The organism is Xanthomonas sp. NCPPB 3200 (assembly GCF_056393585.1).
Window position 1 is genome coordinate 4298465 of sequence record NZ_CM150785.1, and the last position, 57671, is coordinate 4356135.

At 65.7% G+C, this 57671-nt stretch carries 46 protein-coding genes and 2 pseudogenes (1 of these 48 cut by a window edge); 18 read left to right on the plus strand and 30 right to left on the minus strand.

Translation table 11 applies throughout. The annotated features are described in order from the left end of the window. Positions 1–146: 146 nt before the first annotated feature. On the plus strand, positions 147–2036 hold the full coding sequence (gene rho, locus AC06DU_RS18600; protein ID WP_478202998.1) for a transcription termination factor Rho: 1890 nt from the start codon (positions 147–149) through the stop codon (positions 2034–2036). Positions 2037–2675: 639 nt separating this feature from the next. Here rho and AC06DU_RS18605 read toward each other — a convergent pair. The 7 genes from AC06DU_RS18605 to AC06DU_RS18635 all read right to left on the minus strand — a co-directional run bounded on the left by AC06DU_RS18605 (position 2676) and on the right by AC06DU_RS18635 (position 11571). Beyond that, a complete protein-coding gene (locus AC06DU_RS18605) occupies positions 2676–3560 on the minus strand; it encodes an energy transducer TonB (protein ID WP_478202999.1) in 885 nt (294 codons plus the stop codon). 59 nt (positions 3561–3619) lie between these two features. Continuing rightward, positions 3620–5359 carry a bifunctional isocitrate dehydrogenase kinase/phosphatase gene (aceK, locus tag AC06DU_RS18610; RefSeq protein WP_104575630.1) on the minus strand — a complete coding sequence of 580 codons (1740 nt, stop codon included), beginning with the start codon at positions 5357–5359 and terminating at the stop codon, positions 3620–3622. A gap of 267 nt (positions 5360–5626) precedes the next feature. Beyond that, positions 5627–7858, minus strand: a complete 2232-nt coding sequence (locus tag AC06DU_RS18615; protein WP_478203000.1) for an NADP-dependent isocitrate dehydrogenase — start codon at positions 7856–7858, stop codon at positions 5627–5629. A gap of 405 nt (positions 7859–8263) precedes the next feature. Next, entirely contained in the window at positions 8264–8821 is a 558-nt protein-coding gene (locus AC06DU_RS18620; RefSeq protein WP_054591074.1) for a hypothetical protein, read from the minus strand. Between the two features lie 62 nt (positions 8822–8883). Then, positions 8884–9177: a LysM peptidoglycan-binding domain-containing protein gene (locus AC06DU_RS18625; RefSeq protein WP_039512564.1), complete on the minus strand. Its 294-nt coding sequence runs from the start codon at positions 9175–9177 to the stop codon at positions 8884–8886. Positions 9178–9279: 102 nt separating this feature from the next. Continuing rightward, positions 9280–10095 (minus strand): NADPH-dependent 7-cyano-7-deazaguanine reductase QueF, encoded by an 816-nt coding sequence (queF, locus tag AC06DU_RS18630; protein WP_478203001.1) that lies wholly within the window; start codon positions 10093–10095, stop codon positions 9280–9282. A gap of 159 nt (positions 10096–10254) precedes the next feature. Next, on the minus strand, positions 10255–11571 hold the full coding sequence (locus tag AC06DU_RS18635) for a M20 family metallopeptidase (protein WP_026064472.1): 1317 nt from the start codon (positions 11569–11571) through the stop codon (positions 10255–10257). A gap of 256 nt (positions 11572–11827) precedes the next feature. Between AC06DU_RS18635 and AC06DU_RS18640 the strand changes: the two genes are divergently transcribed. The 3 genes from AC06DU_RS18640 to AC06DU_RS18650 all read left to right on the plus strand — a co-directional run bounded on the left by AC06DU_RS18640 (position 11828) and on the right by AC06DU_RS18650 (position 19682). Further along, a complete protein-coding gene (locus AC06DU_RS18640) occupies positions 11828–13069 on the plus strand; it encodes an efflux RND transporter periplasmic adaptor subunit (protein WP_478203002.1) in 1242 nt (413 codons plus the stop codon). Positions 13070–13162: 93 nt separating this feature from the next. After that, entirely contained in the window at positions 13163–16411 is a 3249-nt protein-coding gene (locus AC06DU_RS18645; protein WP_181141072.1) for an efflux RND transporter permease subunit, read from the plus strand. Positions 16412–16544: 133 nt separating this feature from the next. Then, positions 16545–19682 (plus strand): efflux RND transporter permease subunit, encoded by a 3138-nt coding sequence (locus tag AC06DU_RS18650; protein WP_478203003.1) that lies wholly within the window; start codon positions 16545–16547, stop codon positions 19680–19682. Positions 19683–20171: 489 nt separating this feature from the next. Here the strand turns inward: AC06DU_RS18650 and hglS are convergent, their stop codons facing one another. From hglS to AC06DU_RS18720, 14 genes and pseudogenes are all read right to left on the minus strand, one after another. Next, entirely contained in the window at positions 20172–21539 is a 1368-nt protein-coding gene (gene hglS, locus AC06DU_RS18655; RefSeq protein ID WP_102256982.1) for a 2-oxoadipate dioxygenase/decarboxylase HglS, read from the minus strand. A gap of 326 nt (positions 21540–21865) precedes the next feature. Further along, positions 21866–22020: pseudogene (locus AC06DU_RS18660) on the minus strand (beta-ketoacyl-[acyl-carrier-protein] synthase II); the annotation flags it as partial. Positions 22021–22144: 124 nt separating this feature from the next. Then, on the minus strand, positions 22145–22768 hold the full coding sequence (locus tag AC06DU_RS18665; protein ID WP_478203004.1) for a hypothetical protein: 624 nt from the start codon (positions 22766–22768) through the stop codon (positions 22145–22147). A 160-nt stretch (positions 22769–22928) separates the two neighbouring features. Further along, the gene (locus AC06DU_RS18670; RefSeq protein WP_478203005.1) at positions 22929–23516 is read right to left on the minus strand and encodes a hypothetical protein; all 588 of its coding nucleotides are present in this window, start codon (positions 23514–23516) and stop codon (positions 22929–22931) included. Between the two features lie 112 nt (positions 23517–23628). Further along, positions 23629–24387 (minus strand): HAD family hydrolase, encoded by a 759-nt coding sequence (locus AC06DU_RS18675; RefSeq protein ID WP_046344739.1) that lies wholly within the window; start codon positions 24385–24387, stop codon positions 23629–23631. Between the two features lie 37 nt (positions 24388–24424). Then, on the minus strand, positions 24425–24859 hold the full coding sequence (locus tag AC06DU_RS18680) for an EF-hand domain-containing protein (protein WP_478203006.1): 435 nt from the start codon (positions 24857–24859) through the stop codon (positions 24425–24427). 255 nt (positions 24860–25114) lie between these two features. Further along, positions 25115–25477 (minus strand): EF-hand domain-containing protein, encoded by a 363-nt coding sequence (locus AC06DU_RS18685; protein ID WP_104541809.1) that lies wholly within the window; start codon positions 25475–25477, stop codon positions 25115–25117. A 224-nt stretch (positions 25478–25701) separates the two neighbouring features. After that, on the minus strand, positions 25702–26079 hold the full coding sequence (locus AC06DU_RS18690) for a hypothetical protein (RefSeq protein WP_024938866.1): 378 nt from the start codon (positions 26077–26079) through the stop codon (positions 25702–25704). Between the two features lie 137 nt (positions 26080–26216). After that, on the minus strand, positions 26217–26414 hold the full coding sequence (locus AC06DU_RS18695) for a CPXCG motif-containing cysteine-rich protein (protein ID WP_478203007.1): 198 nt from the start codon (positions 26412–26414) through the stop codon (positions 26217–26219). A 79-nt stretch (positions 26415–26493) separates the two neighbouring features. Then, positions 26494–27144 carry a M15 family metallopeptidase gene (locus AC06DU_RS18700; RefSeq protein ID WP_478203008.1) on the minus strand — a complete coding sequence of 217 codons (651 nt, stop codon included), beginning with the start codon at positions 27142–27144 and terminating at the stop codon, positions 26494–26496. Positions 27145–27480: 336 nt separating this feature from the next. Then, complete coding sequence (locus AC06DU_RS18705) at positions 27481–29436, minus strand: XVIPCD domain-containing protein (RefSeq protein ID WP_478203009.1); 1956 nt, start codon at positions 29434–29436, stop codon at positions 27481–27483. Positions 29437–29602: 166 nt separating this feature from the next. After that, positions 29603–30385 carry a hypothetical protein gene (locus AC06DU_RS18710; RefSeq protein ID WP_478203010.1) on the minus strand — a complete coding sequence of 261 codons (783 nt, stop codon included), beginning with the start codon at positions 30383–30385 and terminating at the stop codon, positions 29603–29605. Positions 30386–30786: 401 nt separating this feature from the next. Beyond that, the gene (locus AC06DU_RS18715; protein ID WP_184458014.1) at positions 30787–31692 is read right to left on the minus strand and encodes a hypothetical protein; all 906 of its coding nucleotides are present in this window, start codon (positions 31690–31692) and stop codon (positions 30787–30789) included. 109 nt (positions 31693–31801) lie between these two features. Further along, positions 31802–32605 carry an N-acetylmuramoyl-L-alanine amidase gene (locus tag AC06DU_RS18720; RefSeq protein ID WP_478203011.1) on the minus strand — a complete coding sequence of 268 codons (804 nt, stop codon included), beginning with the start codon at positions 32603–32605 and terminating at the stop codon, positions 31802–31804. A gap of 315 nt (positions 32606–32920) precedes the next feature. Here AC06DU_RS18720 and AC06DU_RS18725 point away from each other — a divergent pair, with 315 nt between their 5' ends. From AC06DU_RS18725 to AC06DU_RS18750, 6 genes are all read left to right on the plus strand, one after another. Next, positions 32921–34333: an SH3 domain-containing protein gene (locus AC06DU_RS18725; RefSeq protein WP_478203012.1), complete on the plus strand. Its 1413-nt coding sequence runs from the start codon at positions 32921–32923 to the stop codon at positions 34331–34333. Next, entirely contained in the window at positions 34330–35427 is a 1098-nt protein-coding gene (locus tag AC06DU_RS18730; protein WP_478203013.1) for a dipeptide epimerase, read from the plus strand. The genes AC06DU_RS18725 and AC06DU_RS18730 overlap by 4 nt, the downstream gene beginning before the upstream one ends. 496 nt (positions 35428–35923) lie before the next feature. Beyond that, positions 35924–36700, plus strand: a complete 777-nt coding sequence (locus tag AC06DU_RS18735) for a L,D-transpeptidase family protein (protein WP_104555112.1) — start codon at positions 35924–35926, stop codon at positions 36698–36700. Further along, a complete protein-coding gene (locus AC06DU_RS18740) occupies positions 36697–38004 on the plus strand; it encodes an APC family permease (protein ID WP_024938862.1) in 1308 nt (435 codons plus the stop codon). Before AC06DU_RS18735 ends, AC06DU_RS18740 begins: the two co-directional genes overlap by 4 nt. Positions 38005–38092: 88 nt before the next feature. Next, positions 38093–38590, plus strand: a complete 498-nt coding sequence (locus AC06DU_RS18745) for a hypothetical protein (RefSeq protein WP_016902823.1) — start codon at positions 38093–38095, stop codon at positions 38588–38590. Between the two features lie 171 nt (positions 38591–38761). Next, positions 38762–39094 (plus strand): hypothetical protein, encoded by a 333-nt coding sequence (locus AC06DU_RS18750; RefSeq protein ID WP_046344755.1) that lies wholly within the window; start codon positions 38762–38764, stop codon positions 39092–39094. Positions 39095–39149: 55 nt separating this feature from the next. Here AC06DU_RS18750 and yiaA read toward each other — a convergent pair whose 3' ends face one another. After that, a complete protein-coding gene (yiaA, locus tag AC06DU_RS18755; RefSeq protein WP_046344757.1) occupies positions 39150–39587 on the minus strand; it encodes an inner membrane protein YiaA in 438 nt (145 codons plus the stop codon). A gap of 170 nt (positions 39588–39757) precedes the next feature. On the opposite strand from yiaA, the gene AC06DU_RS18760 reads away from it, so the two are divergent. Further along, on the plus strand, positions 39758–40936 hold the full coding sequence (locus AC06DU_RS18760; RefSeq protein WP_054591062.1) for a PQQ-dependent sugar dehydrogenase: 1179 nt from the start codon (positions 39758–39760) through the stop codon (positions 40934–40936). Positions 40937–41227: 291 nt separating this feature from the next. Here the strand turns inward: AC06DU_RS18760 and AC06DU_RS18765 are convergent, their stop codons facing one another. From AC06DU_RS18765 to tsaD, 3 genes and pseudogenes are all read right to left on the minus strand, one after another. Beyond that, positions 41228–43399, minus strand: coding sequence for a glycoside hydrolase family 3 N-terminal domain-containing protein (locus AC06DU_RS18765; RefSeq protein WP_024938858.1), 2172 nt, complete (start codon positions 43397–43399; stop codon positions 41228–41230). Between the two features lie 232 nt (positions 43400–43631). Then, positions 43632–43988, minus strand: a complete 357-nt coding sequence (gene folB / locus AC06DU_RS18770; protein WP_024938857.1) for a dihydroneopterin aldolase — start codon at positions 43986–43988, stop codon at positions 43632–43634. Positions 43989–44084: 96 nt separating this feature from the next. Continuing rightward, positions 44085–45146: pseudogene (gene tsaD, locus AC06DU_RS18775) on the minus strand (tRNA (adenosine(37)-N6)-threonylcarbamoyltransferase complex transferase subunit TsaD); the annotation flags it as partial. Between the two features lie 280 nt (positions 45147–45426). Between tsaD and rpsU the strand changes: the two are divergent. From rpsU to AC06DU_RS18800, 5 genes are all read left to right on the plus strand, one after another. Further along, positions 45427–45642 (plus strand): 30S ribosomal protein S21, encoded by a 216-nt coding sequence (gene rpsU, locus AC06DU_RS18780; RefSeq protein ID WP_002808376.1) that lies wholly within the window; start codon positions 45427–45429, stop codon positions 45640–45642. A gap of 253 nt (positions 45643–45895) precedes the next feature. After that, entirely contained in the window at positions 45896–46342 is a 447-nt protein-coding gene (locus AC06DU_RS18785) for a GatB/YqeY domain-containing protein (protein WP_065032992.1), read from the plus strand. A 248-nt stretch (positions 46343–46590) separates the two neighbouring features. Next, complete coding sequence (locus AC06DU_RS18790) at positions 46591–47541, plus strand: YihY/virulence factor BrkB family protein (protein ID WP_016902815.1); 951 nt, start codon at positions 46591–46593, stop codon at positions 47539–47541. Positions 47542–47652: 111 nt separating this feature from the next. Further along, positions 47653–49401 (plus strand): DNA primase, encoded by a 1749-nt coding sequence (dnaG, locus tag AC06DU_RS18795; protein WP_478203014.1) that lies wholly within the window; start codon positions 47653–47655, stop codon positions 49399–49401. A gap of 68 nt (positions 49402–49469) precedes the next feature. After that, positions 49470–49604, plus strand: coding sequence for a hypothetical protein (locus AC06DU_RS18800; RefSeq protein WP_478203015.1), 135 nt, complete (start codon positions 49470–49472; stop codon positions 49602–49604). Positions 49605–49680: 76 nt separating this feature from the next. Here AC06DU_RS18800 and AC06DU_RS18805 read toward each other — a convergent pair whose 3' ends face one another. Further along, positions 49681–50892, minus strand: a complete 1212-nt coding sequence (locus tag AC06DU_RS18805) for a lipase family protein (RefSeq protein WP_104593658.1) — start codon at positions 50890–50892, stop codon at positions 49681–49683. A gap of 349 nt (positions 50893–51241) precedes the next feature. Between AC06DU_RS18805 and AC06DU_RS18810 the strand changes: the two genes are divergently transcribed. Beyond that, positions 51242–52246, plus strand: coding sequence for a bile acid:sodium symporter family protein (locus AC06DU_RS18810; RefSeq protein WP_039524893.1), 1005 nt, complete (start codon positions 51242–51244; stop codon positions 52244–52246). 265 nt (positions 52247–52511) lie between these two features. Beyond that, positions 52512–54092, plus strand: coding sequence for a thioredoxin family protein (locus AC06DU_RS18815; protein ID WP_478203016.1), 1581 nt, complete (start codon positions 52512–52514; stop codon positions 54090–54092). Positions 54093–54293: 201 nt separating this feature from the next. Here AC06DU_RS18815 and cyoE read toward each other — a convergent pair whose 3' ends face one another. The 4 genes in view from cyoE to AC06DU_RS18835 are tightly spaced (at most 27 nt apart) and all read right to left on the minus strand, a layout consistent with a single transcriptional unit that may run on beyond the window. Continuing rightward, positions 54294–55190, minus strand: a complete 897-nt coding sequence (cyoE, locus tag AC06DU_RS18820; protein ID WP_016902810.1) for a heme o synthase — start codon at positions 55188–55190, stop codon at positions 54294–54296. 2 nt (positions 55191–55192) lie between these two features. Then, a complete protein-coding gene (locus AC06DU_RS18825) occupies positions 55193–56356 on the minus strand; it encodes a COX15/CtaA family protein (protein WP_016902809.1) in 1164 nt (387 codons plus the stop codon). Between the two features lie 10 nt (positions 56357–56366). Further along, the gene (locus AC06DU_RS18830; protein ID WP_478203017.1) at positions 56367–56942 is read right to left on the minus strand and encodes a hypothetical protein; all 576 of its coding nucleotides are present in this window, start codon (positions 56940–56942) and stop codon (positions 56367–56369) included. A 27-nt stretch (positions 56943–56969) separates the two neighbouring features. After that, a protein-coding gene (locus AC06DU_RS18835) for an SURF1 family protein (RefSeq protein ID WP_478203018.1) crosses the window boundary here: on the minus strand, positions 56970–57671 show its 3' portion. 24 nt of this gene lie beyond the right edge of the window; 702 of the gene's 726 nt are visible here — the last part of the coding sequence; its start codon lies beyond the right edge, outside the window — the gene reads right to left on this strand; the stop codon is at positions 56970–56972.

Below are 57671 nucleotides of genomic sequence, written 5' to 3' on the forward strand. Positions count from 1 at the left end.
GCGGTTGCGCGCAGCGGTGATAGTGTCAGTTGATCCGGAGCACGTTCGTGCGCCGACGTACCCCTCTAGAAACCTCTTCTAGACTCCCATCACCTAAAGTTCGCCCCCCAGCCGGGCGCTCGCACTCTTAGCGAGGAATCACGCACTTGTCCGATCATCCTTCCTCCGATACCGGGAGCAGCGTCGACGCTCCTGTCGAGAAGCGCGTGCGCAAGCCGCGCGTGAGCAAGACCGCCGCTGCCACCGACGACGGTGGCGCGCAGCAGCCCAACCTGCCCTTGCCCGCCAGCCCCGCACCCGACGCTCCACGTGCCCCGCAGGCCCCGTCGCACGCTGCCGATTCGGCACCGGCGCAGACGTCCGGCGATGGCGCGTCCTATGCCGGTAACGCCCCCAGCGCCAACCAGGGCAACCCGGGCGGCGACACCCATGGCGACTCCCGCGAGGGTGGCCAGGCACAGCAGCAGCGCTTCAATCAGGCGCAGCAGCAACAGAATCAGAATCAGGCGCAGCACCGGGGCCAGGGCCAGAACCAGGCTCAGCCCCAGGCGCAGGGTCAGGGTCAGGACCAGGCCCAGAATGGCGGCCAGCATCAGCAAGGCCAGGGCCAGGGGCAGAACCAGCAGGGCAACCGCCGTGACCGCTTCCGCAATCGCCGCGACCGTGGACGCGACCGCTTCGGCAACGAAGGTGGCGGCGGCATGCCGTCGTCCGATGGCAGCAACGAGCCGTTCGTCGCGCGCCCGCACCCGGCCGTGCCGGAAGGCTTCCCGGTCTACTCGCTGAGCGATCTCAAGCGGATGCCGGCGCAGAAGCTGCTGGATATCGCCGACCAGCTCAACATCCAGGAAGGCGTGGCGCGCGCGCGCAAGCAGGACGTGATCTTCGCCCTGCTCAAGGTGCTGACCCGCCACGGCGAAGGCGTTGCCGCCGACGGTGTGCTGGAAATCCTGCCCGACGGCTTCGGCTTCCTGCGTGCCGCAGAAGCCAGTTACCTGGCCGGCCCGGATGACACCTATATCTCGCCCAGCCAGATCCGCCGCTTCAACCTGCGGACCGGCGATCACCTGTCCGGCCGCATCCGCTTCCCGAAGGACGGCGAACGCTATTTCGCGCTGTCGATCGTCGACACCATCAATGGCGAGCCGCTGGAAGCCAGCAAGAATAAGGTGCTGTTCGAGAACCTGACCCCGCTGTTCCCGCGCCGCCGCTTCCGTCTGGAGCGTGGCGATGGATCGACCGAGGACATCACCGGCCGCATCCTGGACCTGATGGCGCCGCAGGGTAAAGGCCAGCGCGCGCTGATCGTCTCCCCGCCCAAGGCCGGTAAGACGATGATGATGCAGCAGGTGGCCACGGCCATCACCAGCAATCATCCCGAAGTGCACATGATCGTGCTGCTGATCGACGAGCGCCCGGAAGAAGTGACCGAAATGCAGCGCACCGTGCGCGGCGAGGTCATCTCCTCCACCTTCGACGAACCGGCCGCGCGCCACGTGCAGGTCGCCGAGATGGTGATCGAGCGTGCCAAGCGCCTGGTCGAGCACAAGAAGGACGTGGTGATCCTGCTCGACTCGATCACCCGTCTGGCACGCGCCTACAACAACGTGGTGCCCAGCTCCGGCAAGGTGCTCACCGGTGGTGTGGACGCCAACGCGCTGCACCGTCCGAAGCGCTTCTTCGGTGCGGCCCGTAACGTGGAAGAGGGCGGCTCGCTGACCATCATCGCCACGGCGCTGGTGGAAACCGGCAGCAAGATGGACGAGGTGATCTACGAAGAGTTCAAGGGCACCGGCAACAGCGAAGTGCATCTGAACCGTCGCATCACCGAAAAGCGCGTGTACCCGGCGATCGACATCAACCGCTCGGGCACACGTCGCGAAGACCTGCTGATCGAGCCGGAGCTGCTGCAGAAGATCTGGATCCTGCGCAAGCTGCTGCACCCGATGGACGAAATCGCGGCAATGGAATTCCTGCTGGACAAGATGAAGACCACCAAGTCCAACGACGAGTTCTTCAGTTCGATGAAGCGCTGAGTCGGTCGGTATTCTCGACAAGAAAAAGCCCCGCATTGCGGGGCTTTTTTTGTGGGTGCGTGGTTGCTTGCAATCACAAGCCTGGTTGGTCGAGTGCGCGGTGCCCTCGCCGCTCGCGGGACACACCGCAGGTACGTACGTGTAGGCTCGGGAGCGGCATCCTCGCCGCCCGCGGTCCCGCAAGCGGCGAGGACACCGCACCAGGAAGTTGATCGGCGGGGCCAATACCTGCCTATCGCCGCGTCTGCGTTGGGATGCCAGAAGGCTTTGCAGGGTGCTTGTTGAAAAGCCTGCCTTCTCTCGGCTTGAAATGGAACGCTGGTGGGACGCGCTGCGACTCAAACAACAAACGTCATGCTCTGCTCGCAAACATGCACACCGACCATCTCGACGGGTCCTTGCCCGCCCATCGTCGCGGGACCTTACGCGGCATGGATGCCGCGTAAGAGCCTACAAGGACGTACTTGCGGCGTGTCCCGTGAGGGTGGGCGGGCCAAGGGCCCTGCAGCCAACTGGCAGATCAGCGGCCTTGTAGCCAAGCCCTGATAAGCCTTCCGGCAGCGAAAGATCAAGACCACCCGCTCTGCAAGCAACAGGCGTGAGGTAGCTTCGCCAGCCGCGCTGATGTTGGCTTCGCGCTTAAGTTCCTTGCAGCGGCGTCACCAGCCGCACACCCTCTCCGAGTGCGGAGAACAAGCCACTACCCGGCAGCGCATCCGGACTGTCGGTCGATGCCGACGCATCGCGCTGCTCGTGCCAGGGCGCCGGCTGACGCGGGCCCGGCAGATAGGATTGCCACTTTTTGGCTTGCTTTGCAGCGATCGAATTGCCTGGCCAGGATTCGATGGCGAAGGTGACCGGAACCCGCATGACCCAGTACGGCGCATCGGCCTCGGCGCCTTGCGTTGGCGGCACAAATGTCCAGCCTCGCGCCTTGGCGATTGCAACGTCGGCAAACGCCTTGCGCCAGCGCGGGCGCTTGGATTCCGGCGCCAGCGTGGTCAGGTTGACCTGCTCGGCGACCAGATCTTCGACCTTGCCATCGCGCCCGACCTTGAGCAGCAGATAGACCACCCCGGTCACACCTTCTCGAAACGCATGCTCTGGGTACGCAGGTGCCGGCATGTCCTTGGCAGCGACGCTGGCTGCAGCTTGCTCCTGGCTGCCGAAATGCGCGCTGCGAATCGATACGGAATAGGTGCCGTTATCGGCCGGCTTGGCGACCAGCAGCAGATTCATCAGCAATTGCGCGGGCAAGGCGCTTCCATCGTCTTTGACGGGGTCAAAGCGCCAGGAAGCGATCGATTGTTTGACGCGGTCGCGGACCACTGGCGGCAGGCTTGCTTCGTCGGTGAGCTTGACCTCCGTAACGGTACCGTCCGGCGTCAGCGTCAATTCGCCTGCAATATTCATGCTGGCCTCCATCTGTGCCTGTACCTGCGCGGCACTGGGAACTGCCTGCGCGCCGCTGACACTCGCCATTGCCAACAAAATGCCCAAGCCCAAGCGTTGCTTCCACTGCATGACCGCACTCCATGGTTATTGAGTTTCGTTGTACCAGCTTGGCGCATACGCGTAAATCGTCAGGCCAGTTTTCGCGAGTCCGCATACGGAGGGGTGTCGGGGTAGTCGTCCTCGCGCAGGCGGGTTTGCAGGTCGCGCCACCATTGCGGGTCGAACAGTTCCGGGTGCAGGTGCTTGACCGCTTCCAGCTGCGAGGGTGGCAAGCCCATGAACAGCGCGAAGCGCTCGGGGAACACATCGCGCGGGCCGACGTGGAACCAGGGCTCGGCAGCCATCTGTTCTTCATAGGTGGTGGCGGTCGGCCAGTCGCGGAAGGTGCATTCGGTGATCAGGCACAGCTCGTCGTAGTCGTAGAACACCGCGCGCTGATGGCGGGTGATGCCGAAGTTCTTCAGCAGCATGTCGCCGGGAAAGATGTTGTTGCGCGCCATGTCCTTGATCGCCTGGCCGTAGTCCAGCGCGGCCGCATGCGCGGCTTCGGGCAGCTGTTCGCGCAGGTAGAGATTGAGCGGGCGCAGGCGGCGCTGCACGTAGCACAGCGCGATCAGCACGTCCTGGCCATCTTCGCTCAGGCTCGTCGCACAGCTGGTCTGCAGCTCGTCCAGCAACGCGGGCGAGAAACGCGATTTGGGAAACCGCAGGAAGCGATACGGCTGCGCGTCCAGCAAGCGACCGATGCGATCGAGCTGGAACACCAGCTCGTATTTGCCTTCGACCTGCGCACGACTCATGGTCTTGGGATAGGCAAAGCGGTCGCGAATCAGTTTGAACACCAACGGATAACTGGGCAGGGTAAATACCACCATGACCATGCCGGGCGTGCCGTCGGCATGCACCAGCTGCTCGGAGGGATGCGCCTGGAAATGGCTGAAAAACGTGCGATAGCGTTCGGTCTTGCCCTGCTTGGCGCGCCCGAGCATCGTGTACAGCTCGTCGACCGGCTTGTGGGTGAGCAGGCTGCGCAGAAACACCACCGCGTCGCCGACGGTGGCCAGATCGGCCTGGAAGTAACTGCGCGAGTTGCTGAACAATTGCGCGACGTCGCTGCGCCGGGTCAGCACCGCTTCTGCGCGCAGGCCGGCGTCGTCGTTGACCAGGGCGATGACGCATGGCGAGAAGCGATGTTCGCCGAACACGCGGCCGACCAGGTAGGCGCGCCGTTCGCGATAGAAAACCGTCTCCAGCAATTCCACGCTGCGCACCGGGTGCTCGCCCCAGTGCGCGAGATCATCGAGCAGGCGCACCGCGATCGCCGCTGCACAGCGGGTGCGATGCGCATACGGAACGTCGAAGGAATAATCGCCGAGCACGCGCACCAGCATGTCGGTCAGCCGGCCGGGCGAGACCGCATAGGTATGCCGTGCGACCGGCACCGTGATCGCGTCGGTCGGCTCGATATCCAGCGCGATGAACTCGATCTCCGCATCCACGCCGTGGGTGCCGAAGTAACGCCGGGTCAGGGTGTTGTAGAAAGTCTTGTACAACTCCTGGTCGATCAGCCCGCTCAGCAGCGCGGCGTAATGCACGCGTGCACGCATCCACAGCGCGCGATCGTGCGCCTGCCCCAGCAGCACCGCACGCAAGCGCAGCATGCATTCGCTGATGTACTGGTCGTACAGCGCGATCCGCGCCACCGCATCATCGCGCGCGCCGCTCCAGTCGCGCGTTTCGAAGCGCTGTTTGGCGCGTGCGGTGATCTCGGCAAACCGGGCGTGGTAATCCTCGAAGGCGTCGTACACGGCATGGGCGATCGCCAGCGCACGGCGCTCGGACTGTGGCGGTAACGGGAGCTGGCTCATGCCGGCAGTGTACCCAGCGCATGTTGCGGCGTGCAGCGGAGACAAACGATCCATCGAACAGGCGCACAGTCAGCCAAATGCCGAGACTGCTCGCACCGAGGCGCAGGCTCTCTCGCAGGCACGGCATTGCCAGGTCGTGAGGCCTGGCACGCAACGACCGTGTTCTCGCTGTTGCGCGCAAACGCCGGAAACGACAAGGCCCGCCTCTCATCGAGGCGGGCCCTGCCTGTTGCACCTGCTGGACGCACCGCCAGGCGGTGCGCTGGATCAGGCCTTCAGCGTGGCCAACACGTTGTTGAAGGTCTTGCTCGGGCGCATCGCCTCGCTGACCTTGGCCAGATCGGGGTGGTAGTAGCCGCCGATCTCGACCGGCTTGCCCTGGGCGCCGTTGAGCTCGGCCACGATGGTGGCTTCGTTCTCGGTCAGGGCCTTGGCCAGCGGTGCGAACTTGGCCTGCAGGGCGGTGTCCTCGGTCTGCGCAGCCAGGGCCTGCGCCCAGTACATCGCCAGATAGAAGTGGCTGCCGCGGTTGTCCAGTTCACCGACCTTGCGCGCTGGCGACTTGTTGTTGTCCAGGAACTGACCGTTAGCGACGTCCAGCGCCTTGGCCAGCACCGTGGCAGACGGATTGTCATAGCGGTTGCCCAGATGCTCCAGCGAGGCGGCCAGGGCCAGGAACTCGCCCAGCGAATCCCAGCGCAGGCTGTTCTGTTCGACGAACTGCTGCACGTGCTTGGGCGCCGAGCCACCGGCACCGGTCTCGAACAGGCCGCCACCGGCCATCAGCGGCACGATCGACAGCATCTTGGCGCTGGTGCCCAGCTCCAGGATCGGGAACAGGTCGGTGAGGTAATCGCGCAGCACGTTGCCGGTGACCGAGATGGTGTCCTGGCCCTTGCGGATGCGCTCCAGCGAGAAGGTGGTCGCTTCCACCGGCGGCAGGATGCGGATATCCAGACCGCTGGTGTCGTGATCCTTCAGGTATTTCTCGACCTTGGCGATCACCTGCGCGTCATGCGCGCGCGCCTTGTCCAGCCAGAACACGGCAGGGGTATCGCTCAGACGTGCGCGCTCGACGGCCAGCTTGACCCAGTCCTGGATCGGCGCGTCCTTGACCTGGCACATGCGCCACAGGTCGCCGGCTTCCACCGCATGTTCGAACACGGTGGCGCCGGTGTCGTCGGTGACCTTGACGGTCCCGGCGGCGGCAATCTGGAAGGTCTTGTCGTGCGAGCCGTATTCCTCGGCCTTCTGCGCCATCAGGCCGACGTTGGGCACCGAGCCCATGGTGGACGGATCGAATGCGCCATGCGCCTTGCAGTCGTCGATCACCGCTTGATAGACATCGGCGTAGCAGCGATCCGGGATCACCGCCTTGGTGTCCTGCAGCTTGCCTTCGGCATTCCACATCTGACCGGAGTCGCGAATCATCGCCGGCATCGACGCATCGACGATCACGTCGCTGGGCACATGCAGGTTGGTGATGCCCTTGTCCGAATTGACCATGGCCAGGGCCGGGCGCTGCGCGTATTCGGCCTGGATATCGGCCTTGATCTGCGCCTGCTGGTCGTCCGGCAGCGTGGCGATGCGTGCGTACAGGTCGCCGATGCCGTTGTTGGGGTCGAAGCCGACCGACGCGAGCGCTTCGGCATGCTTGCTCAGCGTGTCCTTGTAGAACTCGCCGACCACCACACCGAACAGCACCGGGTCGGAGACCTTCATCATGGTGGCTTTCAGATGCACCGAGAACAGCACATCCTTGGCCTTGGCATCGGCGATCTGCGCGTCGATGAAGCTGGCCAGCGCGCGCTTGCTCAGCACCGCGGCATCGACGATTTCGCCGGCCTTGACCGCCACCTTGTCCTTCAACACGCTGCTGCTGCCGTCGTTACCGACGAACTCGATCTTCAACGCGCCGGCGGCCGCCACGGTGGCGGATTGCTCGCTGCCGAAGAAGTCGCCGTCGTCCATATGGGCCACGTGCGACTTCGAATCGCTGCTCCACTTGCCCATGCGGTGCGGATGCTTGCGCGCGTAATTCTTCACCGACAGCGGCGCGCGACGGTCGGAGTTGCCCTCGCGCAGCACCGGATTGACCGCGCTGCCCTTGACCTTGTCGTAGCGCGCCTTGATGTCCTTTTCGGCATCGTCCTTGGGCGTGTCCGGATACGCCGGCAGCGCATAGCCCTGACCCTGCAGTTCGGCGATGGCGGCCTTGAGCTGCGGCACCGAGGCGCTGATGTTGGGCAGCTTGATGATGTTGGCTTCCGGCGTGGTGGCCAGCTCGCCCAGCTCACCGAGGTCGTCGGCGATCTTCTGCGCGTCGCTCAGGTGCTCGGGAAACAGCGACAGGATGCGGCCGGCCAGCGAGATGTCGCGGGTTTCGACCACGATGCCGGCAGTATTGGTGTAGGCATCGATGATCGGCAGCAGCGACTGCGTGGCCAGATACGGTGCTTCGTCGGTGAGCGTGTAGATGATCTTCGGTGTCTTCGACATAAGGTGCGATGGCTCGTGTGGTCGGAAGGAGCGCCGGCGTTGTTGGCACTGGCGTTGGCGTGCGCGACGGGGGTCGCTGCTGGCACGCCGATCGGCCGGCGCGTGGAACGCGGCGATGGATCAGCACGGCATTGTCGCGTCTGAGCCGCGCCCGGGTAAAGCGACCACAGGCGGATGCTCCATCCCGCCACTCGGCCAATGCGATGGATGCAGCTGTAACGAATGTGCCGGCTGAGAGAATTACGCAGAAAAAAGGGCGCGATCGTGTGATCGCGCCCCGATGGCCTGCTTGATGAGCGTTGGGACAGCGCGATGGACGCGCGTGTCCGACATGCTTGGGATCAGTGCGCTACCCAGGTTGCGAGCACGCATCCCTATCTGCAGACTGCCTGCTCGCGTGGCTGCTTACTTGACCGTGATGGTCTGCGGAGTGCCCGCCGGCTTGCCATCCACCATGACCTGCGCGGTGTAGCTGCCAGCCGGCCAGCCATCTGGCTTGCTGAAGCTGAGGTTGGTGGTTTCCGGGCCAGTCGTGGTCAAGGTGGCATTCTGCTCGCCGGCCACCTGGCCATCCTGATAGGTGAGCTTGGCTGCGACCGCCACATTGCTCGCGCTGCCATCGGTTTTCACCGAGACGATGATGGTGTCTTTGCTGCCGATATTGGCCGAGGGGGTCACCGACTTGTCGGCAGTCGCCGTGGTGCCGACCACTACGCTTGACACCGTGACTGCGGAACCCATTGCGGCTGCGGTATCGGTGCTGGCGGCGCCGGTCGCGGTGCTCTGACCCGCCTGATCGCTCGCCGGCGGTGTTGCCGCCGGGCCTGGCATCGCCTCGGTGGCAGCCCCGGAGGTCGGATCCTTGGACACGCTGTCGTCGTCGGCCTTCTTGCTGCAGCCCGACAGGGCGAGAACGCCGGCAAGGGCAATGGCGAGGGTGCTAGAAACGGAAGTAGTACGCATGGATCAATCTCCGGATATCAGAATAAAAGTGGGTTTCGAAAGGTGCCAGGTATGCGGTGCGCCTATGACTTCGGCGGCAACTGCAGGACCTGGCCCGGAAAGATCTTGTCCGGATCCTTGAGCGTTTCGCGGTTGGCCTCAAAGATCCGCGGCCACAGGTTGCCGTCGCCGTAATGGCGTTTGGCGATGCTGGACAGACTGTCGCCCGCCTGCACGGTGACCGATTCGCTGACCAGCTGCGCAGTGCTCTGCACGCTGGTACGCACGTTGGAGAAATCCGCCGCCGGCGCGACGTCTGCGGTGCTGTCGACCGAGGACGTCACGTTGGAAAAATCTGCTTTCTTGTCGACACTCACTGCCGCAATCCCTTTGCATCACGATGACTGCAGGGTGCGCGGCGCGCTGTTAAGCGTGGATCGCGCCACCGTGAAGCTGGCGCGAGCCTTGAATGGGCGCGATTACTGGCGCAGGTCGCGGAAGATCGACAGCGGTGTCGGCACGCTGGGCGAGCTGCGCAAGGGGTTGATGTCCAGCCCGCCACGGCGGGTATAGCGCGCTTCCACCACCAACCATTCGGGCGCACAGCGGAGCAGCACGTCATGGAAGATACGCTCCACGCATTGCTCGTGAAACTCGGCGTGGTCGCGGAAACTCACCAGATAGCGCAGCAGACCTTCGCGGTCGATCGGGGCGCCGCTGTAGCGCAACGTGACGCTGGCCCAATCCGGTTGACCGGTGACCGGGCAATTGGACTTGAGCAGGGCCGAGGTCAGCACTTCTTCCACCACTGGTTGTGCGTGCGCCGCCAGATACGCCGCATTGGGCGGGCCGTAATCGTCGATGCTGACATCCAGTGCGTCGATCGACTCGCCCTCGCCCACTGCATCGATCGGCGGCAGACCGAATTCCACCACCACATCGGCACCGGCGCGCGTGGACAGGTCGGAGGCGATGCGCGTACGCACCGCTTCGGCGCTATTGAAGCGGGTGGCATTGAGCGAATTGAGATACAGCTTGAGCGACTTGGATTCGATCAACGACGGCGACTCGCTGGGCACGTGCAAGGTGGCGGTGGCCACGCACGGCTTGCCCTGCGCATCGAGCCAGCTGAGTTCGTAGGCATGCCAGCGGTCGCGGCCGATGAAGGGCAAGGCCCCCGTCAGGCCGATCGCCTCGCGCCCGGCCGCGCGCGGAATCGGGAACAACAGCGACGGATCGTAGCCATTGGGATAGGCGACCTCACGACCGAGGGTGGAATCTTCTGGGGTATTCATCACGCCATTTTAGGCCGAGCGGGCTGGCCGTGAGGTGTATAGCGGACGCTGGAGCGAGCTGGCGACAGAAGCAGCGGGCCGTCAAACGGCCCGCCGCCCCACACGATCACCAACGCTCAGCGGAGACCGCGCAACTGCACACGATTCCCGATTCCCGAATCAACCAGCCTCCCCCTGATGCAGATAATCCAATGACACCTGCAACAGCGCGCGCAGGCCCACATCCAGCGACGATTCGTCGAGCAGGAACTGCGGCGAATGATTGCTGGGCGCGGTGGCCGGGTCGATGCCCTTGGCGGTGGAGCCGACGAAGAAGAACATCGACGGCACCTGCTGGGCGTAGAAGGAGAAATCTTCCGCGCCCATCTGCAACGGCGGTTCGTAGACATTGTCGGCGCCGACCACGGCCTGCAGGCTGGGCAGCATCCTGGCGGTCAGCGCCGGGTCGTTGACCGTGGCCGGGTTGCCGGGCTGGTCCGGCACCTGCGCCTCGACCTTGGCCCCGTGGGCTGCGGCGGTGTGCTCGGCCACCGTCTTGAGGTCGGCGAAGATCTGCTGGCGCATGGCTTCGTCGAAGGTGCGGATGGTGCCGACCATTTCCACATCGTCGGGGATGATGTTGTAGCGGATGCCGCCCTTGATCGCGCCGAAGCTCAATACCGCCGGTTGTTTGGACAGGTTGGCGCGGCGGCTGATCACGGTCTGCGCGGCGCCGATCATGTCGGCGCTGGCCACGATCGGGTCGATGCCGTTCCACGGCGCCGAGCCATGCGTCTGGCGGCCGATCATCTTGATCGCAAACCGGTCCGAGGCGGCCATCAGCGGGCCGCTGCGCACCGCGATCTTGCCGGCCTGCACGCTGGAGAACACATGCAGGCCGAACACCGCCTGTGGCTTGAAGTCGGCGAACAGGCCTTCCTTGAGCATCAGCGATGCGCCGCCCTCTTCGTTGCCGGGGGCGCCCTCTTCGGAAGGCTGGAAGATCAGCATCACTTCGCCGGGCAGCTGCTCGCGCATGCCGACCAATGCTTCGGCCACCCCGAGCAGGATCGCGGTGTGGGCGTCGTGGCCGCAGGCATGCATCACCCCGACCTGCTCGCCGCGGTACTCGGCGGTGACCTTGGAGGCGTACGGCAAGCCAGTCTGCTCCTTGACCGGCAAGGCATCCATGTCCGCGCGCAAGGCGATCTTCGGACCCGGCTTGCCGCCCTTGATGATGGCCACCACGCCGTGATGGGCGATGCCGGTACGCGGCTTGAGGCCGAGCTTGCGCAGCTGCGCGGCCACGGTGGCGGCGGTGCGCTCCTCGCGGTTGGACAGCTCCGGGTGCTGGTGGAAGTCGCGGCGCCACTGCACCAGCTTGCTCTGCAACGGCGCGGCGGCGGCCTGGACTTCGGGCCGGGGCGCGGCCTGGGCGGCGGCCAGGGTGGGCAGGGCAAGCAGCAACGCGCTGGTCAGCAGGCGGGAGTGGCGCATCAGCAATCCTCTAAAGATGGTCGCTTAATGTAGTGCAGGTGCACGCTCGGTGGGCTGCAGTGGGGCTCGATTCAGTCCCGCGGTCAACCACATCGGCCCTGACGCGTTGCCGCTGCACTGCATCTGTGAACGCTGCAGTCGTTTCGTCCGGCGGGCCGTTACTTCAGTAACGCTCAATTGCCTGATCGCAACGATATGCTTCGCACAGCCGCCCCACGGTCGCACCAGCGCCCGGCCCGCCCTCAGGAGTTGTCGCATGTCGCGTTTTTGGAAGATCACACTGCTGGTCGTAGCGGTGCTCGTCGTGGTGTTCGTCGCAATGCGGATGTTCGGTGGGGGCAACCACGGCAAGCGGGCGGATGCGCCGGACAGCAATGGCACCGAGAACAGCGGCCCGGTACCGGTCACGGTCGTGGCCGCCACCACCCAGGATGTGCCGGTCTACGCCAGCGCGCTGGGCACGGTGACCGCGCTCAATACCGTCACGGTCAGCCCGCAGGTCGGCGGCCAGCTGATGAGCCTTAATTTCAAGGAAGGCCAGGAAGTGAAGAAGGGCGAGCTGCTGGCGCAGATCGACCCGCGCACCCTGCAGGCCAGCTACGACCAGGCGCTGGCGGCCAAGCGCCAGAACCAGGCGCTGCTGGCGACCTCGCGGGTGAACTACCAGCGCTCCAACGACCCGGCCTACAAGCAGTACGTCTCGCGCACAGACCTGGATACCCAGCGTAACCAGGTGGCGCAGTACGAGGCGGCGGTGTCGGCCAACGATGCGCAGATGCGCTCGGCGCAGGTGCAGTTGCAGTTCACCCGCGTGACCGCGCCGATCGACGGCATCGCCGGCATCCGCGGCGTGGACGTGGGCAATATCGTCAGCGCCAGCTCCACCATCGTCACCCTGACCCAGATCCGCCCGATCTACGTGTCCTTCAACCTGCCCGAGCGCGAGTTGCAGGCGGTGCGCAGCGGCCAGGCGGCCGCCCCGCTGGATGTGGCGGCGCTGGATCGCGGCGATGCGCACGTGATCAGCGGCGACGGCAAGCTGGAGGTGATCGACAACCGCATCGCCGCCGACAGCGGCACCTTCGGTGCGCGCGCGATCTTCGCCAACACCGACAACGCCTTGTGGCCGGGCCAGTTCGTCAACGTGCGCCTGCAGCTGCGCACCATCTCCGGCGGCACCGTGGTGCCGACCCAGGCCGTGCAGCGCGGCCCGGACGGCGATTACGTCTACGTGGTCGGCAGCGACAACACCGCGCAGATGCGCACCGTGGTGCAGGGCGTGGAAGTGGACGACAGCCATGTGCAGGTCACCAAGGGGCTCAAGCCGGGCGAGCGTGTGGTGACCGAAGGCCAGTTCCGGCTCAAGCCGGGCAGCAAGGTCAGCGCGCTCAAGCCGGGCGAAACCCCGCCGGAGCCGACCGAGGCCGAACTCAAGGCCGCGCAGGACAAGAGCCGTGGCGGCGCCGGCGGCCGACGCAGCGGCGGCGGCCCGCGCTAACTCGCGAGCACCGGCGACGGGCCTTCCGTTGCCGGTGTGCATCGGCGCTGCGCGCGCCGGCATCGATTGACGTCTTCAGCAAGGACACCCCCCGTGGGCTTTTCGACCATCTTCATCCGCCGTCCCATCGCCACCTCGTTGTTGATGGCGGGCATCCTGCTGCTGGGCATCCTGGGCTACCGGCAATTGCCGGTCTCGGCGCTGCCGGAGATCGACGCGCCCAGCCTGGTGGTCACCACCCAGTATCCCGGCGCCAACGCGACCACCATGGCCTCGCTGGTGACCACGCCGCTGGAGCGCCAGTTCGGGCAGATCTCCGGGCTGCAGATGATGACCTCCGATTCGTCGGCAGGCCTGTCCACGATCATCCTGCAGTTCTCGATGGACCGCGACATCGACATCGCCGCGCAGGATGTGCAGGCGGCGATCCGTCAGGCCACCCTGCCCTCCTCGCTGCCGTATCAACCGGTCTACAACCGGGTCAATCCGGCCGACGCGGCGATCCTGACCCTCAAGCTCACTTCCGACTCGCTGCCGCTGCGCGAGGTCAACCGCTATGCCGATGCGATCCTGGCCCAGCGCCTGTCGCAGGTGCCGGGCGTGGGCCTGGTGTCGATCGCCGGCAATGTACGGCCTGCGGTGCGCATCCAGGTCAACCCGGCGCAGCTGTCGAACATGGGCCTGACCATGGAATCGCTGCGCAGCGCGCTGACCCAGACCAACGTCAGCGCGCCCAAGGGCTCGCTCAACGGCAAGACCCAGTCCTACAGCATCGGCACCAACGACCAGCTCACCGACGCGGCGCAGTACCGCGAGACCATCATCAGCTACAGCAACGGCCGCCCGGTGCGGCTGGCCGATGTGGCCAAGGTGGTCGACGGGGTGGAGAACGACCAGCTCGCCGCCTGGGCCGACGGCAAGCCGGCGGTGCTGCTGGAAATCCGCCGCCAGCCCGGCGCCAACATCGTGCAGACGGTGGAGCAGATCCGCAGCATCCTGCCGCAGCTGCAGGCGGTGCTGCCGGCCGACGTGCACCTGGAGGTGTTCTCCGACCGCACCGAAACCATCCGCGCCTCGGTGCACGAGGTGAAGTTCACCCTGGTGCTGACCATCGCGCTGGTGGTGGCGGTGATTTTCGTGTTCCTGCGCCGGCTGTGGGCCACCATCATTCCCTCGGTGGCGGTGCCGCTGTCGCTGGCCGGCACCTTCGGGGTGATGGCATTTGCCGGCATGTCGCTGGACAACCTGTCGCTGATGGCGCTGGTGGTGGCGACCGGGTTCGTGGTCGACGATGCGATCGTGATGATCGAAAACATCGTGCGCTACATCGAACAGGGCAAGAGCGGGCCGGAAGCGGCCGAGATCGGCGCCAAGCAGATCGGCTTCACCGTGCTGTCGCTGACCGTGTCGCTGGTGGCGGTGTTCCTGCCGCTGCTGCTGATGCCGGGCGTGACCGGGCGCCTGTTCCATGAGTTTGCGTGGGTGCTGTCGATTGCGGTGGTGATCTCGATGCTGGTGTCGCTGACGCTGACGCCGATGATGTGCGCCTACCTGCTCAAGCCCGACGCCCTGCCCGAAGGCGAGGACGCGCACGAACGCGCCGCCGCCGCCGGCAAGACCAACCTGTGGACGCGCACCGTGGGCGCTTACGAGCGCAGCCTGGACTGGGTGCTGGCGCACCAGCCGCTGACCCTGGCGGTGGCGATCGGCGCGGTGGCGCTGACCGTGGTGCTGTACATGGCGATCCCCAAGGGCCTGCTGCCCGAGCAGGACACCGGCCTGATCACCGGCGTGGTGCAGGCCGACCAGAACGTGGCGTTCCCGCAGATGGAGCAGCGCACCCAGGCGGTGGCCGCGGCGCTGCAGAAAGACCCCGCCGTGACCGGCGTGGCCGCCTTCATCGGCGCCGGCACCATGAACCCGACCATCAACCAGGGCCAGTTGTCGATCGTGCTGAAGACGCGCGGCGACCGCGAGGGCCTGGACGAGGTGCTGCCGCGCCTGCAAAAGGCGGTGGCCGGCATTCCCGGCGTGGCACTGTTCCTCAAGCCGGTGCAGGACGTCACCCTGGACACCCGCGTGGCCGCCACCGAGTACCAGTATTCGATGTCGGATGTGGACAGCAGCGAGCTGGCCACCTGGGCCGGGCGCATGACCGAGGCGATGCGCAAGCTGCCCGAGCTGGCCGACGTGGACAACAACCTGGCCAACCAGGGCCGGGCGCTGGAGCTGAGCATCGATCGCGACAAGGCCAGCATGCTCGGCGTGCCGATGCAGACCATCGACGACACGCTGTACGACGCCTTCGGCCAACGCCAGATCTCCACCATCTTCACCGAGCTCAATCAGTACCGGGTGGTGCTGGAAGTGGCGCCGGAATTCCGCAGCAGCACCGCCTTGATGAACCAGCTGGCGGTGGCCAGCAACGGCAGCGGCGCGTTGACCGGCACCAATGCCACCAGCTTCGGCCAGCTGACCTCGTCCAACTCCTCCACCGCCACCGGCGTGGGCGCGCAGAACACCGGCATCGTGGTCGGCGCCGGCAGCATCATTCCGCTGGCCGCACTGGCCGAGGCCAAGGTCACCAACACGCCGTTGGTGGTCAGCCACCAGCAACAGCTGCCGGCGGTCACGATCTCGTTCAATCTGGCGCCCGGCCATTCGCTGTCGCAGGCGGTGGAGGCGATCGAGCAGGCGCGCCAGGATCTGAAGATCCCCACCCAGGTGCATGCGGCGTTCGTCGGCAAGGCGGCCGAATTCACCGGCAGCCAGACCGATATCGTATGGCTGCTGCTGGCCTCGATCGTGGTGATCTACATCGTGCTGGGCGTGCTCTACGAGAGCTACATCCACCCGCTGACGATCATCTCCACGCTGCCGCCGGCCGGCGTCGGCGCGCTGCTGGCGCTGATGATGTGCGGGTTGAGCCTGTCGGTGGACGGCATCGTCGGCATCGTGTTGCTGATCGGCATCGTCAAGAAGAACGCGATCATGATGATCGACTTCGCCATCGACGCCCGCCGCGAAGGCGCCAATGCGCACGAGGCGATCCGGCGCGCCTGCCTGCTGCGTTTCCGCCCTATCATGATGACCACCGCCGCCGCGATGCTGGGCGCGCTGCCGCTGGCGCTGGGCACCGGCATCGGCTCGGAACTGCGGCGTCCGCTCGGCATCGCCATCGTCGGCGGCCTGCTGCTGTCGCAGCTGGTGACGCTGTACACCACGCCGGTGATCTACCTGTACATGGAACGTGCCGGCGAGCGGCTACGCGATTGGCGCGCACGGCGTGCCGCCCGCCGCGACGGCGTGCCCCCGGCCTCCACCTCGGAGCGCCCGGCATGATGACCGATGGCGTCATCGCTGATCGGTCTGCCTGCCCACGGCATCGCCTTCCCGCACGCGCGTATGGCAACTGCGCTGGCTGTTGCCTTTCCCGATTCTCGAATCCCGAATCCCGATTCCCGGCAGTCACCCCATGAACATCTCCGCGCCCTTCATCAAGCGCCCGATCGGCACCGCGCTGCTGGCGATCGGTTTGTTCGTGATCGGATTGATGTGCTACCTGCGGCTGGGCGTGGCGGCGTTGCCGAACATCCAGATTCCGGTGATCTTCGTGCACGCCACGCAGTCCGGCGCCGATGCCAGCACCATGGCCTCCACCGTCACCGCACCGCTGGAACGCCACCTGGGCCAGCTGCCCGGCATCGACCGCATGCGCTCCTCCAGTTCGGAGAGCAGCAGCCTGGTGGTGCTGGTGTTCCAGAGCAATCGCAACATCGATTCGGCCGCGCAGGATGTGCAGACGGCGATCAACTCCTCGCAATCGGACCTGCCGTCCGGGCTCGGCACGCCGATCTATTCGAAAGCCAATCCGAACGACGACCCGGTCATCGCCATCGCGCTGACCTCGGACACGCAATCGGCCGATGAGCTCTACAACGTTGCCGACTCGCTGCTGGCGCAACGGCTGCGCCAGATCACCGGCATCAGTTCGGTCGATATCGCCGGCGCCTCCACACCGGCGGTCCGCGTGGATGTGGATCTGCGCGCGCTCAACGCGCTGGGCCTGACCCCGGACGATCTGCGCAATGCGGTGCGCGCGGCCAACGTCACCTCGCCGACCGGATTCCTGTCCGACGGCAACACCACCATGGCGATCGTGGCCAACGATTCGGTATCCAAGGCCGCCGATTTCGCCCAGCTGGCGATCTCCACCCAGTCCAATGGCCGCATCGTGCGGCTGGGCGACGTGGCCACCGTCTACGACGGCCAACAGGATGCCTATCAAGCGGCCTGGTTCGACGGCAAACCGGCGGTGGTGATGTACGCCTTCACCCGCGCCGGCGCCAACATCGTCGAAACCGTGGACCAGGTGAAGGCGCAGATTCCCGAGCTACGCGCCTACCTGCAGCCCGGCACCAAGCTGACGCCCTACTTCGACCGCACCCCGACCATCCGCGCCTCGCTGCACGAGGTGCAGGCCACGCTGCTGATCAGCCTGGCGATGGTGGTCCTGACCATGGCGCTGTTCCTGCGCCGCCTGGCGCCGACGCTGATCGCGGCGGTCACCGTGCCGCTGTCGCTGGCCGGCTCGGCGCTGGTGATGTACATGCTGGGCTTCACCTTGAACAACCTCAGCCTGCTGGCGCTGGTGATCGCCATTGGCTTTGTGGTCGACGATGCGATCGTGGTGATCGAAAACATCATGCGTCATCTGGACGAAGGCATGCCGCGTCTGGATGCCGCACTGGCCGGTGCGCGCGAGATCGGCTTCACCATCGTGTCGATCACTGCCTCGCTGGTGGCGGTGTTCATTCCGATGCTGTTTGCCAGCGGCATGATCGGCGCGTTCTTCCGCGAGTTCACCGTGACCCTGGTGGCGGCGATCGTGGTGTCGATGCTGGTGTCGCTGACCCTGACGCCGGCGCTGTGCAGCCGCTTTCTGTCCGCGCACACCGAGCCGGAAAAACCCAGCCGTTTCGGCGCCTGGCTGGATCGCATGCACGAGCGCATGCTCGCGGTGTACACGGTGGCGCTGGATTTCTCGCTGCGGCACGCCTTGCTGCTTTCGCTGACGCCGCTGCTGTTGATCGCCGCCACCGTCTTTCTCGGCGGCGCAGTCAAGAAGGGCTCGTTCCCGGCGCAGGACACCGGCCTGATCTGGGGCCGTGCCAATTCCAGCGCCACGGTGTCGTTTGCCGACATGGTCAGCCGCCAGCGCCGCATCACCGACATGCTGATGGCCGACCCGGCGGTGAAGACCGTCGGCGCGCGGCTGGGCTCCGGCCGGCAGGGTTCCAGCGCCTCGTTCAATATCGAATTGAAGAAGCGCGACGAAGGCCGCCGCGACACCACCGCGCAGGTGGTCGCACGCCTGAGCGCCAAGGCCGACCGCTACCCGGATCTGGATCTGCGCCTGCGCGCGATCCAGGACCTGCCCAGCGACGGCGGTGGCGGCACCAGCCAGGGTGCGCAGTACCGCGTTTCGCTGCAGGGCAACGACCTGGCGCAGCTGCAGGAATGGCTGCCCAAGCTGCAGGCGGCGTTGAAGAAGAATCCGCGCCTGCGCGATGTCGGCACCGACGTGGATACATCCGGCCTGCGCCAGAACATCATGATCGACCGCGCCAAGGCCGCGCGCCTGGGCATTTCGGTCGGTGCCATCGATGGCGCGCTGTATGGCGCCTTCGGCCAGCGCTCCATTTCCACCATCTATTCGGATCTCAACCAGTACAGCGTGGTGGTCAATGCACTGCCCTCGCAAACGGCAACGCCCAAGGCGCTGGACCAGGTCTTCGTGCCCAACCGCGCCGGCCTGATGGTGCCGATCACCTCCGTCGCCACCCAGGTGCCCGGGCTGGCGCCGCCGCAGATCGTCCACGAAAACCAGTACACCACGATGGATCTGAGCTACAACCTCGCACCGGGCGTGAGCACCGGCGAGGCGGACCTGATCATCAAGTCCACCGTGGAAGGCTTGCGCATGCCCGACGGCATCCGCCTCAGCGGCGACGACAGCTTCAACGTGCAACTCAGCCCCAACTCGATGGGCGTGTTGCTGCTGGCCGCGGTGCTCACCGTCTACATCGTGCTGGGCATGCTCTACGAGAGCCTGATCCATCCGGTGACCATCCTGTCGACGCTGCCGGCCGCCGGCGTCGGCGCGCTTCTGGCGTTGTTCCTCACCAACACCGAGTTGTCGGTGATCTCGATGATCGCGCTGGTGCTGCTGATCGGCATCGTCAAGAAGAACGCGATCATGATGATCGACTTCGCGCTGGTGGCGCAGCGCGTGCACGGCATGGATGCGCGCGCGGCCGCACGCGAGGCCTCGATCGTGCGCTTCCGCCCGATCATGATGACCACGATGGTGGCGATCCTGGCCGCGGTGCCGCTGGCGGTGGGCCTGGGCGAAGGCTCCGAACTGCGCCGCCCGCTGGGCATCGCGATGATCGGCGGGCTGATCTTCTCGCAGAGCCTGACCCTGCTCAGCACGCCGGCGCTGTACGTGATCTTCTCCTGCCTGAGCGAACGCTGGAAGGCGCGTCGCGCACGTGCGCGTGCACGCCGGGCAGAGCGCGCGGCGGCACGGCGCCCGGCGTCGGCGCACTGAGGCGAAGCAGCACACGCGCCGGTCCGCACGGACCGACGCGTGCCGGCCGGCATGGCGGTTGGCCATCATCTCTCACCGTCGCTTGCCGATTGCTGGCATGACGCCGGGGCATCGCTGCTGGCAGTGCATTCAAACGCGGCACAGTGATGCGAGCTGCAAATGCACGCTCGCCTTACTTGCTTTTGGCCAGAGCCCAAGTGCTTGACCGCATCCAGACGACACTGCGACCGGAAGTTCGGCTGCCTTGACGTGTTGGACAGCAGGGATGGATCAGTTGTCGCGCGGCAGGGCTGCAGCTTGGTTGCAGGGCCCTTGCCCGCCGACCATCGCAGGACACGCCGCAAGTACGTCCGTGTAGGCTCTTACGCGGCATCCATGCCGCGTAAGGTCTCGCGACGATAGGCGGGCAATGACCTGTCGAGATGGTCGGTGTGCAAGATGCAAACCGTGCGTTACATGCGTTGTTCGGGCGACGGCGCGCCCTGACCGCTACACCAGCAACGCCTGCAGCGACGCCCGCTCCAGCTGCGCATACAACGCGCACTCATCCTGCACCTGCGCACCCAGCGCCTGTTCGAAACTGCGCTTGCTCGAATGGGCGGCATAGGCGCGTTGTTCGGCGCCACCGAGATTGGACTGGAAGATACCGGCCGCACTCACCGGCAGAAAATCTTCATAGATGATCGGATCGGCACTGAGCAGACCGAGCGCAATCGCGGTTTCTGCCGGCATTGCCGCCACCTGCGCGGGGTCGGCACGTCCGGCCTCGGTCAGCGCATAGCGGAAATAGCCCAGACCTTCCTGACGCAGCACGGCTTCGTCGTCGGGAAACGCCACGAACGCGGTCTGCAGCCGCGTGGCGTAATCGGTACCGGTGCTGCCCGCGCCATCGCTGTCGCGTGCCTGCGCCAGCAGCGCGTCGTACAGCGCGCGGCCCTTGGGCGTCAGCGCGAGCCCGCGTTGTTCGATCTCGCCGAAGCGCGCGGTGTGCGTGCCGTGCTCGGCCTGCCCGCTGTCGCCGACAAAGCGCACCGGCTCCTCCAGTGCCTTGAAACTGGTCTGGCGCAGCAGGATCGGCACCCGCCGACGCGGCGGCCCTTCGATCACCGCCTTGGCGTCGATGCCGGCGCGCTGCATCTGCGCCTGCGCCGCATCGATATCCAGCGTGCGTGGCGTCAGGTGGTTGATATGCGGCCCGTGGAAGCTCACCACGTCGGCGATCAGCTTGTGCGCTTCGCTCAGCGCGCGGTAGGTCGGCAGCGACACCGTGGCATCGCCATGCCAACGGAAGGTTTCCAGCGCTTCGTCCACGAACTGCTGCGCCTGCGCCGCCTCCAGCCCGCCGTGGCGCTCGTGCTGCTCGATCAGCTCCAGCGCGGCGGCGGTGAAGATCTGCCGCTGCTCCAGGATCTGCGCCGCCTGCGCCCGCAGCGCGGCGTCTTCGATCAACTCCAGCCGCAGCAACGAGGTGAACACGCGGAACGGATTGACCGACAGCGCCGCCTCGTCGATCGGGCGGAACGCAGTGGAATGCACCGGCACACCGGCCACCGACAAATCGTAATAGCCCACCGGATGCATGCCCATCACCGCAAACAGCCGCCGCAACGTGGCCAGTTCCTGCGCCGTGCCGACCCGGATGGCGCCATGCCGTTCCAGATCCAGCCGCGCGCGCTCGTCGTTGCGTTGCAGGCGCGCGGCCAGGGCGGGATCGGCACTCAGGGTATCGGCGTTGACCTGCGCCACCAGCGTCATCAGGTCGCCGTACAACGGCACCTCGGCGCGATACATGTCCGACATCGCCTGCGCGAACAGGCTGCGGATGTGATCGGGGGAGACAAACACGGTATCGCGCATGGGCTGGTCTTGGCAGGGCCGGCCAACGCCGGCGTTGCGGCATTCTCGCCGACCGCGCCCTGCGGCGGCCAGCTGCACGGCAGCATGCCGGCGCCTGTGTTGGCGCGCAGACAGGCGCGCAGCCGATCGGTCACCTCACGTCTTGCCGCTGCGCAGGTTCCCACCAGGCGTGAAACGCATCGAGTGGCGGCTGGCGATCCGTGGCGAGCAGTCGTCCGCTGGATGCGGATGGCGCACAAGCTTGGAACCCCAGCGCACGGCGTGGTCCATGTCGGTCCTACTGCCGGCTGCGCCTGTGTGGCCGGGAGCGCAGTCATCTGGCTGGTCGCTCCGGGGATGGCCAACAAGCGCGAGAGGCCGCCAGCCTCGCCCAGGCTCAGGCCGACCCGGCGCGCATCGAACGGCCGGCACGGCTCCGGTGCCACTACTGCAGCGAGTTGACGCCGAATAGCACGCTGCCGCGCCAGTAGCCAACACCACCTTGAGCCGGCAGCCACCGGATGTGCGTGGACGGCGCGCAGTAAACGCAGCGCACGAGTGCTACCCGCCGGTTCCTAGCACCGTCGCGCTCGCCTGGTGGCTACGCCGTCGGTTTGCCGGTCGTTCTAAAGCCCGGCCTGGGCCGCTGCCTCGGCCGCCTCGCTGGCCTGGCGCGCGGCTTCCAGCCGTTGCGCGTGATCGCCGAGCTGGCGGCGCAGCAATGCGTCCAGGGTGATCGGACGTTCCCAGCGGTCGTAACTGGCGACGATGGCGTGCCGCAGCGCGCGCATATGCACGGTCTCCGGCGTGACCGACAGCCGCGTGATCACGCCCTCCCAGCCGTCATGATGGTCGCGACTGTAGGCGCGCACGGTGTCGCGGCAGGACAACTGCAGCGTCTGTGCCCAGAAACAGGCGAAATAGATGTCGCCGGCGTGCCAGCCATGCACCTGCAACAATGCCTGCACATAGCCGCGCGGGGTGCCGGTGTAGCGCGCAACTTCGCCGATGAAGCTGTCCGGGTAGCGCTGTGCGTAGCTGCCCATGTCGGCCAGATGCTGGTCCACCCAGGCATCGCCGGTGCCCGGCGTCACTGCCGGCGCAACAGCCGGTGCCGCAGCGGCAGGCGCGGATGCGGGTGCAGGCAACGTCTGCGCAACTGCCAGCATCGGCAGCAGCAGCGCACTCAGCAGCGGCAGGGATCGCAACAGCGAGGTGGGCAAAGAAGGCATGCGCCGATGATGCCGCATGCCTGCGTCGCTGTCAGGCCGAGCGCTTGCGCCACCGACACAGGCGGCGCGCCGTCAGCGCGCCAGCCGTATGGGATGCCCCGAGTCGGAACGGATGCACGACGCCGGACCGCCACGAGCATTCGCATGTCTGGCGCACGCACAGCGGCGCCGGCCGCGCTCAGCGCAGATCGTAAAAGCCGCCGTAGTGCACTTCGCGGCAGCCGCTGAGATCGCAGGCACCCACATAGCCCGGGCCGATGTAACGCTGCCGCGCATCGCGATTGTGCGGGCTGCTGTAAGGGTCCGGACCGTACAGACCATTGCCGTAATAGATCTGGCCGTAGGGGCGGTTGCGCGACGCGCCCAGCCGCAGCCCGGCGCCAAACCCGAGGTATCCGCGGGCGTCGCCGCCGTATGGGCCGTAGCGCTCGCCCGAATATCCGTCGGCAGCAAATACGCTGCTGCGCTCACGCCGGTCCGGCCGGGTCTGCAAGGTCGCAATGCTCTGGCCCTGGGCATCCACATAGCCCTGCTCGCGGTCGAAGCGCACCATGCGGAAATACACCAGCTCTCCCGCTTCCCGACGCGTACGCAGGCGGACATAGTTGCCGCCATCGTCGTAGTAAGGCTGACCGTCGCGAAAGATCACTTCGCTCGGGTTGATGACTTCTTCCTCGAGCTCGGCAGCCGTCAGTGACGGCGCGCCGCCTGACAGACCCAGCAATACGGCCAGGCTGACACGGCAGGTAAACGACAACATGCGCATCGGTGATCCCTCCTAGTCGGCCAGGCATGCACGCCTGACCGGAAACGTCCTGTTGCTGGGCGCCGCTGGTTGCGCCGGCAGATCCAGGTCGCGGCGCTGGCCGCGACGGAGCTCAGCTTAGCGCGTGCTGCCGGGCCACTGCATCCAGCGCATGCACCGCCGCCGGCCAGCCGGCAGCGTCGGGCACTTCGCGCATGCGCGGCTCGTCGGCGGCCACGCCGTGCTCCTGCTCGTGCGCCCAGGTCACCGCGTACGGGGTGTAGATCCCCCAGCCGCCGATGGCCAGCACCGGCTCCACGTCCGAGCGCAAGGAATTGCCGATCATCACAAAGCGCTGCGCCGGCAGGTCGAACTCGCCCAGCACGCGCGCATAGGTCTGGGGATCCTTCTCGGACACCACCTCCACGCGCGGAAACAGATCGGCCAGACCGGATTGCTCGATCTTCTGCTCCTGATGGAACAGGTCGCCCTTGGTGATCAGCACCACCGCATAGTCGGCGGCAATTGCGCTGACCGCCTCACGCACGCCGGCAATCACCTCCACCGGATGCTGCAGCGTGGCACGGCCGATCTCGACGATGCGCTGGATGTCGCGTGCGGCGATGCGCGCCTGCGTCAGTTCGATCGCCGTCTCGATCATCGACAGCGTCATGCCCTTGGCGCCATAGCCGAATACCTTGAGATTGCGCCGCTCCACCGCCAGCAGGTGCTGCTGCATGCGGCTGTCGCCCAGATCCAGGTAATCGGCCAGGATCGCTTCGAAATCCGCTTCGGCAGTGCGGTAATAGTCCTCGCTTTTCCAGAGGGTATCGTCGCCGTCGAAGCCGACCAGTTGGATCGCCTGGCCGTCGCGCTGTGCAGAAGAGGTCATCGCGCCAGTTTAGCAGCGCACTGGAGCGCTGCCGCGGTCAATCCCCCGCGGCGTCGCCTGGACCGGGCTGGTAGCTGGCGAATTCGTCGCGCGACAGGCGCCCATCACCATTGCTGTCGAAGCCGGCAAAATTCTCGCGCAGGACGGGGTCGGCGCCGGCTTCGGCCACCGTCAATGAGCCGTCGGCGTCGCTGTCCAGGCTGCGGAAGGTCCGTGGTGCCAACGTGCCGGCCTGCGGCGCCAGTGCGGCCTCCGCACCGCCTTTGGCAGCCGATGGCGCTGCAGCATCGACCGGAAGTAAGGGTGTTGTGGCAGGCGGTGGTGGGTCGATCGGCAACGGCGCCATCGCCGGTGTTGCCGGCCCTGTGGTGGAGGTCCCACGCGGCGGGTTGGCCGGTGGCAACTCCGGCGGCGCCGCGAGCGCCCGCAGTGGACTCGACAGGCCGACCAGCATGGCGATACGCAGCAGCATGAGAGTGTGCCGAAGGGACGAGCGGGCAATCTAGCGCGGTACACGTAAAGAAAACGGGAGCGACCCTGGCAGATCGCTCCCGCGTGTCCATCCTGTTACGTGGTCATGCTGCTACTTGCCGATCACGGGCATCCACGAAGCGATGCCACGGATCAAACGACAACAACTGCTCAAATGACTGCAATTGCGAAAGCTGCCTCCTGATGTCGAAAAAACACGTCAGCAAACGAACTCACTACCTTGCGACCTACTACCTCAGTTGCCTTGCGACCCACTTCCCGCTGCGCCGCCCTGCTGCTTGGCGACAAACGCCTTGTATTCGTCCGGGGTCAGCTTGCCGTTCTTGTCGGAATCGGCGTCATTGAAGATCTGCGCGAGCCCGGCATTGACCTGGGCCTCCTGTGTGCTGATGGCGCCGTCGCTATCGGTGTCGACGCTCGCCCAGGTCTGCCCGCCGCCGGACTGCGCAGGCTGTGCCGCGTTCGTGGCAGAGCTTCCCGACTGGGCCGACGTCGCGGCGGCATCCTGCTGCGTACTCTGCGCCATCGCCGGCAGCGCCAGGGCGGCGGCAAGAGCGGCGGTGGCGGCGAGCAGCGAGGTGCGGTTGCGATTCTTCATTGGGTGGTCTCCTTGGCTTGGGAATGCGCGGTGTCGCCGCACATGGCCCCACCTTACCCAGCCCGAATGAACGCAAAACCTGCCGCAATTTCCCGCAAAACATCCTCTTAACCACGCGTCGGACGTTTGCGCCTAGCCATCTGTTAGACATCGGTGAGCCAAACAGAAGCAGCTCATTCAATGCACCGAAATATGCGAACCGTGCCCCATTTCATAACGTAAATTTACGCATTCGGTGCCTCGTCATCCCAACTTCCGGAGCTGAACAGTTTCCAACCAAGCACCACACCGGCGATCGCCCCGGCCACTTCCAGGATCACCCGCGATCCCAATTCGTTGGGATCGTGGATCTTGGCCAGTGCCAGGCGCGCGTACAGCGGCGACTCCAGCCGCACGATGCTGGTGTAGACGAGATTCCAGATGTCGTAGCCGCCGCCGATGGCGACAGCGAGCAGACAGGCAATACCCAGCGTGTGCCCGTGGGTGAAGTGCACACGCCGGCCGATATGCTCGACCCCGGCGAAGACCAGCACACCCAGCACCAACGCGATCAGGCCAGCCTCCAGCGAACCGAGCAGACCGAAGTGCAGGGGCAGATTCATCGTGACGATCCAGGCAGCAAGCGCATCAGTCTAGCGGTTGCGGGTGATGGATCCCGGCCCAGGCAGCAAGCGCGAGCGCTTACGCGCACGCGGATCGGTCGGCCGCATCGATTGTCCAATGTCGCGGCACGCCGCGCTCACGCATCGTCCTGCCCGCGCGCACTCACCTGCGCCTCGCCTTCCTCATCCCACTGCACGCTGACCAAGATCGGCTTGCAGCACACCTGGCAATCTTCGATGTAGTGCTGGTCGCCGCCGGTCAGATCCAGCGTCAGGGTGATCCACTCCCCGCAATACGGGCAGGCGATATCGATAAAACGTTCCGGGTCGGACATGGCAATTCCTTGCAGCGATTTGGGGTGATGCACAACATGGACAGGCCGGTGGCCGAGTCACCGCCTGCGGCGCGGTTGCTCAGTTGACCGGCACATCGAACGCGGTATCCGGCATCGGCTCGGGGCGGAAGGTGAAATGCCACCACTCCATCGGATAGTTGGCAAATCCCTCCGCCGCCATGGCACGCAACAGCTGCTGGCGGTGGGCACGCTGGGCGGGGCTGATGTCGCGCGCATCGGTATGCGCACGCGCATCGAAGAAATCGAAGTCGGTGCCCATCGCCACCGGCTGGCATAGGCCCTGCCGGCAATCGAGCAGGCCCAGGTCCAGCGTCGCGCCACGGCTATGCCCCGAAGTCTCGGCAATGTAGTCGCCCAACAGCGCGCGCTTGTCCACACGGGGGTAGTACTGCGCCTTGGTCGACTGATCCTGCAGATCCGCAGCCCAGGCCACGAACGCCTGCACCGCCCGCACCGGCCGGTAGCAGTCGAACACCTGCAGTCGATATCCCTGGGACTTGAGGGACCGCGCCACCCGTGCCAGCGCCTCCGCCGCCGGACGCAGCAAATAGCACGTGGGCGCCTCATACCCCGGCACCACGCGCCCGGTGAAGTTGTTGCTGCTCGCATAACGCATGTCCACCGCAATCTCCGGCGCAAGGCCGTGCACATTGACCAGACCGGCTTGTGCGGCGGTTGTTGCCGGCGAGAGGATGGGAGCCGCTTGCACGTTGAGGCCTGCGCACAGAAGAACCAGCGCAGACACCTGCCACCCGATGCGCTGCAGGGTGCATGCGACGTGGTGCCATACGAGATTTACCGGGGATCGTGCTTGCGTCATGCGCCAAGCATAAGCCACCACAAGCAAGCTGCCTGCACAGAAGCGCTCGAACAGGCAAAGCACGTGGCTCGCTTGACGAACAACGGCTCGGGATGGACAGACCGGATCGCGGCGCTCGCCACCTATACATCAACGCACTATCCCCGCTCCTGCGCAATCGCCAGTCCGGTCGAATGCCGGACTGGCGATTGCTGTCGCACAGATTCGTAACCTGACGAGAGGTGCCTAGCGTGCAGGACCCGACTGCGTCTGCGCGGTCTGCGTGCGCTGCTGATCCTCCTGGTTCTGCCGCTGCGTCTCGGCTGTGAGCTGTTGCTGACTCTGCTCCAGCGGCACCGATGCGGCCTGCTGCTTGTCCACGTAGGCACGATTCACATCGAGCGGGTTGTTGGGATTGCGCTCTACCGCAATCAACCCCTTACCATTGGTGCTCGGCACCAATTCGTCGATACGCGACATCCCACTGACCTTGGCTTCGAAGGCGATTTGGCCAGCGGCACGCTGCATTTCGTCGCGACTATTGAAGCCGCCGTTCGGCCCATGCTTCTGAAGATGGTCCATTGCCTGCTTGAGCAAAGGATCTACTGGACGTTGCGCTTCGACAGCGGCGGAAGCGGGGAGCTTGGCCTCGCCACTATTCTTGACCTGGCCCTGTTGCTTGCCGAGTGCTTCGAGCGTGGCCTTATCGGCAATACCCGTCGGATCCATGCCCTTCTCGCGCTGCAGGTTTGCCACCACTTCCTTGGTCTTGTCGCCGTAATAGCCGGTGCCGGACAGCAACTTGCCGCTGTTGTCTTTTATCCCGAGTTCGATCAGGGCCTGCTGCATCGCCTTTACATCCGCACCTTGCTCGCCCGGTCGCAACGATGTGCGCGTTGGATGGTCCTGATGCTGCGACTGTGTCTGTTGCCTGTCCTGCAGTAGCTCGCGCGCCTTGGCGAATGGATCGGACGCAAACAACCTGGCGTTCTGGTTGTCGGCCAGATACTTTTCCAAAGGCATCGTATTGACGCCCTTCGTGCCGCTGGACTGGCTGACCTGCAGCTCGCCGCTCTTGGGGTCGCGCACCACCATCAGGATGTGATCGATGCCCTTCCAGTGGTCATGCCCCGAATTCCGGCTGGCATCCACGCCAATGACCATGCCTTCCTTCAGCGCACCGGGCTTGAACACGTCCTGGCCTTGTAGCAACACGCCGGAATTGTCGAATGCCTTCTTGACGATGCCACCGGAGCCAGTCATTCCTTGCACCAGCATGTCCTGGCGGCCGAACACGTCGCGGCCGGCCTTCTGATTGATCTCCCGCATGGTGGCGTTCTGCAACTCAGAGACCCAGCCGGAGCAGTCGATGTAGCCCTGTTCCAGGTGCTTGCCGTCCACGCCGGGATGGTAGAGCCTGTGGCCCTTGATATTGATCGCGTACTTCACATCGTCGTACTTGACGCCCATCTCATACGCGGCGGTGAGCTTGATTGCGTCTTGACCGTCCTGCCCGGCCGCTGCAGCCGGATGCGACTGCACGCGGGCCGGCGCCACCGGCTGTTGGGACTTGCCCTCGGCAACCGGCTTGATGCCCTTTTCAGGGATGGCGATATGGTCGAACTTGGTGTCCCAGTACTTTAGAAAGGTCTTGGCCATGTCCTGATCGGACATCTTCTTGAACTCGGCCAGCGAGCTGCCGGTGTAAGCCTCGAACTGTTTGGCACCGGCCGCATCCTTTTCGCGCGGCACATTGTTGATGATGTTCGCGCGCGTGTCTCCGCGCGCGAAGCTGCCGTCGGCAACCGCCTTCTGGATCGACCGATAGCCGGCAGCGCCCTGCTGGTGCGCCATGTACATATCCAGCCCATCGGGCTGCGGCTTGCCGGACAGGTACGGACGATTGTCTTTATCGTGCTGGCGGGTCAGTGACCTCGCATTGTCCTGATATAACCGCGCCGCGGCATCGGTATTGGCCACCGCATCCAGTTCACGGCCGCTGATGCCGTAGGCCGCGGCAGTACCAGGAGTGAACTGGAACAAGCCCTTGGCGCTGTTCGGGCCACGGCTGGCCTGCTCGTCGAACCTGCCGCCGGTTTCGACATAAGCGAAACGCATGAAATCGTCGACTGGAATGTGGCGTTCCCTGGCCTCACGCTCGATGATGTCGAGGTTCTCGGCTTTCGTGTAATCGCGTGCCATCTCGTGTTACTCCTTGAGGTTGATATACGGCGCTGGGCGCCGACAAGGTCAACCGAGCTCGTTCATGAGCTAATTGGTGTGCGGTCAACAAGCCTGTTCGATGTTGCAAGTCGCGGGTTCTTGCTGCTGCCGACGCGTCGCTCCGTGGAGCGGCGCACCGACCGATTCACTGGACTTCTTTCGGCAGGTACTGCCCGCTCGCCTGGTCGTATACGTAAATCACCGCATCGGATGCATCGAGCATGCGCACCTGGCCAGGGCCGAAAAGAACCGTGCCCTGCAACGCCACCTGCATGGCCGGCATCCGCCCGCCGGGCACCGGCTGGAAGCTCAGCGTGCCGCGGCTGGAGACGTGCGCCACGCTACCCTCTTCGTCGCTACTGAGCTCGTTGTCTTCGCCGGCTGCAAGCGTTCCCCGGTAGACCCAGCCCTGGTAGCCGCCCAGGTCGTTCTTGTCCGGATCGAAGGTAAATAGCGCAAAGCCGAAGCTGGTGACGCCATTGCCGAAACTGGAGGTCGGCACTGCCAACAGCAAGTGACCGTTGTCCAGGATATGCCGCTGCGCCTTGCGCGTTTCGTCGACCGCGTCGGCGCGCTCGTCGCCGCCGAAGCGGCCGACGTACTGTTGCGCGTGGAATAGCCTCCACGGCCGCTCGCTGTCCGGCGCGGTCAGCAGAAACGTGGCCTGGCTGATCGACACGCCTTCGCCCGGATCCGGAAAGGTCTCGGCTTCGTCATTGCCGTACTTGTTGGGCGTGGCGTAGGCAAAACCGGTGTAGTAGTGCTTGCCGTCCAGATCGAAGTGCTGGCCGTGCCAGAAACTGGCAACAGCACCGTTATCGATCTCGTACGAGAGCGCGCCGTCCCCATCCATGCCGTAAATCAGGTACAGCACGCTGCCCGGGTAGGGCGGTGCCACCGTGACGGCAACTTGAGTGTCGTTGGACATGTGCAGAACATCCTGTATGTATTGAAGAAGCCGGAAACACAACCGCAATCCCGACACGCCATGCCGCGTTATCCGGCAAGCCGCCCTGCTACGCATAACGGACATGGCCCGACCCGCAGAGACGCAGCTGTCGCAGACGCGGCTTCGGACAGAACAACGGTGAGTGCGATCCGGCCCCAAGGCAGGGGCGGTGATGGCGATTCGCGCATGGCAAACCGCAAGCCGGCGATCCACTCCGGCATTTCGGGCGAGTGCAGCATCCATTGCCGCTCGCGAATGACTCGCCTGATCATCAGGCCCCGTGGGCGAATCTTATCCAGTTCCCGCCCCCGAAACCAGCTTGCTGTGCCGGCCAGTCCGCGTCACGTGCTGGCCCACAACAGACCGGCACGCGGGCAGGCTCAGCGATCCAGCGGCGGCGTGTACTGGTGCTTGGTGGCGTCGTAGGTATAGGTGACCACGTCGGCGGCGCCGAGGCTGCGGGCCTTGCCAGGGCCGGCAATGGCGGTGCCGCTCATGGCCACACGCAGGGTCGGCATCGATCCACTGCCGGGTTCGAAGCTCAGCGTGCCGGTGCTGGACGCGCACTTCATGGTGCCCTCATCGTCGCAGGCCGCGCTGTTGTCTTCGCCGGTGGCCACGGTGCCCAGGTAAACCCAGCCCTTGTAGTCGCCCATGTCGTTCTTGTTCGGATCGAAGGAAAACAACGCAAAACCCAAGCTACTGATGCCGTTGGCGAAGCGCGTGGTCGGCAGCGCCAGCACCAGGTGGCCATCCTTGGTCTCGGTGCGCTGCGGCTTGCGCGTCTGGTCCAGCGTGTCGGCCTTCTCGTTGCCGCCGAAATCGCCAGCCCATTGCTGGGCATGGAACAGCACCCATGCCGGTTTGCCACCGGCATCGTCGAGCACATAGGTCGCCTGGCTGATGCTGACGCCGACGGCAGGGTCCGGAGAGTCCTCTTCCTCGGATTTGCCGTACTTGCCGGGGCCCGCGTTGGCGAAGCCGGTGTAGTACTGCTTGCCGCCAAGGTCGAAGCGGTAGCCGTACCAGAAGCTGGCCAAGGCGCCGTTGTCGATGGTGTACGACTCCGATCCGTCGCCCTTCATCCCATAGATATCGGCAAGCACATGCCCGGGCGCCGGCACCTCGGCGTCGACCGTTGCAGGACTCGTCGCCGCTGGCGCAGCAGCAGGAGCGCTCTGCGAGGGCGGTGTCTGCACGTCTCCGGGCGTTGCGTCGGGTGTCTTGGTGCAGCCGCCGACCATCAGGATCGTGGCGGCCCACAGGGCAGTCTTTCCTAGCCTCATCACACGACGTCCTTCAAGAGTTTGGGCGAGCGGATGCTACCAAGAATGTGGTCGGGATCCAGTCCACGCAGCGTTCGTCAGGGCGACGGAAAACGAGCAGGCTGGATCGCTACGGCGCATCCGGTTCGATGGGCACCGACGGAAGCTGCAATTGCCGCAGCGCTGGTCGGGTCAACGCATGCAGGATGCGCAAATCCTCGGCATCCAGCGTGCGGGCGTCGCTGCCGCGGTAGTGATGATGAAATGCCTGCAGCGTCGCAGCAGGATCGTCGACGCTGTAGCCGAGCAGGGCAAGCGCCTGCCAGGGATCGAAGCCTGCCGGCGCGGCGGGGGCATCGGCGGCAGGCCAGCGGCCGAAGCCGGCGTCGGCCAGGCGCTTCCACGGAAACAGCGGGCCGGGATCGTTCTTGCGGGTTGGGGCCACGTCTTCATGCCCGACGATCTGCGTGCGCGGAATGCGCAGGCGGGTGCACAGGTCGTCCAGCAGCACCAGCAGGCTGTCGATCTGGGCGGGCGCGAACGGCTCGCTGCCGTCGTTGTCCAGTTCGATGCCGATCGAGGCGGAATTGATGTCGGTGATGGTGCCCCAGCGCCCGGCGCCGCCATGCCAGGCGCGCTGGTCGTCGCTGACCAGTTGATAGCGCGCGCCATCCTCGCCGATCAGATAGTGCGCACTGACCCGGCCGCCGCTATTGCGCCCGCGCAGCGTGCCCAGGCTCTGCGTCACCGATTGCTGGTCGGTGAAGTGCAGCACGATCAGGATCGGCCGCCGCGCGTCGTAGTTGGGCGAGGGCACCCACTGGGCCAGCGGGTTGCGCTGCGGCGCATGCGCGCACGCCCCCAGTGACAGCACCACCAGGCACAGCGCGGCACGTAGCCAGGACGATGGCGACAGCGTGGGAGCAGATGACATCGGATTCTCCTGGCAAAACGGCAAGGGCTTGCGCTGCACCAGCACCCTGATGGGCCGCGCAGGCGATGCACCCATTATCTGCCGTGCGGACGATGGCGTGCAGCACGCGGCTGCGGCCGGTGGCAGACAGACTGCACGTGTGCAGAGACCGACAGACCTTTACAGCACCGCTGCACCCATGCGACACGCACCCGTGATAATACGCATGCGTACACTAAAGGCCGGCGCGGTCGGCGCAGGTCCACCATGCGCTTGCCGTAGTGATTTCCCGCACAGAGCCTCGCCAGTCGCTGTATCCCATCAAGAGCCCTCTTCATGCCACTGTCGCGCCGCCTGCTGACGTTGTTGCTGCTGGTCACTGGACTGTCCTGGGATGCCGCTGCGGCAACGCCTGCCACTCCGATACCGCACACGGCACCGTTGGCGGCCAGCGATGCGCAGCTGACCGCCGACTACTGGATCCAGCGCACTGGCAACGCGCAGACGCTGCACATGACTACCGCACAGATCGCCGGCTTCAATGCGCGTTTGCTGCGTGACGATCGCTCCATGCATGACCTGTCGCAGCTGGCCGAAGTGCTACCGGCGGCCGAGGTGCGCGCGCGCATCGAAGCGCTGTCGGCCATGCCGACGCGTGCGCTGTACGACAGCGAAGGTCGCAGCATCGATGCCTCCCGCCTTGCGACGCTGCGCCACGCCCTGGCACTGGATGCACTGCCTGCGCAGGTCACGCCACGGTTTGCACTGGTGGTGCAGCGCGCGGCACTGCGCACCTTCCCCACCGCGCAACGCGTGTTCAGCACCACCGACGACCATGATATCGACCGCTTCCAGGAATCGGCGCTCTACCCCGGTACACCAGTGGCGGTGCTGCATACCAGCGCCGACGGTGCATGGCACTTTGTGCTGGCGGCCAACTACGCGGCCTGGATCGCCGCCGACCGGCTTGCCGTGGGCACGCGTGAGGAGGTGCTGGACTATGCACAACGCCGCCCACGGCTGGTGGTCACCGGGGCACGCGTGCAAAGCGCCTACATCCCGGAGGTACCCGCCATCTCCGCACTGGCGCTGGACATGGGCACCAGCGTGCCGCTGCTTCGCGACTGGCCGCCGCAGCAGCCGGTCAACGGGCAGTTGCCGCAGGCCGCCCATGTCGTGCAGTTGCCGCTGCGCAACAGCGATGGTCGCTTGCAGCTGGTGCCGGCACTGATCCCACGCGGCGCCGAGGTGCGCGTGGGCCCGTTGCCGGCCACACCTGCAGCGTTGTTGCAGCAGGCGTTCAAATTTCTCGGCGAACGCTATGGCTGGGGCAACGATTACGATGCGCGCGACTGCAGCGGTTTCGTGCTGGATGTGTATCGCAGCCTGGGCATCGCATTGCCGCGCAATACCGGCGATCAGGCACGCAGCCCTGCGCTGCTGGGCGTTCCGTTCCAGGCGCAGGCCGCACTGCCGCAGCGCCTGCAACAACTTGCCCGGCTGCAGGTCGGCGACCTGATCTACATCCCTGGTCATGTGATGCTGGTGATCGGACACGAGCGCGGTGCGCCATGGGTGATCCATGACGTGGCCGGCGCCAGTTATCGCGACGCAGCCGGCAACGTGCAGCGCGCGCGCTTGAACGGTGTGTCGGTGACGCCGCTGCTGCCACTGCTCGCCAGCGACGGCACACCGTTCGTCGACCACATCACCCGCATCCAACGCATCGCACCGACTGACTCGCCATGAAGATCACCGGCTTCCGCCTCGGCATGCTGCGCGTGCCATTGAAGACCCCGTTCAAGACAGCAGTGCGTACCGTGCAGGCGATCGAGGATGTGGTGGTGCTGCTGCAGACCGACAGCGGCCACATCGGCTATGGCGCAGCGCCGGCCACCGCCCCGATCACCGGCGATACGCACGGCTCCATCATCGCTGCGATCCAGCATTGCATCGGGCCGACGTTGATCGGCCAGGACGTGGCCGATCTCAACCGGCTATGCGCGCTGGTGCAACACGCGCTGGAGCGCAACACCAGTGCCAAGGCGGCGGTGGAGATCGCGCTCTACGACCTCTGGGCGCAGGCCCTGGGCACCCCGCTCTACCGGGCGCTCGGCGGTGGCATGCCGCGCATCACCACCGACATCACCATCAGCGTCGATAGCATCGACGTAATGGTGGCGCAGGCGCAATCCGCGCTTGCGCGCGGCTATCGGTCACTGAAGATCAAGGTCGGCAAGGACAGCGGCTCGGACCTCGAGCGGATCACCGCGATACATGCCGCTGTCGCTGGCCGCGCATCGCTGCGCCTGGATGCCAACCAGGGCTGGACGCCCAAACAGGCAGTACGCACCATGCGTACACTGGAACACACCGGCATCGTGATGGAACTGGTGGAGCAGCCGGTCAAGGCCGCGGACATCGACGGGCTGGCGTTTGTCACCGCGCGGATCGACACGCCGGTGATGGCAGACGAAAGCGTGTTCTCGCCGGTCCAGGTGATCGACCTCATCCAGCGCCGTGCCGCCGATATCGTCAACATCAAACTGATGAAGACCGGCGGGCTATCCAACGCAATCCGCATTGCCGATATCGCTGGCCTGTACGGCGTGCCCTGCATGATCGGCTGCATGATCGAATCCAGCATCAGCGTGGCTGCGGCAGTGCATCTGGCGGTGGCCAAGGCCGGCAACATCACCCTGGCGGATCTGGATGCGCCCGCGCTCGGGCAGTTCGATCCCACCGAGGGCGGCGTGCACTTCGACGATGCCCAGATCCATATCGACGACTCGCCCGGCCTGGGCATCCGCCGCATCCACGGGCTGGAGCTCTTGCCGGCTTAAAACGTCAGTAGGGTCTCCAGGCCGCATTGGCCCAGGCATGGCGCCGTCAGCGCTTCTTTGCACACGCAGTCACCCGGACAGCGAACCTCGTGCATTGCTTGCACCATGCCCACCGATCATCTCGACAGGTCCTTGCCCGCTCACCGTCGCGGGGACCTTACGCGGCATGGATGCCGCGTAAGCGCCTACAAGGATGTACTTGCGGCGTGTCCTGCGATGGTAGGCGGGCAAGGGCCCTGCAACCATGCCCCAGATCAGCCGCTCTGCAGCCAGCCAGCCACAGAGGCCAACTCTCCCAGAACAACAAAACACACTCGAAGCCCGGCCAAGCAGTCGCACAAACCAGGCGCGCGCATGCGGCACACGGCCACATTGCTGAGTACAGTAGCGACATGATGGTGTGCCCAACGCGGCACCAAAGCAGCGTACTGTCTCCGTCAACCATGTATCGCCCCCAGACTCGTCCCCCGCTCGACCCATTCCCCCCGGAGCCTGCATGCGCCTTGCCACCTTGTTTCGATCCGCTGTGCTGTTGGCGCTGGCGAGCTGCGGCAGCGTTGCCGTCGCTGCCGGGCCGATCGATGCCCTGAATCAAGCGCGCGCATTGATCGTGGTGACCACGCCGGACTGGGACAGCACCCAGGCGCGCCTGCAGACATTCACCCGTGTGGACGGCCACTGGCAACCGGCCGCACCGGGCTTCGCAGTCGCGCTCGGGCGGCATGGCAGTGCCTGGGGCGATGGCTTGCATCCGGCGCAGGCACAGGGCCCGCAGAAGCGCGAAGGCGACGGCCGCAGCCCGGCCGGTGTATTCGCGATCGGCCCGGCCTTCGGTTACGCCCAGCAGATCGACAGCGCCATGCCGTACCAGGCGATGAGCGCCACCCACTACTGCATGGATGTACCGAATTCGCCGCTGTACAACCGCATCGTCGATGCCGCGCAGGTCGGTAAGGCTGCAGTGGCCGGGTCGACCGAACCGATGCGCCTGGACCTGCAACATCCCGGCGATGCGCGTTACAGCGAGGGCTTCGTGATCGCCCACAATCCCGATGCGGTTCCCGGGCGCGGCAGCTGCATCTTCGCCCATCTGTGGCGCACGCCGGGCCAGTTCACCGCCGGCTGCACCGCGATGGCGCCAGCCGATATGCAACGCCTGCTGGCCTGGTTGAAGCCCGACGACAAACCGCTGTTCGTGCTATTGCCACGCGCCGAATACGCACGCCTGCAAGCACGCTGGCAGTTGCCCGAATTGAAGGAGGCGGCACGATGACCACCCCGGCTCCTGCACCCGATTCCACTGGCCTGGTCCGCGTGGTCAGCCGCTGGCAGATCGTTGGCTTGTCGATCAACGATGTCATCGGCAGCGGCATCTATCTGCTGCCCGCGGCCACCGCGGCACTGCTGGGGCCGATGAGCCTGTGGGCGGTGATGCTGGCCGGTCTGGCGGTGGCGTTGCTGGTGTTGTGCTACGCGCAGGCGGCCAGCTATTTCGACACGCCGGGCGGCAGTTACCTGTACACGCGTGAGGCGTTCGGCCCGTTTGTCGGCTTTCAGATCGGCTGGATGATCTGGCTCACGCGCATCAGTTCGGCAGCGGCATTGAGCAACGGCCTGGCCGATGCGGTGGCGCGGTTCTGGCCGACCGTGGCGACCGATCACTGGGCGCGCTTGCTGGTGGTCGTCGGTTCCCTCGGGCTGCTCACCGCCATCAACGTGATCGGCGTGAAATCGGCTGCGCGTACCGGCATCGCGCTAGTGATCGGCAAGCTGGTGCCGTTGCTGCTGTTCGTGGCCATCGGCCTGTTCTACGTGGACTGGTCGTGGGCCTTTGCCGGCACCACGCCGGATCTGCGCGACCTGGGCAATCTGGGCGAAGCGGCCTTGCTGCTGCTGTTTGCCTATGCAGGCTTTGAAAACATTCCTGCGGCCGCTGGCGAATACCGCAACCCACGCCGCGACGTGCCGTTTGCGCTGATCACCATGATCGTCACCGTCACCTTGATCTACGCCGCGGTCCAGGTCGTCGCGCAGGGCACGCTGCCCAATCTTGCCGCCTCGCCCACGCCATTGGCCGATGCCGCAAGCCGTTTCGGTGGCGAAGCGCTGGCGCTGATCCTCACCGTGGGTGCCACCATTTCCATTCTCGGCACCACCAGCAATACGGTCATGCTCGGGCCGCGGTTTCTGTTCGCGCTGGCACAGGATGGCTACGGCCCCGCATTCCTGGCACGTGTGCATCCGCGCTTCCACACCCCGGCTGCGGCGGTGCTGACCCAGGGCGTGCTGTCGCTGGCGCTGGCGGTGTCCGGCTCGTTTACGCAGCTGGCATTGCTGTCGATGGTCACGCGGCTGTTTGCCTACATCGGCACTGCTGCGGCAGTGATCGTGCTGGCGCGTCGCTACCGGCAACGCACCGACACCTTGCGCCTGCCTGGCGGGCCGGCCATTCCCATCGCAGCGCTGCTGCTGTCGCTGGGCCTACTGGCCAGCGCCAGCTGGCAGAACCTGGCGGCCGCCGGGGTGGCATTGCTGGTGGGCTGGCTGATTTACCTGTTTCCGCGCAAGTCTGCATAGCGGTTTTCGCAGGACGCTCGCACAGCGATCACGCACGACTAACCGTGTCCGTCCAACGCTGCAGTTCTCACCTGCATGGGAGCTTGCGATGAAACTGCGCCGTGTCTACAGCACGCCCGATATCGAAAGTGCGCAACGCGTCATGCAGGCCGCACGCAGCGCCGGCATCGACAACGATGCGCTGTCCTTGATTGCCCGTTCGGATATCGAGCTGGAAGGCATTCCCGATGAACGCAAGGATGCCAAGACGGATTTTCTCCCTGCTGCCGCGCGCGGCGCCGCCACCGGGGGCGCTGCGGGCTTGGTCGCCGGACTGGTTGCCATCGCCGTGCCTCCGATCGGCCTCACCATCGCCGGTGCCGGCGTCATGGCGCTGGCAGGCGCCCTGGTCGGCACCTGGTCGTCTGCACTGATCGGCGCCACCGTCCCCGATCCGGTCCGCCGCCAATTCGAGGACGAAATCCAGGCAGGGCGCGTCCTGGTCATCATCGACGCCGACGAGCCCTCGCTGCAGCATGCCGAAGCCAGCCTGCGTGCCGCCGGTGCCACGCCACTACCATACGAAGCTGCATCGGCAGCCACGTGACGCGCGCCGACCACCGGCTGAATCGTTGGGCGCGGCGCACCGTGTCCCGCAGGGGCGCACCAGAGAGCGTCACCTAGTGCAGCATGCCTTGATGCCCTCCTCACCTATCCTGGCAACGGATTTAACACCTGCCCGCCTAGGTTAGGGCGCACATTCAACACGGAGACGAGCATGAACGTGCCGTATCAGATTCCGGGCCGCGCACCGGACGAAGACCGCAGCCAGAACGTATCCAATTATTGGCGCGAGCGCTTCACCGAAGAATCGTATTACACCGAAGGTGACCGCTACGAAGATTACGAGGGCGCCTATCTCGCAGGACACCAAGCGCGCATCCGCGAAAACGCCCGCGCCTACGATCAGGTGGAAGCGGAATTGCACCGCGAGTGGGAAGCCAACCGCGGCACCAATGGCCTGAGCTGGAGCAAGGCCCGTCACGCCGTCAAGCGTGCCTGGGAAAATGCGACAGACCTTGTGACCGGCGACAACAAGTCCAAGCCCTGAAGACAACAACGCCACCGTCGAGGTGGCGTTGTTGTATCAATCTGTCTGTAGTGCATCAGTCCAGTGGCGGCGGTACTGCGCGCGAGTAATGCGATGCATTGGCGACATCCATCGCATCGCGGGTGTTCTTTTGCACCGCAACTGCGCCGAACAGGCTCAATGCGTAGGCCATCGCGTAGAAACCTTTCTCGCTCAGCAATAAAGTCGCGTTGATCAAGCCGATTGCCAGGAGCAGCAGCGCGATGACCAGCGAGAACCAACAGATCGCGTAGTACAGGCCCGTCACCGGAATTCCATCTGCGCGGTCACGCACACTCTTCTGCAACGACACCGATGCGAACAGGCCAAACAACAGCAGCGTGAAGTAATAGCCTTTTTCATTGAGCATCATCTGCGCGTTCCATAACCCGACCAGGTAGGCAATGCCGCCCAGCAGCAATGCAGCCCAGGATGCGGCGATAAAAGCAGGTGACGTTTTTTGCGTGGCAGCCATGGAAACTCCTTTTCATGGTGAAGCAGTAATGTGGGACGCACACGTCTCACAAAGAAAGTGATCTACGACAAGGCGGCCTTGAAGGCGTCGTGTAAGGTACTTTAAAACCCGACGCAGGACACGTTGCGGGAGGGCTGCAACGTCACTGCGCCCATTCCCTGGAGGACCTCATGTCTGTCCGACGTCTGCTTGCCCTGGCCTGCTCGGCCAGCTTGTTCACCGCCGCCACCGCATGTGCCGCGCCTGCCGTCGCGCCGGCGGCCGCCATTCCCAAGGCGCAGTGGCCGTTCCAGGCCACCACCGTTGCCGATTTCGACGAACCCTGGGCAATGACCTTCCTGCCCGACGGCAGTCTGTTGGTCAGCGAAAAACGCGGTGCATTGATGCGGCTGGATCTCAAGACCAACCGCAAGAGCGCCATCACCGGCATTCCGGCAGTCGCCTATGGCGGACAGGGCGGTTTTGGCGATGTCCTGGCGCATCCGCGCTTTGCCAAAAATGGCCTGGTCTATGTCAGCTACGCCGAACCGGGACAGGGCGATACACGCGGCGCAGCGGTGGCACGCGCCAAGCTCACGCTGGATGCCAGCGGCGGCGGCACGCTGTCGGACCTGAAGGTGATCTGGCGCCAGGATCCCAAGGTCACCGGCAACGGCCACTTCGGCCACCGGCTCGCGTTCGGCCCCGACGGCAAGCTGTGGATCAGTTCCAGCGAACGCCAGAAGTTCACCCCCGCCCAGGACATGCAAGCCAATCTCGGCAAGCTGATCCGTCTCAACGATGACGGCAGCGTGCCGGCCGACAACCCGTTCGCCGCGCAGGGCGGCGTTGCCGCGCAGGTGTGGTCGCTGGGTCACCGCAATATTCTCGGCCTGGCCTTCGACGGCAAGGGGCGCCTGTGGGAACACGAGATGGGCCCGCTCGGCGGCGATGAGTTGAACCTGATCCAGCGCGGCGCCAACTATGGTTACCCGATCGTCTCCAACGGCGACAACTACGACGGCACCCCGATCCCGGATCACAACACCCGCCCGGAATTTGCCGCGCCCAAGATCAGCTGGACACCGGTGATCTCGCCAGCCGGCTTTGTGATCTACAGCGGCAAGCAGTTCCCGGCGTGGCGCGGCAACGGCTTTATCGGCGGCTTGTCGTCGATGTCGCTGGTGCAGGTCTCGCTCGGCGATCAGCCGCGCGAGGTGGCCCGCTACGACATGGGCGCGCGCATTCGCGAAGTGGAACAGGGTCCGGACGGCGCGCTGTGGTTGCTGGAAGACGAAGCCAGCGGCAGCACCGGGCGCCTGCTCAAGCTGACGCCCAAGAGCAAGGCAGCAGTCGAGAACGAGGCATAACTCCGCAAGATCGCGCCCAGGGGAGTCGTGCCACCGCCACGCGTCGAATGCGTGCTGGCGGTGGCCACGATTTTCGCGGCGAAGCCGCGTTCGATTAGGTGCGGTGCATGGCGCGATACATACAGATGCGAGCAGAGCCGTGGTCACATCGACCAGGCATGCGCTTACATCTTCCCTGACCCAATGATGGCGCGCCCTTGGGCCACGTCCGTCACCGTCATCTCAAATCCCGCGTAGCAGCCGCACTCCGCTGCGTATCGCGTGAGTGCGTCATGCCACGCCTGCGGGCGTTCAGGCCTCCAGCAACTCGAACGTCACCGCCTCGCCACTCTTGGCCGAGGCGCACACCCACACATCGAACACGCCCGGCTCGGCGCCAAACACATTCTTGTGGTTGGTAAAGGCCAGTGCGTCACGCGTCAGGGTGAACACCACGTCCGTACTTTCGCCAGGCTGCAACAACACCTTGCGGAAACCCTTGAGTTCGCGCACCGGGCGCACCCGGCTGGCCACGCGATCGTGCACATATAGCTGCACCACTTCTTCGCCGGCCACGCGACCGGTATTGGTGACGCGCGTGGTGATGGTCAGGGTCTGGTCCCAGCCCAGCTGCGCACTGCTCAGCTGCGGCTGCGCATACGCAAAGGTGGTGTAGCTCAAGCCATGGCCGAACGGGTACAACGGCTCGTTGGGCATCTCGCGCCAGCGTGCCTTGTACTCGGACAGCGTCGGCAGTTCAGGGCGGCCGGTGCGCAGATGGTTGTAGAAATACGGCTGTTGCCCGGTCACCTGCGGAAAGCTGATCGGCAGACGCGCGGAGGGGTTGTAGTCGCCGAACAACACGTCGGCCACGCCGGTACCGGTCTGCGTGCCCAGGTACCAGGTCACTGCGATCGCATCGGCATCGCGCACCGCACCGCTCAGGGCCAGCGCGCGGCCATTGCGCAGCAGCACCACCATCGGCGTGCCGGTGGCGGCGATGGCTTCGGCCAATGCCTGCTGCGCCGGCGGCAACACGATCTCGGTGCGCGACTGCGCTTCGCCACTGAAGCGCTGCGGTTCACCCAGCGCCAGCACCACCACGTCGGCGGCCTGCGCCGCATCGATGGCGGCGGAAATACCGCCCGGGAGCGCGTCTTCCAGGCCACAGCCCGGCACCACCGTCAGATGCTCGCTGTCGACCACCGCGCGCACACCCTGCTCCAGGGTCACGTAGCGCTGCTTGTCGCCGAACAGTGTCCAGCAGCCCTCGATGTTCTCGCGGTCCTGCACGAACGGCCCGATCAACGCGATGTGCTGCCCGCTTTTCTTCAGCGGCAACACCTCGCCCTGGTTCTTCAACAACACGATCGAACGCCGCGCCGCATCGCGCGACAACGCATCGTGCGCGGGCAGATGCGCGGTGTCGGCTTCGCGTGCCGGATCCAGCGAACGGTACGGGTTGTCGAACAGCCCGATCGCCTCCTTGAGCTGCAGCATGCGGCGCACGCTGGCATCCAGCGTGGCCATCGGCACCTCGCCGCTTTCCACCAGCGATGGCAGATGCGCGGCATAGAAGCCGCTCTGCATGCTCAGATCCAGGCCGGCCAGGAACGCCTTCTTGGTCGCATCGCGCTCATCGGCCGCATAGCCGTGCGCAATCAGTTCCATGTCGGCGGTGTAATCGGAAATCACCACGCCGGGGAACTGCCATTCACCGCGCAGGATCTCGGTCAGCAATTCGTGGTTGGCACTGGCCGGCACGCCGTTGATGTCGTTGAACGAAGACATCACGGTCAGTGCGCCGGCATCGAAGGCGGCCTTGAACGGCGGCAGGTGCACATCGCGCAGTGTCTGCGGCGCGATGTCCACGGTGTTGTATTCCATGCCCGCAGCCACGGCGCCGTAGGCGGCGAAGTGCTTGGGGGTGGCCAGCAGACAATCGTCGGCCTTCAGATCGCTGCCCTGGAAGCCGCGCACGCGGGCGGCGGCAAACGCCGCGCCCAGTACCACGTCTTCGCCAGCGCCTTCCGCGCCACGGCCCCAGCGCTGGTCACGCGCGATATCCACGGCCGGTGCGTAGGTCCAGTGCAGGCCGGCGGCGGTCGCTTCGATCGCGGTGGCGCGCGCGGTGCGCTCGGCCAGCTCGGGCTCGAAGCTGGCCGCCTCGCCCAGCGGGATCGGGAACACCGTGCGCATGCCGTGGATCACGTCCGCTGCCAGGATCACCGGGATGCCCAGGCGGCTTTCTTCAACCGCCACCTTCTGGATCTGCACGCCCAGCGCGGCGCCGACGCCATTGAACAACGAGCCGACCCGGCCTGCGCGCACCTGCTGCAGCACCTCGTCGGCGTTGAGCACATTGGCTTCGGGATTCACGTCCGGCGCGAACGGCCGCACCATGTCGGCGAACACACCCAACTGTCCGACCTTCTCTTCGACGGTCATCTGGGCAATCAGGGTTTCGATACGATCAGCAGCCATGAGATCCTTGAGAAAACGTTTACATGGCCGTCAATTCTAGCCTGAGGCGACCGCGAGGGGGCAAGTGCCGGGATTTGGAATTCGGGATTCGGGATTTGTCGGGTCCGGTTGAACCGCGCCTTAGGGCTGTGGATCGTTGGCGTGGTCGTAGATCTCGGTCCGGTGCCACCTAGGTTTTCCGGGGCGCGGCCAAGGATCGGAGCTCGCTGAGCGAGTCCGCGGCCGGTGGCCGTCAGCGGGCCCGCTCGCGCTCGATGATCACTCCCACCGCCTGCGCGCCGCGCACCGCACCGGGCTTGCTCAGCTTCAACCGCAGCCAGTGCACGCCGAACTCGTCCAGCACGATCGCCGCGCAGCGCTCGGCCAGGGTCTCCACCAGCCCGAAGTCCGAGGCCTGCACGAATTCGATCAGCCGCTTGCTCACCGCCTTGTAGTTCAGGGTATCGGCGATGTCGTCGCTGGCGGCCGGAATGCGGTTGTCGAAGCCCATCTCCAGATCGAACCGCAGCGTCTGGCGGATGCGCCGCTCCCAGTCGTAGATGCCGATCAGCGCATCGATTTCCAGGCCTTCGATAAAAACTTTGTCCATAGGTGGGGAATCGGGAATAGGGATTAGGGAATGGTGAGAAGCACAAGCAATGACACGGCAGCGCGAACGGAATCGAAGTAGCGCTTTTACGATTCCCGATTCCCGATTCCCGATTCCCGAATCCCGCGCCGCCGCCAGCGGCGGCAAGCCCGCCATATCCCAACGCGGCGTCACATGCACTGCCGCGTCGGCGCGCTCGCCGGCCTCCAGCCGCAGCGCGCCGGCGAAGGCGATCATCGCGCCGTTATCGGTGCACAGGGCCGGCCGCGGGAAGCACACCCGGCCGCCGCGCCGCTGCGCCGCGTCCTGCAGGCGTGCGCGCAGGCGCTTGTTGGCGCCCACGCCGCCGGCCACCACCAGGGTGTTGCAGTCAGCCGCATCCAGCGCGCGCAGGCATTTGATCGCCAGCGTCTCCACCACCGCATCCTCGAACCCGCGCGCGATGTCCGCCCGCGTGGCGTCGGACTGGTCGCTGCCGCGCCAGGCCAGCAGCACCTGGGTCTTGAGCCCGCTGAAACTGAAATCCAGCCCGGGGCGGTCGGTCATCGGCCGCGCGAACTTGTAGCGCCCCGGGGTGCCGGTTTCGGCCAGCGCCGCCAGTTGCGGGCCGCCCGGATACGGCAGGCCCATCATCTTGGCGGTCTTGTCGAAGGCCTCGCCGGCCGCATCGTCCAGCGTCTCGCCGAGCACCTCGTACTGGCCCAGCGCCTTCACCGACACCAGTTGGGTGTGGCCGCCGGAGACCAGCAGCGCCACGAACGGCGGCTGCGGCGGGTCGTCTTCCATCAGCGGCGCCAGCAGATGGCCTTCCATGTGATGCACGCCGATCGCCGGCACGTCCAGCGCCCAGGCCAGCGACCGCGCCACACCGGCACCAACAAGGAGTGCGCCGACCAGGCCCGGGCCGGCGGTATAGGCAACCCCATCGAGTTCGTCGATCCGCAATCCGGCCTCGTCCAGGGTCTGGCGGATCAGCGGCAGCAGCTTGCGCACATGGTCGCGACTGGCCAGCTCGGGCACCACGCCGCCGTATTCGGCATGCAGCGCGATCTGGCTGTAGACCGCGTGGGCCCGCAGCGCCGGCACGCCCGACAGCGCGGTGTCGTAGACCGCCACGCCGGTCTCATCGCACGATGATTCGATCCCAAGAACTTTCACGGCAACTCGGCAGGCAGGGACATGCGGCCTATTTTCGCAGCTTTTGCCCTGCGCAGATCGGCCAGGGGCGATCTGCTGCACGGCCGTGTCATCGCCACCGGATCACCCGCAAGGGCAGGCTTTATCAGGCCTGCTCGCGCAGATGCTGCAGGGGGCTTGCAGGTCGTTGGCAAGTCGTTATAATGCGCGGCTCGCCGGGGCAACCCGGAAATTCCGTCACGCGAGTCCGCTCGCACCCGCCCGGGGCTCCCGGACGGAAATCCCATTATCTGGAGAACCCATGCCCAGCGTTAAAGTCCGCGAGAACGAGCCCTTCGAATTTGCGCTCCGTCGTTTCAAGCGCACCTGCGAAAAGGCCGGCGTGCTGGCCGAAACCCGCAAGCGCGAGTTCTATGAAAAGCCGACCCAGGAGCGCAAGCGTAAGGCTGCCGCTGCTGTGAAGCGTCAGTTGCGTCGTTCCTCGCGCGACGTCACCAAGCGCCAGCGCTTGTACTGATCGAACGCGGTTCCTTGCCGACGGGCATGCGCTGAAGGCGCGGCCCATCGGAGTGGAACCCAAGAGCCGGCACGCGCAAGCGTCGCCGGCTTTTTGCATTGGTTCGATGCCAGGCGACCGCTGCGTTCTGCGCTGCAGAGCCGGCCGGCGTCGCTGCCATGACCCGCGCCTGTCAGGCCGACTTCCTGCCGATGCACTGCGCCCGTCGTGGCGCATCGGCACATCTGCAACACGCACTCCCAGGAGTTACACCATGCCCCTCAAGCAACAGCTCACCGATGATATGAAAGCCGCCATGAAGTCCGGCGACAAGCACAGCCTGGGCGTGATCCGGCTGATCAATGCCGCGATCAAGCAGAAGGAAGTGGACGAGCGCGTCGAGATGGACGACGCCGCCGTGATCGCCGTGCTCGACAAGATGGTCAAGCAGCGCAAGGACTCGGTCACCCAGTACGAAGCTGCCGCACGCGACGACCTGGCGCAGGTCGAGCGCGAGGAGATCGTGGTGATCGAGCGCTACCTGCCGGCCAAGATGGGCGAAGCAGAGATCGTCGCCGCCATCCAGGCAGCCATCGCGCAGACCGGCGCCAGCAGCCCGGCCGACATCGGCAAGCTGATGGGCGCACTCAAGCCCAAGCTGGCCGGGCAGGCCGACATGGGCCTGGTCTCGACGCTGGTCAAGCAGCATCTGGCAGGCTGAGTCTTCGCCTGCACAGTGCCCTGTGCCCGATGGCCAGGGCACTGTAGCGAGCCGCCCAAGTGCGGCTGGCTGCAGCGCCGTTTCAACGGCAGCACACGCGCAACATCCAGCGCCCGCTTTCACCCGATCTTTGAACACGCCCTGTTAGAACACCTTCGCCAGCACAGGTCCGGGTGAAGCATTCCGCATGCCGGCTTCGCCTTACGACGCCTGCGCACACAACGGTATGCCCAAGGATTCTCCCGCCGGTGACGAAGCTCTCAACCGAACACCTGCAGAAACATCTGAGCCGCCTGCAGCGCAGCCTGCCGATGGCACTGCTCAATCGCTTTCTCGAGATCGACGTGATGACGCAGGCCGCGTCGCTGTCGTTCTACGCCTTGCTGTCGCTGGCACCGCTGCTGGTGCTGCTGCTGTGGCTGACCGCATCGCTGTATCCGCCCGCACAGGAAGCGCTGGTGCAGCAGATCGCGCAACTGGCCGGTGGCAGCGCGGCGGAGGTGGCCGACACGGTGATCCGCAACGCCACCGATCAACCCGGGGTAGGCTCGTTGGCCGGACTGTGGAGCACGTTGCTGCTGTTCATCGGCGCCACGGCGGTGTTTGCGCAGTTGCAGAACGCCCTGAACCTGATCTTCCGCACCGACAAGCAGCGCCTGGAAGGCCTGATGGCGTGGCTGAAGAAGCGCGTGTTCTCGTTCGGCGTGATCCTGGCCCTGGGCTTCTTGTTGATCGTGTCGATGATTGCCACCACCGCGTTGCAGGTAGTGTTCGCACGGCTGCCATCGGTGCTGCCGGCGATCGGCTACATCACCACCCTGGCGCTGTATTCGCTCGCCTTCGCTTTCCTGTATCGCTATCTGCCCGATCGCACCGTCAACTGGCGGCAGGCCTTCGTCGGCGGTGTGATCACCGCGCTGTTGTTCGCACTGGGTCGCTACGGCATCGGCCTGTACATCGCCAAGGCCGCGCCTGGCAGCGCATACGGTTCGATGGGGACCTTGGTCATCCTGCTGGTATGGATGTACTACGCCTCGGTGGTGTTCTTCGTCGGCGCCCTGCTGACTGCGGTGATCGACGAGCGCGTACGCTCGCATCGCAAGCTGCGCGAGGCCGGGGTGGATACGGACAACCTGCCGCCGGTCGCCGCCGAACCGGATGCCGCGCCGCAGCCGCAGGAAGCACCCACGCGCAATTGATTGCGCATGCCGCGCCGGTTGCCGCGCGTACCCAGGCGGCATCCACCGCTTCGCTGAGATCCCTCGCTCGCTGAAATCGGCGCGCGCCGGCGGCTGGGATATCCTAGCGGGATGGCCCGCATCCCCGACGCATTCATCGACGAACTGCTTGCACGCACCGACATCGTCGAGGTGGTGGGCGGTCGCGTGCCGCTCAAGCGTCAGGGCAAGGAATACTCGGCGCGCTGCCCGTTCCATGACGAGCGCTCGGCCTCGTTCACGGTCTCGCCAACCAAGCAGTTCTACCACTGCTTTGGCTGCGGCGCGCACGGCACCGCGATCAGCTTCCTGATGAATTACGACCGCCTCGAATTTCTCGATGCGGTCGACGAGCTGGCCAAGCGTGCCGGCATGGAAATCCCGCGCGAGACCCAGCAACGCACTCCGCAACAGCAGGACGACAGCCGCGAGCTGTATTCGGCACTGGAAGCGGCGACCAAGTTCTTCCAGCGTCAGCTCGAGGGCAGCGAACGCGCCCGCGACTATCTGGACGGCCGCGGCGTGGATGCCGACAACCGCGCGCGTTTCCAGATCGGTTACGCGCCCGATGGCTACAGCGCACTGAAGGACACGCTGGGCACCGATGCACGCCGCATGAGCGTGCTCGAACGCGCCGGGCTGTTTTCCAAGAACGATCGCGGCCATGTCTACGACAAGTTCCGCGACCGGGTGATGTTCCCGATCTTCGACCGCCGCGGCCGCGTGATCGCCTTCGGCGGACGCATCATGGGCGCGCCGGCCGATGGCCGCGACCCGGGGCCGAAGTACCTCAACTCACCGGAAACCGCGCTGTTCCACAAGGGCCGCGAGTTGTACGGCCTGTGGCAGGTACGCCAGGCCAATCAGAAGATCGATCGGCTGATCGTGGTGGAAGGCTATATGGACGTGGTCTCGCTGTTCCAGTTTGGCGTCACCCAGGCGGTGGCCACGCTGGGCACGGCGACCACGCCAGAACATGCCGAGTTATTGTTCCGCAACGCGCCGGATGTGTACTTCTGCTTCGACGGCGACAACGCCGGCCGCAAGGCCGGTTGGCGTGCACTGGAATCGGTGCTGCCACGCATGAAGGACGGCCGCCAGGCGTTCTTCCTGTTCCTGCCCGATGGCGAGGACCCGGACACCATCGTGCGCAAGGAAGGCGCGCAGGCCTTCGATCAGCGCCTGAAGCAGGCCACGCCGCTGTCGCAGTTCTTCTTCGACGAGATGTCGCGCGAGATCAACCTGCACACGCTCGATGGCAAGGCACGGCTGGCCGAACGCGCCAAGCCGATGCTGGCACAGATCCCCGAAGGCGCATTCGGCGATCTGATGAAGCAGGAGCTGTCGCGCCTGACCGGCGTGGGCGTCAGTCAGTCGGCGCAGGCGTCCACATCGCAGGCACGGCCACCTGCCCGCATGGGTGCACCCGCGCAGAAACGCAGCCTGGTGCGCGCGTCGATCGCGATCCTGCTGCAGCGGCCGTCGCTGGCGATGAGCCTGGAGGGCGACCACGATTTTTCCGGCCTGCGCCTGCCCGGCATCGACCTGTTGATGGAACTGCTGGCACTGGTGCGGCAACGCCCGGAAATCAGCACCGGTGCGCTGCTGGAACACTTCGCCGAACGCGACGAACAGGCCGCGCTGCAGAAACTGGCCGCACAGGCATTGCCCGGCGACGAGCACAGCTGGGCGATGGAACTGCATGACGTCGTTGCGCAACTGGACAAGCAATTGCTGCGCCAGCGCCTGGACGAACTGCAGGACAAGCAGCGCGCGCAGGGCCTGGACGACACCGACAAGTACGAATTGCGCGAGCTGTTCAAGGCGCTCGCTGCGTTGTAGTGCGGGTAACGCGAGGGGATCGACTTACGCTGTCGTGTGCGGGCCAGGCGCGCACGCTGCACGACGCCATGGCCCAGTTGCACCGGCAATTGCTGCAGCAGCGCATTGAAGCGCTGCAGACAAGGCAACGCGCACACGGACTCGACGAGATCGACCAGCAGGCACTGCGCGCACTGCCGCGCCTGCCTTCGACCGCGCACTGAGCACCCGGCGAACGCTGTCAGACCACCTGTTGCCGACGCAGCCGGCCAGCGCTGGCCGTCGCATGCAGGTGCGCGCTCATAGCTGCTTGAACAAGGTCTTGGCCATCGAGCCGAGCGCCGCGCTGACCGCTTCGATCTTGTCGGCATCGGCCAGTGCGGCCTGGCCGGCATGCGCGGTCAGCCTCTCGATCAGGGCATCGCGCGCGGGCGCTCCGTCGGCACTCTGGCTCTGCGGCGTACCGGACACCGGCGTGAGCCATGGGGCAATCAAGGCCTGATAGGCGGTGGTGTGCTGGGAAGCCATCTGCTCGAGAAATTGCAGGACCGTGGTGGGGGTGCCGGTGAGCGTGCCGGTCAGCGGCTGGTTGGCGATCTGCCGGTAGTTCACCGTGGACGCCACCGCATTGGCGATGGCCACATCGACCAGCACATCGATCTCCTTGATCGGCGCGTTCCCGTACAGCGTCTTGATCTGGCTGAGCATCGGCACGGTCCAGGCATGCGGTACGCAATCGAGCGTGTTCCACAAGTCGGCATTCCAGATCTGATACGGCGCCGCGCCCGGCGCTGGAGAGGGCAATGCCTGCGCATACAGCGCGGCGAACCCGCCGTTGCCCGGCGTGGCGCCGGCGGTGGGATAGCAGTGCACGGCGCTGAAATTGTCCAGTTTGCCGTTGGTCTTCAACCAGGTCGCCAAGGTCGGCGACAGCGCACCGCCCAGGCTGTGCCCGGCAAAGATCACCGTCGCCTTGCTGCCGTCCAGCGCTTGCAGGAAATCCAGCAGCGTCGTGTTCGGCGCCAGTGCGGTGGAGGGGCTGACCATGTTGAGCAGATGCCACACACCGGTGGCGGCCCCCATCGAGATGACCGCCGAACCTGGCTTGACGGGTTTCTTCGCCGCAACCGGCGCGGTGCCTAGCAACGGCGTGTAGGTCGCAAAATCCACCACCGAGGACACATCGAAGTCTTCGGTGAACCAGTCGTAGAGCGACTCCGGGTTGGTGGCGCTCAACGCGACCACATACGCCTCGCCGATGCCCGGCATGGCGTCGGTATGCGCCACGTACATGGCATTGCCCGACAGCGACGAATCGGCCGCCTGCCAGACCTGCGGCCCCCACACCAGTTGCCAGTCGCCGATCCGGTCCTGGGTGTCGGCCGATGCCAGCGTCTGCAGCAACGTGGCCTGGTAGTCCGCCTGCAACACCGGCTGGCTGCCCCTGCGATCGCCCACCCAGTTGGCCAGGGCGGAAAGCGCAAAGGTCTGTTGATATTGGTCGTAATGCATGGACTGGCTCCTTTCCTTAGGCCTTGCGTGGAAACACGAGCGAACACGGACGCGGCGCGCGGATACCGTTCGGGCACGGAGGCGCGCGGCGTGTGCAACCCACGGAATCTAACAAAGGATGTGCGTGCCAGAAGCGCCCGCGCAGCGGAATCTCGACGCATCGCACGAATCGCTCACCACCCCACGCGGCGCCGTCTGCAGCGCTGCAGGCAGGCGCAAGCGCACGCTGCTGCCGGAGCCGGTGCGAGCACGCATGCGTCCCCGGCCTGCGCTGCGCGGCCGACTCGCACGGTGCGCGCTGGCCTCTACAATGGCACTCTGCAGGCAGCCCTCCCCCTGAATACGCACGATGATCAAACACTGGCTGGCGCGGTTGCGCATTGATCCTTTCACCCTCGCGCTGCTGTGCACGGTCACGCTCGCCTCGTTCCTGCCAGTCTCCGGCACCGCCGCGGCGGTCATGGACGATGTCACCGACGTGGCGATCGCCGCGCTGTTCTTCCTGCACGGCGCGCGCCTGTCGCGCGAGGCGGTCAAGGCCGGCGCGCTGCATTGGCGCCTGCATCTGGTGATCCTGGCCTGCACCTTCGTGCTGTTTCCGCTGCTCGGGCTGTTGTTCAAACCGCTCGCGCATCTTGCGCTGACACCGGAGCTGTATATCGGCGTGCTGTTCCTGTGCGCGCTGCCATCCACGGTGCAATCGTCGATCGCCTTCACCTCGATGGCGCGCGGCAACGTGCCGGCGGCCGTGTGTGCCGCCTCGCTTTCCAGCCTGCTGGGGGTGTTTTTCACACCGTTGCTGATGGGCGCCCTGGTCGGCAGCCAGGGCGCGATGGCGCACCCGGCCGAGGCGATCGGCAAGATCCTGCTGCAGTTGCTGGTGCCGTTCCTGGCTGGCCATTTCATGCGCCCATGGATCGGCGGCTGGGTCGAACGGCATCGCGCCGTGCTGCGTTACACCGACCAGGGCACCATCCTGCTGGTGGTCTACACCGCCTTCAGCGCATCGGTGAACGAAGGTCTGTGGCAGAAGACGCCGTTGCCGGCCTTGCTCGCGGTGCTCGGTGCCGCCGCGTTGTTGCTGACGGTGGCGATGCTCTCGATCACATTCATCGCGCGGCGCCTGCGCTTCAACCGCGCCGACGAGATCGCGATCGTGTTCTGCGGTTCGAAGAAGAGCCTGGCCACCGGCGTACCGATGGCCAAGGTGATGTTCGCCGGCGGTGGCCTGGGCGCGATCGTGTTGCCGATCATGCTGTATCACCAGCTACAGCTCATTGTCTGCGCATTCGTGGCCGCACGTTATGCGCGCAACGCGCCGGGCGAGCCGCAGATCACTCCCGGTGGTCATTGAAGGTAACGGCCACTGCACGGCGGTGGTCTGATCGACGACACATGGCGCATCCCACGCGGCGTGCCCTGCAAAGGCTTGCTTGCCGCCGGCGCGTTGCCTGCGCGCCATCGCCGGCCCGCTACGCCCGACGCGACACCGGTTCGCGTTGCGTGCCGGTGCCGGTTGTAAGCAGATATACAACGGTTATGACGCACTCCGACGCTGGCACAGTGCCGCTCGCTAGAGTGTTCGATCCACGTTGCTGCCGCCCCCATCGGTGATTGCCATGACGCTATCGTTCCGACGCCCTGCCCCGTCCCTGATCGCGCTGCTGGCGGTGCTGGCCACGCTCACTGCCTGCAACAAGCCCGCCACGCCGCCAGCCCCGACACAGACCAAGGCGGCCGCCACGCCGGCGCCTGCGTCCAGCATCGCCTGGCGCGAGGGCGATGTCGAAGATGCCTTCGCCGAGGCCAGGGAAAGCGGCAAGCCGATCCTGCTGTACTGGGGTGCGGCCTGGTGCCCGCCCTGCAATCGCCTGAAGGCCACCTTGTTCAAGGACCCGGCCTTCATCGCCCGCACGCAGCAATTCGTGGCGGTGCATCTGGACGGCGATTCGGAGGGCGCACAGGCCTGGGGCGAACGCTTCGGCATCAAGGGTTACCCGACCATCATCGTGCTGCGCCCGGATCGCAGCGAGATCACCCGCCTGGCCGGCGATGCCGACAACGCACGTCTGGCCGATGTGCTGCGGGTGGCGGCCAAGAGCACCAGTACCGCCAGGCAACTGCTCGACACCGCATTACAGACCCCGCAGCAGCTCAGCGCGGACGACTGGGCCGTACTCGGCAACTATGCCTGGGGCACCGACGATCGGCTGGTCAAGCCGGAGCAGGCCGTGGATGTGCTCACGCGCCTATCCAGGTCGGCGCCACAGCCGGCGCTGCAACGCAGCTTCGCCCTGGCGGCGATTACCGCAGCCAAGGAGCCGCCTGCCGCCAGCGCGGCGTCACGCACGTTGCTGGAAGCGGTGCTGGCCGATCCGGCAGAGGTGCGCGCCAATCTCGGCACGCTGAGCTACATGCCTGCACGGCTGGTCGCCGCTGCCAGTAGCGATGCCGGTGAGCGCACTGCCTTGTCCAATGCGCTGAATCTGGCATTGGACAAGGTCTACGCCGACACCGCACTGCCGATCGCCGACCGGCTCGGCACCGCGTACGCCCGCATCCAGCTGGCACGCCTGGCACAAGGCCAGCCCACCGAAACCGAGGCCAAGGGCCCGCAACCGCCGTTGCCCAAGACCGTCGTCGACACCGTGCAGCAACGCGTGCAATGGGCGACCGACACCGCCAGGACCGATGAGGAGCGCCAATCCACCATCAGCACCGCCGCGGCATTGCTCGGCGAGATCGGCGACCGCAGCGGCGCCGAACAGTTGCTGCTGGCCGAGTTGACGCGCAGCAAGACGCCTTACTACTACATGCCCGAACTGGCCGATCTGGCCGAACAACGCGGCGATAAGAAGACCGCGTTGTCCTGGCTCAGGAAGGCGTACGAAAGCGCGCAAGGCCCCGCCACTCGCGTGCAATGGGGCGTGATGTACGTGGATGGCCTGATCCGACTCAGCCCGGACGACACCGCCGGCATCGAGGCCGCTGCCACGCAGGTGATCGGCGAGCTGGCCGGGCAGCCCGATGGCTACCGCCAACGCACCCGGCAGCGCTTCGCCACGCTGGGCGCCACGTTGAAGACCTGGAGCAAGCAGCATCGCCAGGAAGGCAATGCGGTGCTGACGCGCCTGCAGCAGAAGATGCAGAGCAGCTGTGACAGCAAGAACACCAGCGACTGCGCCAGCTGGCTGAGCTGAGCTGGCGTGAGCGAGCAGCCCGCTACGCGGCGAATTTGAGTGCGCTAAGTAGCGATTGCGCGCCGGATGCCAAACGGCGCGCACAACGGGTGTGTAAGAGCGAGATGAGCCGGTTCCAGCCACCGGCCGCATCCGCCTGACGGCTGCATCAGTCGCAGCTCTATCGATCGCCGTGATGGCAGCAGCGGGCGTTCGCTGCCGCTAGCGCACCCACGGCAACAGCAGGTGGTCCACCATCAGAAACGCGAACAGCGCCATCAGGTAGACGATGGAGTAACCGAACATCTTCATCGAGAACAGCTCGTCCGGCGGGTCGAGCATGCGCCAGGCGTACCAGAGGAACACCACGTTGAGCACCACCGCGCCGCCCAGGTAGAACAGCCCACTCATGCCCACCGCCACCGGCAGCAGGGTCACGATCGCCAGCAGCACCGTGTACACCAGGATCTGCTTGCGCGTATGCGGCACGCCATGGGTGACCGGCAGCATCGGGATCGCCGCCTTGGCGTAATCGGCACGGCGGAAGATCGCCAGTGCCCAGAAATGCGGCGGCGTCCAGATGAAGATGATCAGCACCAGCAGCGAGGCGTTGATCCAGTCGGCACTGGTCGGCAAGCCGGTCACTGCGGCCCAGCCCAGCATCGGCGGCGTGGCGCCGGCCAGGCCGCCGATCACGATGTTCTGCGAGGTCGCACGCTTCAGGTACACGGTGTAGATCACCGCGTAACCGATCAGCGACGCAAACGTCAGCACCGCGGTGATCACATTCACCCAGACCACCAGGATGGTCATGGAGATCACGATCAATACGCCGGCAAACAGCAGTACCTGCCACGGCCGCACCTTGCCCACCACCAGCGGGCGCCACGAGGTCCGCGCCATCTGCGCGTCGATCTTGGCGTCCAGCAACTGATTGATCGCTGCCGCCGCCGACGCCGCCAGCCAGATGCCCAGAAAGCCCAACGCACCGGTGCGCACCTGCACCCACGTCGGCACATCGGGGATGGCCAGGAACATGCCCACCAAGGCGGTGAACACGATCAGTGCCACCACCTTGGGTTTGGTCAGATCCCAGTAATCGCGTGCGCTGACAGCCATGCTCACTCCGGCGCGCGCAGCCGCGCCAGCAGCGAGACCAGCACGAACAACAATGCGACCGCGCCGCCGTTATGCAGCACCGACACTTCCAGCGGCAACGCCAGCTTGACGTTGAGCATGCCCAGCGTCACCTGCACCGCCACCAGCACCGCCAGCGCACCGGCCCACACCCGCATGCCCGGCGAACGCGACAGGCGCCAGGCCAGCCACCACAGATACAGCGCCGTCGCAATTGCCCACAACCGGTGCGCCATCTGGATGGCGATACGCGCTGCGCCATCGAGCACACCGCCTTCGTAATCCACCCCGATCCCACGCCACAGCGTGAAGCCTTCGCGGAAGTCATGCGGCGGCCACCACTGGCTGACGCAGCGCGGGAAATTGTCGGCCGACCAGCTACCGCCGCCACAGGCCAGCGCCGCGTAATTGGCACTGACCCAGCCGCCGAGGGCAATCTGCAGGCCCAGCACCGCCACGCCCGCACGCAGCAGCCACTTGAGCCGCGAGGCATCGGCCAGCGTGATCGGCAGATGGGTCGCGCGCCAGGCCATCCACACCAGCAGCGAGAACATCAGCATGCCGCCGAGCAGATGGCCCATCACCACGATGGGTTTGAGCAGCAGCGTCACCGTCCACATGCCCAGCAGCGCCTGGAAGATCACCACCGCCAGCGTCAGCACCGCCGCACGCGCCAGGTCGATATTGCTCCAGCGCAGCGCCGCCAGCAGCAGGATGGCCTCGCCGGCAATCGCCACGCCGAACGCCAGTGCGTGCCAGCCGGACATGTACAAAGGAATCGACAAGGCCACCAGCACCGCGGCAGAGACCACCTGGGCGATGCCCATGCGGCGGCGGCGCACCGCCAGCAACGACAGCACCAGCACCTCCACCCCGAGCGCACCGGCCAGGAAGCGGTGCACCTGCTCGCGCCAGGCCTTGTGCGATTCCAGCGGCCGGATCTTGCTGGCCACATGCGTATTGGCTTCGTCGCTGGTCTGCGGCCAGGTGACGCGGCCGTAGCAGGTCGGCCAGTCCGGGCAGCTCATGCCGGCATCGGACAGGCGCACGAACGACCCGAACAGGATCGTGCTCGCAGTGAACAACGCAGCCAGCCAGGCCATGCGATGGAAGTGGCGGAACAATGCCGGTGGCGCAAACAGATTCATCGAAACGGGCTCACATCAGTTTCAGCAGCTTGACCAGATCGGCACGCAGGCCGGCCGGGTCGAAGCCCGGGGCGTACCGCAGGATCACGAAGCCATTCGGGTCGATTACATACACCGGCACGCCGGCGGCATCGTTGGCACGCGGCAGGCCCTGCCGCAGCCGCGCGTCGTCGCGCAGCACACGCAGGGCCGGCATCGGCGGCAGACCGGCCGGCGGGGCGCCGATCCACAACACCTCCACCTTGTCGGCGCGATGGCCGAGCAGCTGCCATACCTTGTCCAGTTCGGCCGCCAACATCACGCACCGCTGCGTGCAGCCGGCAGGCGGTGCGAGCGCAATCCGCCACACACGTTCGGCAGGCGCCCAGGCATACGGCTGCCCGTCCGCGCGCACCGGCACCAACCCGCGCAGGTCGGCGGGCGGCTTGAGCAGTTCGCCGTGATTGCGCATCGATGCCGGCTGCCATCCGGAGAAGCGCAGCACGCCGGCCAGCAACATCGAGCCGAAGAACAGCACCGCCAGGGCAATCAGCATCCTGCGGCCGCGTTTGACCGAATGCGGCGTGGCCGATGTGGAGGAGGTCATGCCGGCGATTTTCTCATGCCGCAGGCGTCAGTGCCCGCGTCGACGGCGGCGACGCGCACGCCAGCTCAGCAGCGTCGCAGTGACCAGCACGGCCGCGGCCAGACCGAACCATTGCACCGCATAACCCAAGTGCCGCGCGGGTGGCAGCGTGTTCGGCAGCATCTCCAGGTCGCGTGCGTACCCGACCGGCAGGGCGGGATCCAGGCGCAGGACCTGCGACGAAATGTCGCGCCTGCCCAACGCGCTGCGCAGGGCGCTGGTATCCAGACGCGTGGCCAGCCAGGTCTGCGGCGCATTGCCGGCGGCCAACGCCGGCCCGATCGCAAGTCCGGCCGAGGGCGGCGCACTCAGCAAGCCCTGCAGTGTCCGGGTGCCTTGCAGCGGGGTGATCGTCGGCAACTGCCGATTGGCCGGCAACGGCAGCCAGCCCAGATCGACCAGCAGCGTGACCGGGCTGCCTTGCGGCGCGGCAAGTTGATAGATCCGCACACCGGCGCGCCCGGCATGCAGCTGGTTGTCCAGCAGCACCTGCTGCGGCAGGAACCGCACCTGTCCGCTCACCCAGGCCAGCGCATGCGGCGTGGCCAGCGCCTGTACCAGGGTCAACGGCGTCTGCCGCACATGCGCCGCGCGTTCCAGCAACGCCTGTTTGTCGTGCATGCGCTGCAGCTGCCACTGACCAAGCGCCGCAAACCCCGCACTGACCAGCACGGCCAGACACCATCCCAA

Excerpts from the sequence above, each read along its gene's own strand:
- AC06DU_RS18605 (WP_478202999.1), bottom strand. The coding sequence starts at position 3,560 with ATGCAGTGGAAGCAACGCTTGGGCTTGGGCATTTTGTTGGCAATGGCG.
- aceK (WP_104575630.1), bottom strand. The coding sequence starts at position 5,359 with ATGAGCCAGCTCCCGTTACCGCCACAGTCCGAGCGCCGTGCGCTGGCG.
- AC06DU_RS18615 (WP_478203000.1), bottom strand. The coding sequence starts at position 7,858 with ATGTCGAAGACACCGAAGATCATCTACACGCTCACCGACGAAGCACCG.
- AC06DU_RS18620 (WP_054591074.1), bottom strand. The coding sequence starts at position 8,821 with ATGCGTACTACTTCCGTTTCTAGCACCCTCGCCATTGCCCTTGCCGGC.
- queF (WP_478203001.1), bottom strand. The coding sequence starts at position 10,095 with ATGAATACCCCAGAAGATTCCACCCTCGGTCGTGAGGTCGCCTATCCC.
- AC06DU_RS18635 (WP_026064472.1), bottom strand. The coding sequence starts at position 11,571 with ATGCGCCACTCCCGCCTGCTGACCAGCGCGTTGCTGCTTGCCCTGCCC.
- AC06DU_RS18640 (WP_478203002.1), top strand. The coding sequence starts at position 11,828 with ATGTCGCGTTTTTGGAAGATCACACTGCTGGTCGTAGCGGTGCTCGTC.
- AC06DU_RS18650 (WP_478203003.1), top strand. The coding sequence starts at position 16,545 with ATGAACATCTCCGCGCCCTTCATCAAGCGCCCGATCGGCACCGCGCTG.
- hglS (WP_102256982.1), bottom strand. The coding sequence starts at position 21,539 with ATGCGCGATACCGTGTTTGTCTCCCCCGATCACATCCGCAGCCTGTTC.
- AC06DU_RS18665 (WP_478203004.1), bottom strand. The coding sequence starts at position 22,768 with ATGCGGCATCATCGGCGCATGCCTTCTTTGCCCACCTCGCTGTTGCGA.
- AC06DU_RS18670 (WP_478203005.1), bottom strand. The coding sequence starts at position 23,516 with ATGCGCATGTTGTCGTTTACCTGCCGTGTCAGCCTGGCCGTATTGCTG.
- AC06DU_RS18675 (WP_046344739.1), bottom strand. The coding sequence starts at position 24,387 with ATGACCTCTTCTGCACAGCGCGACGGCCAGGCGATCCAACTGGTCGGC.
- AC06DU_RS18680 (WP_478203006.1), bottom strand. The coding sequence starts at position 24,859 with ATGCTGCTGCGTATCGCCATGCTGGTCGGCCTGTCGAGTCCACTGCGG.
- AC06DU_RS18685 (WP_104541809.1), bottom strand. The coding sequence starts at position 25,477 with ATGAAGAATCGCAACCGCACCTCGCTGCTCGCCGCCACCGCCGCTCTT.
- AC06DU_RS18690 (WP_024938866.1), bottom strand. The coding sequence starts at position 26,079 with ATGAATCTGCCCCTGCACTTCGGTCTGCTCGGTTCGCTGGAGGCTGGC.
- AC06DU_RS18695 (WP_478203007.1), bottom strand. The coding sequence starts at position 26,414 with ATGTCCGACCCGGAACGTTTTATCGATATCGCCTGCCCGTATTGCGGG.
- AC06DU_RS18705 (WP_478203009.1), bottom strand. The coding sequence starts at position 29,436 with ATGGCACGCGATTACACGAAAGCCGAGAACCTCGACATCATCGAGCGT.
- AC06DU_RS18710 (WP_478203010.1), bottom strand. The coding sequence starts at position 30,385 with ATGTCCAACGACACTCAAGTTGCCGTCACGGTGGCACCGCCCTACCCG.
- AC06DU_RS18715 (WP_184458014.1), bottom strand. The coding sequence starts at position 31,692 with ATGAGGCTAGGAAAGACTGCCCTGTGGGCCGCCACGATCCTGATGGTC.
- AC06DU_RS18720 (WP_478203011.1), bottom strand. The coding sequence starts at position 32,605 with ATGTCATCTGCTCCCACGCTGTCGCCATCGTCCTGGCTACGTGCCGCG.
- AC06DU_RS18725 (WP_478203012.1), top strand. The coding sequence starts at position 32,921 with ATGCCACTGTCGCGCCGCCTGCTGACGTTGTTGCTGCTGGTCACTGGA.
- AC06DU_RS18730 (WP_478203013.1), top strand. The coding sequence starts at position 34,330 with ATGAAGATCACCGGCTTCCGCCTCGGCATGCTGCGCGTGCCATTGAAG.
- AC06DU_RS18735 (WP_104555112.1), top strand. The coding sequence starts at position 35,924 with ATGCGCCTTGCCACCTTGTTTCGATCCGCTGTGCTGTTGGCGCTGGCG.
- AC06DU_RS18740 (WP_024938862.1), top strand. The coding sequence starts at position 36,697 with ATGACCACCCCGGCTCCTGCACCCGATTCCACTGGCCTGGTCCGCGTG.
- AC06DU_RS18745 (WP_016902823.1), top strand. The coding sequence starts at position 38,093 with ATGAAACTGCGCCGTGTCTACAGCACGCCCGATATCGAAAGTGCGCAA.
- AC06DU_RS18750 (WP_046344755.1), top strand. The coding sequence starts at position 38,762 with ATGAACGTGCCGTATCAGATTCCGGGCCGCGCACCGGACGAAGACCGC.
- yiaA (WP_046344757.1), bottom strand. The coding sequence starts at position 39,587 with ATGGCTGCCACGCAAAAAACGTCACCTGCTTTTATCGCCGCATCCTGG.
- AC06DU_RS18760 (WP_054591062.1), top strand. The coding sequence starts at position 39,758 with ATGTCTGTCCGACGTCTGCTTGCCCTGGCCTGCTCGGCCAGCTTGTTC.
- AC06DU_RS18765 (WP_024938858.1), bottom strand. The coding sequence starts at position 43,399 with ATGGCTGCTGATCGTATCGAAACCCTGATTGCCCAGATGACCGTCGAA.
- folB (WP_024938857.1), bottom strand. The coding sequence starts at position 43,988 with ATGGACAAAGTTTTTATCGAAGGCCTGGAAATCGATGCGCTGATCGGC.
- rpsU (WP_002808376.1), top strand. The coding sequence starts at position 45,427 with ATGCCCAGCGTTAAAGTCCGCGAGAACGAGCCCTTCGAATTTGCGCTC.
- AC06DU_RS18785 (WP_065032992.1), top strand. The coding sequence starts at position 45,896 with ATGCCCCTCAAGCAACAGCTCACCGATGATATGAAAGCCGCCATGAAG.
- dnaG (WP_478203014.1), top strand. The coding sequence starts at position 47,653 with ATGGCCCGCATCCCCGACGCATTCATCGACGAACTGCTTGCACGCACC.
- AC06DU_RS18800 (WP_478203015.1), top strand. The coding sequence starts at position 49,470 with ATGGCCCAGTTGCACCGGCAATTGCTGCAGCAGCGCATTGAAGCGCTG.
- AC06DU_RS18805 (WP_104593658.1), bottom strand. The coding sequence starts at position 50,892 with ATGCATTACGACCAATATCAACAGACCTTTGCGCTTTCCGCCCTGGCC.
- AC06DU_RS18810 (WP_039524893.1), top strand. The coding sequence starts at position 51,242 with ATGATCAAACACTGGCTGGCGCGGTTGCGCATTGATCCTTTCACCCTC.
- AC06DU_RS18815 (WP_478203016.1), top strand. The coding sequence starts at position 52,512 with ATGACGCTATCGTTCCGACGCCCTGCCCCGTCCCTGATCGCGCTGCTG.
- cyoE (WP_016902810.1), bottom strand. The coding sequence starts at position 55,190 with ATGGCTGTCAGCGCACGCGATTACTGGGATCTGACCAAACCCAAGGTG.
- AC06DU_RS18825 (WP_016902809.1), bottom strand. The coding sequence starts at position 56,356 with ATGAATCTGTTTGCGCCACCGGCATTGTTCCGCCACTTCCATCGCATG.
- AC06DU_RS18830 (WP_478203017.1), bottom strand. The coding sequence starts at position 56,942 with ATGACCTCCTCCACATCGGCCACGCCGCATTCGGTCAAACGCGGCCGC.